This is a genomic window from Pseudomonas sp. Sample_10 (assembly GCF_004321495.1).
Taxonomy (GTDB): domain Bacteria; phylum Pseudomonadota; class Gammaproteobacteria; order Pseudomonadales; family Pseudomonadaceae; genus Aquipseudomonas.
In genome coordinates this window covers 1-57,671 of sequence record NZ_RCOE01000220.1, presented here as the reverse complement: position 1 = coordinate 57,671, position 57,671 = coordinate 1, and the positions used below count along the sequence as shown (strand labels likewise).

The following is a 57,671-nucleotide window of genomic DNA, read 5'->3' as shown; positions in this document are numbered from 1 at the left end:
CATCACGAAGGTGTTCACGACGCCCTGGATCAACGCAAGTGTGACCATGTCGCCGTTAGCCACGTGGCCGATTTCGTGGGCCAGAACGGCTTTCACTTCATCCGGCGAAAAACGTTCGAGCAAGCCCTGGCTGACCGCCACCAGTGCATCGTTCTTGTTCCAGCCGGTAGCGAAGGCGTTCGCCTCGTAGGCCGGGAAAATCCCGACTTCGGGCATCTTGATCCCGGCTTCGCGGGACAGTTGCTCGACTGTTTGCAGCAGCCATTGCTCGTGACGCGTGCGTGGCTGGGTGATGATCTGGGTGCTGGTGCTCATCTTCGCCATCCACTTGGAGATGAACAGCGAGAACAGGGAACCGGCGAAACCAAAGACCGCACAGAAAATCAGCAGCTGATTGAGGTTGAGATCAACCCCGTTGGCCGCCATGAACCCGTTGAAGCCGAAAAGGCTCAGGGTGATGCTGGCAATCAGCACGACCGCCAGGTTAGTGGCCAAAAACAGCAGGATGCGCATCATGGTTGTAGAAATCTCCTTATGCTAAAAATGTAGCGTACTGCGGGGTATATAAGGTGCTGCACCGGGGTATTCAACCGGGTGACTATTTCAAACTGTGTCCTACGGTAAAAGCTTAGCTGCTTGCAGGGCATTTCCGACATTGATGCAGGAAGTGTTTGTAGGCCGGCAGGTCTCATTTGCCCCGTCGGCGTTGGACCGGAGCAGGCAGCGCAGTATTGATCAAGGCTAGAAGTGTCAGTGCTCGACTGGGTGCAAACATATGTTGCTGAATGAATCACCGTGCGACTCTGCAAGCGCCGTCGCACGGTAAACCGGTCATTTACTGCCGATAGGACTTGAGGAAATTGCCGATGCGGCCGATGGCCATGTCCAGGTCATCGACGCGAGGCAGGGTCACGACGCGGAAGTGGTCCGGCCACGGCCAGTTGAACGCAGTGCCCTGAACCACCAACAGCTTCTCGGAGAGCAGCAGGTCGAGGACGAATTTTTCGTCGTTGTGGATCGGGCAGACTTTTGGGTCGATCCGCGGGAAGGCATACAGAGCGCCCATCGGCTTGACGCAACTCACGCCCGGGATGTCGTTGAGCAGTTCCCATGTGCGGTTGCGCTGCTCCAACAGGCGACCCGGCGGCAGCACCAGGTCGTTGATGCTCTGATAGCCACCCAACGCGGTCTGGATCGCGTGCTGGCTCGGCACGTTGGCACACAAGCGCATGTTGGCCAGCATGTCGATGCCTTCGATGTAGCTCTGGGCATGGTGTTTCGGCCCGGAAATGGCGATCCAGCCAGAGCGGAAACCGGCTACGCGGTAGGACTTGGACAGGCCGTTGAAGGTCAGGCACAGCAAGTCCGGCGCCAGGGAAGCAGTGCAGATGTGCACGGCATCGTCGTAGAGGATCTTGTCGTAGATCTCGTCGGAGAACACCACCAGGTTGTGCTGGCGGGCCAGTTCCAGCATGCCCAGCAGGACTTCCCTGGAGTACACCGCACCGGTCGGGTTGTTCGGGTTGATGATCACCAGGGCTTTGGTGTTCGGGGTGATCTTGGCCTTGATGTCGGCCAGGTCCGGCCACCAGTTGGCCTGCTCGTCACACAGATAATGCACCGGGTTGCCGCCCGACAGGCTCACGGCGGCAGTCCACAGCGGATAGTCGGGAGCCGGCACCAGCACTTCATCGCCGTTGTTGAGCAGGGCCTGCATCGACATCACGATGAGCTCGGAAACGCCGTTGCCCAGGTAAATGTCTTCGATGCCGACGCCTTCCACCTGCTTTTGCTGGTAGTACTGCATCACGGCTTTGCGCGCGCTGAACAGGCCTTTGGAGTCGCTGTAGCCCTGGGCGGTCGGCAAGTTGCGGATGACGTCCTGGAGAATTTCATCCGGCGCTTCGAAACCAAAGGGCGCCGGGTTGCCGATGTTCAGCTTGAGGATGCGATGGCCTTCCTCTTCCAGGCGTTTGGCGTGCTTGAGCACTGGGCCGCGAATGTCGTAGCAGACGTTGGCGAGCTTGTTCGATTTGCTGACCTGCATGGCGATGTGTTCCCGAAAATGAACGATCCAGGCGGCGTATGAACAACCGTACTGGGAATCCTGCGTAATCACACAGGCCTGACGCCTTGGAGGCTGCACCCATAAATCTGTTTGAATGCGCGTGGTCTGGCTGCCAGACTGGCGTTTGACGAGGCGCAATCATACGTGCCGCCCGATCCGTGGAAAAGGTACAGATCGGGCTTTTTCAGCCGCCGAGGTGTGATGATGGAAAAGTTGGAAAAAACCCTGGAAGAATGGAAAGCCATGCTCGATCCTGAGCAGTACAACGTATGCCGGCTCAAGGGCACGGAGCGGCCGTTTTCCGGCAAATACAACGACAGCAAGGTCGACGGTATCTACCACTGCATCTGCTGTAACGAGCCGTTGTTCGATTCCACAACCAAATTCGATTCCGGCTGCGGGTGGCCAAGTTTTTATGCGCCGATCGGCGACAGTGCCATGACGGAAATCCGCGATGTCAGCCACGGCATGATCCGCACCGAAGTGGTCTGCGCCAAATGCGATGCGCACCTGGGCCACGTGTTTCCTGACGGACCACCGCCGACCGGGCTGCGGTACTGCATCAACTCGGTGTGCCTGGACCTGGTACCACGGGGATAACGCTTATCCCGTAGGAGCAAGGCTTGCCCGCGATGGCGATCTCAAGGACGCCATCGCGGGCAAGCCTTGCTCCTACAGTAGCGTGGCGTCCGATAATTTAAATTGCACACAATTCAATTGCACTCTATTTTGTATCCCTCATCTCTTCCAGAGCGCAAATCATGAGCGACAATCTGCTGAACATTCCTTGCACCACGATCAAGGGCGAGCAAAAGACTCTGGCGGATTTCGCTGGCAAGGCCGTGCTGGTGGTCAACACGGCCAGCAAGTGCGGTTTCACGCCACAGTACAAAGGCCTCGAGGAACTGTGGCAGACCTACAAGGATCAAGGCCTCGTGGTGCTCGGCTTTCCCTGCAATCAATTCGGCAAGCAAGAGCCCGGAAACGAAGGCGCGATCAGTGAGTTTTGCGAGCTGAACTACGGTGTCAGTTTCCCGCTGTTCAAAAAGATTGAAGTCAACGGCGCGGGTGCCCATCCGCTGTTCGTGCAGTTGAAACAGCGTGCGCCCGGCGTGCTCGGCTCCCAGGGCATCAAATGGAATTTCACCAAGTTCCTGATCGGCAAGGACGGCCAGTTGGTCAAGCGTTTTGCCCCTGCCACCAAGCCGCAGGATCTGAGCCGCGAGATCGAAGCCCTGCTCAAATGAACAGCGTGTCAGTCGACTCCCTGAATCTCGACAGTCAGCTGTGCTTCAAGCTGTACGCCGCTTCCCGCGCGGTGATTCGTGCCTACAAGCCGATGCTCGATCAACTGGGGCTGACGTACCCGCAGTACCTGGCCATGCTGGTGTTGTGGGAATGGCAAGAGACCGCCCCGGAGCAACCGACCGTCAAGGCATTGGGCGAGCGTCTGGCGCTGGATTCCGGCACGCTGACGCCGTTGCTCAAGCGATTGGAGCAACTGCAACTGGTTCAGCGCCAACGCTCGGCGCGCGATGAGCGCGAGGTGCACCTGAGCCTGTCGCCCGCCGGTACGGCATTGCGCGATCAAGTCGGACCGCTCAAGGCTCGGTTGTTATGCGACAGCGGCGTGGACCTCAATCGCCTGAATGACTTGCGCCAGGGGCTGGACCATCTTTTGGGGCAGATCAGGGCTCTGTCGTAACGGGAACCCACAGGTCCAGCAGTGAGGCCAGTTCTTCGCGGCGGAAGGGTTTGGCCAGGTAGTCGCTCATGCCCGCCGCGCGGCATCGTTCGCGTTCCTCCGACATGGCGTTGGCGGTCAGGGCGACGATCGGCAGTTCCGGCCATCGTCCGCTACGACGGATTTGCCGACTGGCTTCATAGCCGTCCATCACTGGCATGTTGCAGTCCATCAGCACCAGATCGAATTCATCATTCTCCAGCCGGTCGAGCGCCTCGGCTCCGTGAGCGGCGACCGTTACGTCACAGCCGAGTTTGCCGAGCATGCCTTTGGCCACCAATTGATTGACCGGGTTGTCCTCGACCAACAGCACCCGTGCCCGGCGCTGCGGGCTGAGGATATCCACCGGCGTATCGCTGACGGTGCTGATTTGCGGTTGCAGGATACGTCGCAAGGTCTGGTGCAGAGCGTTGCGTGCCAGGGGCCGCGCTTGCTGCTGCAAGGGGGCGAGGGCGTTGACTTGCTCTCCGGGCATGAAATTGCCGTAAGCGGTCACCAGCAGAATTGGCGCGGTGAAAGTCGGGCGCAGGTTGAACAGGCATTCGGGGCAATCGGTGATCAGCACATCAGGATTCAAACCTAGAAGGGATTCATCAATGGCGCGTTGCTGGTATTCCAGCCCCCAACCCGGCAGCAGGCTGCCCAGCAGTTCCGCCAAGCCACTGCTTGCGGCGGTAATGGCGACGACCTTGCCCTGCAATGGCAGCGGCGGCAGGGCTCGCGTGTGGCGAGGCAACGGCAATTCTGCGCAGAACTGACTGCCGAAACCTGCTTCTGAGCTGATGGTCAGGCGCCCGTGCATCGCTTCACAGAGGTTGTAGGTCAGGGCCAGCCCTAACCCGGTGCCGCCGAACTGCCGGGTAATACCGGCGCCGGCCTGGGTGAAGGGCTGGAAGATTTTGACCTGGGCATCTTGGGGAATACCGATGCCGGTGTCACAAACCTCGATTCGTACGCCATCGCCGTCGCCGACGCTCGACAGACGGACGTCGACCCTGCCGAAACGGGTAAATTTGAGGGCGTTGGAGAGCAGGTTGCTGACGATTTGCCTGACCCGCGTCGGATCGCCGAGCACCAGCGCCGGGAAGTGCGGGTCGATCAGGCAAGTCAGCTCGACACTTGGTGCGGCGTTTTGCGACAACAGGTTGGCCGTGTCTTCGACCAATGAGCCAAGGTCGAACGGGATGTTTTCGAGTTCAAGCTGACCGGCATCGAACTTCGACAGATCGAGAATATCGTTGAGCAATTCCACCAGAACTTTGCCCGAGTCGTGAGCAATCGACAGCTGTTGCTGTTGTTCGGCAGTCAATGGCCCATCGAGCGATAGCGCAATCATGCCCAACAGACCATTGAGCGGCGTACGGATTTCGTGGCTCATGTTGGCCAGGAATACCGAGCGTGCTTCGGCCATGTCCAGCGCCGTACTGCGAGCCAGTTCCAGTTCCTGATTGGACTGACTGAGCCGGGTGTTGATTGCCTTGAGCTCTGCTGTGCGCGCCGAGACGATGTTTTCCAGTTGGCCGAGGTAATCGGTCAGGCGGTTTTCGGCGTTGCGCCGCTGCTGGATTTCAGTGGTGACGTTCTCGAATTGTTGGTTGGCGACTTTCACCAGCACGCCGATTTCATCGTTGGCGTGCCCTGCCGGACATTCCAGCGGCGTGGGTTCCCCGCTGCGTGAATCCCGGCTACTGAGTTCGTGAATCAGCCGCACCAGAGGTTTGGTCAACATTACATAGAACAGTGTCAACAGAATGCCGGTCAGGATCAGGCTGCGGGCGAAGCCGTTGAGCAGCGTCACCTCGGCCCGACGCAGGAAGCGATAGCCGAACGAATAAGTGTCGACGTCCAGTTTTAGTGTGCCAAGGGATTCGTTGGGCAGGTGGTCCAGATAGAGGCGGTCTTCGAATTGTCGTTCGGCACCGAACAACAGGTCGCTGATCATGCGATAGCCACTTTGCTGGCCGGGGCGCTTGACGTCGGCCAGCACGTTGCCGTTGTTATCGATCAGTCTGGCTCCGATGATTGCCGGAGAACGCAGCAGGCCCAGTGTCAGTTCCTGAGCGAGTTCGGCGTCGATGTTATAGGCGATGCGCGAGGCGGGATTGTGGCTGATTTCCAGCAAAGACAGTATTTCGCGGTTGATGGAGGCGTCTTCACTGGCATAATCGATGCCTATTTGCAGCAGGCTGAGCAGCATGCCCAAAATGAAACCAACCAGCACGGTAAGCCGGGCTTGCTTGTAGGACAGCCGGTTGGTGAACTTGATATCCATGGGGTGCTGAACCACTTCCGTTTCCCTTCGCTGCTCAAGCATAGTCGATCATGCATGTATACCGATGTTCTCGCGACCCCGTGTACCGGGGTGATCGCTCATTGAACGCTAAGTTTCGTCGATGTATCACCATCATTACCGTGAACGTGCCCGAGGAAAAGACGTGGACTCCCGATTGAATGCTTTTCTTGAACGTGCCGACGCCGTTCTGGCTCGAATCGAACCGTTGCTGCCCGCACCTCGGCAAGCCATAGACTGGTCCCATTGCCTGGCAGCGCGCTGGCAGCGCGAGGGACGAAGCGGGTTTCTGCTGCCACTGCAAGTCAGCCTCGACATGCGCCTGTCCGACCTGATCGGCGTTGACCGGCAACTGGAGCAACTGGGACGCAATACCCGGCAGTTCCTCGATGGCATGCCGGCCAACCACGCCTTGCTCTGGGGTTCGCGCGGTACCGGCAAGTCGTCGCTGGTGCGTGCCTTGCTGGCCGAGCATGCCAAGGGTGGATTGCGCCTGATCGAGATTGAACGCGATCACCTGGCCGACTTGCCGCGAGTGGTCGAACAGATCGCCAAATTGCCGCAACGTTTCGTGCTGTTCTGCGATGACTTGTCGTTCGAGTCGGGCGAGGGTGACTACCGCGTGCTCAAGAGCGTGCTCGACGGTTCGCTCGAACAAGCGCCGGACAATGTATTGCTGTACGCCACTTCGAACCGTCGCCACCTGGTGCCGGAGAAAGAAAGCGATAACGAAAACTGGAAACGCGTCGACGGCGAACTGCACCCCAGCGAAGCGGTGGAAGACAAAATCGCGCTGTCGGATCGCTTCGGTCTGTGGCTGTCGTTTTATCCGTTCACCCAAGAGCACTATCTCGACGTCGTCGAACACTGGATCGGCCAACTGGCGGACAAGGCCGGCCTCAAGTGGCAACGGGACGAAGCGCTGGACATCCTCGCCGTGCGTTGGGCCACGGGACGCGGCAATCGCAACGGTCGTTGCGCGTATCAATTTGCCCGCTATTGGGTTGGGCTGAAACTGTTGGAGCACAAGGCATGATCGATTTACAAAAAAGCGGCCAGGGCCTCGAAGGTTACGGCATGCTGCACGCGCAGCTCGAATCGTTGCTGGCGGACGAGCGGGATTTCATCGCCAACGCCGCGCAATTTTCGGCGTTTCTGTTCAATCAGCTCGATGACCTGAACTGGGCGGGCTTCTACCTCAATCGCAACGAAGAACTGGTGCTGGGCCCGTTTCAAGGGCAGATCGCTTGTGTGCGTATCCCGTTTGGCCGTGGAGTATGCGGAACGGCGGCTGCGACCTTGCAGACGCAACTGGTCGAAGACGTGCACGCCTTCCCAGGGCACATCGCTTGTGACAGTGCATCAAACAGTGAACTGGTGGTGCCACTGATCAAGGATGGCCGACTGATCGGCGTGCTTGACCTCGACAGCCCGAAACTTTCGCGTTTCACGGCACAGGATCAGGCCGGAATCGAGCAGTTGGCCGCGATTTTCCTGCGCCTGACCGATTGCTGATCACCCCTTCAGGCCTGCCTTGATCAGCAGGCCTTGCACGTCCACCGCATCGATCTGTTGAGGGTCGAGAAAGCGTTCGGCGTAGAGCAGATAGATGCGCGCGTTGATGAACAGTCCAAACAGTTGCGGGTCGATGTGGGCGTCCCGGCACATGAATGCCATGATGCCCAGCGCTTCGCTCAAGGACTTGGCTTTCTTGTAGGGGCGGTCGGCGGCGGTCAGTGCTTCGAAAATATCGGCAATCGCCATCATTCGCGCCGGCAGGCTCATTTCCTCGCGTTTGAGCCGTTTCGGATAACCGGTGCCGTCCATTTTTTCGTGATGACCACCGGCGATTTCCGGAACGTTGCGCAGGTGTTCCGGGAAAGGCAGGTGGTTGAGCATCAGGATGGTCTGCACCATGTGATGGTTGATGATGTATCGCTCTTCGTTCGTCAGGGTGCCGCGGGTAATGCTCAGGTTGTAGAGTTCGCCGCGGTTGTACTTGAAGGGTGGCACATTGAGCTTGAAACCCGAGGGATTGTCCGGCGCTATCAGTTCAACTGCCGGGCGTTCGAACAGATGCTCGGGTTTGTCGGCCAGCAGTGATTCAATGACCGGCAGAGTTGCCGCCGGGGTGCGGGCCTGACGCCGGTTTTCTTCCCATGAAACTCCCAAGCGGTCATCCAGGGTTCGGGTCCAGGTGCGTTGAGCGATGCTGTGCAGGCGTTGCAGATCGGCTTCGGCCATGGCTTCGCCACCGAGATTGCAACGCGCGATGAACGCAAAATCCTCATCGAGCGCCGTCAGCGCTGTATCACGTAGCGGCGCCAGTTGTTGTTCGTCGCCACCCTGGGCAATGCCTCGCCAATAACCGATCCAGACATCGCGCTTGAGCACTTCGACGCGAGTGCGGATTTCGTGGATACGGTCGTTCAGGGTTTCCAGTTTCGTGGCTTTATCGACGACGTATTCCGGGGTGGTGATCTTGCCGCAATCGTGTAGCCAGGCGGCGATGTGCAGCGCCTCCCATTCATCGTCCGTGGGTTGGTAGCTGGCGAACTCCGGGGCCTGGCTGGCCGCTGCAGCCTCGGCGAGCATCAGGGTCAGTGCTGGCACGCGCTGGCAATGGCCACCGGTGTAGGGACTTTTCGCGTCAATCGCACCGGCCAGCAGTTTGATGAAAGCGTCCAGCAACTGTTTTTGCCTGACTTGCAGTCGCTGACTCTCGATACTCACCGCGGCCGCGCCAGACACGGCCTGAAGAAACGCTATGCGATCCGGACGCAGTTTCTCCAGATCACTGCGCTCGCCGCTATCGGCCAGCAAAAACACCAGCAGCCCCACGGTTTCGTTGTGGCGATTGTGCAGGCGGATGCCAATCAGATGGACTCGCGGGCAGGCCATTGCCAGCAGTACTTTCTGCAGGTCCCCTGCCTGTTCGAAGCCCAGGTTGGTCACGACGTTGTTGGCGCCCGACAGCTGCCGCAGCCACGTCGGGCTTTGCACGTCTTGCAGTTCATGCGCCTGGATGTCGAAGGATGACAGGGGCTGAGCGACGTCGTTAATCACCAGGCCATGGGGTTCCATGCGGTCCCCGTCGCCTTCGCGCAGGTAAATCAGGCCGGCCTGGGCCTGGCCGATTTTTACCGTTTCGAACAACACCCGTTCCAGCAGCGGCGCAAAGCGGGTCTCGGCGCTCAGGCTGTCGGTGATCTGAAAAAAGCTCGCCAGCGTGTCTTTCATGCGCGCCATCGACACGCTCAGTTGGTCAATCTCCAGCACCGGGGATCGCCGGGACAGCGGAAAGTTGAAATCGAAACTGCGTATCGCGTCCGCTTCCTGCACCAGTGCACGCAGGGGTTTGACCAGGATTCTCGACGTCAGCCAGCCAAGCGGCAGGCACAGCAACAAGGTCGCCAGCGTAATCAGCGCGCCTTGCCAGCGCATGCGGTAGGCGTCAACGAGCAATTCATCTTCCGGCACCAGCATTGCCAGTTGCAGCCCTTGGGGGCCACCCTCCTGCATGCTGCTGCGGGCCACGATCCAGTTGCGACCGGCGGCACTCAGGCGGTTGCCCTGCGTCGGGTTGTTAAGCAATGCGCCAAGACTGGGGTTCAGGTCGGCCGCCTTGATCAGGCGGGCGGACTGATCGTCGATGATCAATCGACTGCTGTCGGGGTAGGCAATGGCATTGCCCTGACCATCGAAGAGCACGATTTCGGTAGCCGGCGTCACCACATGCCTGGCCAGGGTAGCGCTGAGTGCGGCCAGGGTCAGGTCGGCGCCCATCACCACATTCTCACCGCCGCGCCGGGCCAGCGTAGTGCCAATTTCGCGGGTGGAGAAAAAGATGTAGGGCTCGGTGGTGATCTGATCGTTGTCGTCGCTGGCGCTGGAGAACCAGGCACGGCTGCGTGGATCGTAATTATCGCCGGGATTGTCCAGGCGACTGATCAACATCAGGTCTTTATCGAAAAAAAGTGATTGGGAATGAACCTGGCCGTTAGCGTCATGTTCGATGCTCCATACCTGGAATGCCGCTGTATCCGGGGCTTTGAGCAGGGCTTTCAGAGGTGCGGAGCGCAGCGGCCGCACCATGAAGAAGTCACCGTTGTCGTAGCCCAGGTACAACGAGGCGAGGTCGGGATTGTCCTGGAGTGACTGGCTGAACGGCGGGAGTAACGCCAGGCGCTGTTGCAGATCGGGAGCCTGGACTGCAGGCGCGTGCACCAGCAGGCTGAGCAAATGTCGAATCGGTTCGTAGGTCGCGTGCAGGTCCACGCGCACGTCCTGCTCAATTCGATTGAAAAGCCTCTCGCTGCTGGACAGGATGATCTGCGTGGTTTGGTGATAGTTGAAAACACCCAGCACCACCCCGGTCAGCAAAAGCAAAAAGGTGAACATCACGCTGATATGCACGTGCAACGGAAACCGACGTTGATTCGGGCGCAGTGGGCTGGGCATGCAAGTTACTCCATGATGGTTAACACACTGCTCAGCGTCCAAGCATAGTTAAGCCTCTGGCATTTCGCCTTGGTCCGTTTTGTCGATTTGCAGCAGCAATGCCTGCTCCAGTTCGAGCATCGCGTGCTCCAGTTCCGTGCAGCGCTCGGTCACTTTTTCGCGCAGCAAGCGTTCACGGCAGGCGGCTTCGAGCGCCTCGCAACAGTCGATCAGTCGGCAGGCCTGCACGATTCGCGCGGCGCCTTTGATTTTGTGGGCAATGTCCAGAAATGGTTGCGATTCGGTTGACCCCGACAGCGTCTTCAATGCCTGGCGATCCAGACGGTTACTGTTGAGCAACTCGGCCAGCAACCGCTGATTGAGCTGCGGATTTCCTCCGGTCAACTGTTGCAACGCGCGCAGGCTGAAGGCCGGTGTTACAAGAGCAGGCGCCAGGCCGTTGACCCATTGACTCAGGGCGGTCAGCGTCAGGGGCTTGAACAGGCAGTCATCCATACCGGCCTGTTTGCAGCGTTGCACTTCTTCGGGCTGCGCGTTGGCGGTAAAACCCAGCACGGTGCAGGGTGGCAATTGCAGGTGTTGTTCGTGTCGGCGAATGGCGCGCGCCAACGCGTAGCCATTCATGACCGGCATGTTGCAATCGGCGATCACCAGATCGAACCTGTCGTTCTTCCACGCCTCGAATGCTGCCTGACCATCCGCCGCAACGCGGAAACGATGGCCCAGAAACTCCAGTTGCTGACACATGAGCAAGCGGTTGGCGGCGTGATCGTCGACCACAAGGACGTGCAACGGAGCAATGGCGGTAGCGAGCGGGGTTTCAATTTTTTCCACCTGCGGCTCGCGCGGCAGCATGGGCAGGCGCAGCAACATTCGCACGTTGGTTCCTGTCCCGGGCTGACTGCTCAATTGCAGTTGGCCACCCATCATTTCGCACAGGCTGCGGCTGATCACCAGGCCCAGCCCGGCACCACCTCTGCCTGACTGGCCGGTGGCATCGGCCTGAGCGAAAGGCGCGAACAGGCGCAGTTGGTCCTCTTCACTGATTCCGATGCCGCTGTCTTCGACCTGCAACATCATGTCCGCCTGATCGGGTTCGGTGGCGTGCTGCAGTCGGACGACAATCCTGACCTGGCCTTGCTCGGTAAACTTGATGGCGTTGCTGACCAGGTTGGACAGCACCTGTTTGAAGCGCAGAGGATCGAGCAGAACATCCATGGGCGGATCGGCCGATTCGAATTCCAGCAGCAGTTCGAGCGCTTTCTGCCGGGCAAGCCCATCGAAGATACGCACCACCGACGCCACGATCTCTTCAGGATTGACGCGTTCAGGGCTCAGGCTCAGGTGCCCGGATTCGATGCGTGCAATGTCGAGTATGTCTCCGATCAACTCCAGCAGGTCTTTGGCCGAGTGATACGCCACATCGATTGCCGAGCGATCGGGATGGTTGTGTTCAATGCGCTTGAGCGTCAGCTCGAGCATGCCGATCACTGCATTCATGGGGGTGCGGATCTCATGGCTCATGGTCGCCAGGAATGTGCTTTTGGCCCGGTTGGCTTCATCGGCGCGTTCTTTCGCCAAGCGCAGATCATCGAACAGTTGTCGCCGTTCGCTGATATCGATCCAGCCACCGATGATGCCTTGAACCTCACCACTTGAATCCCGATACGGAAGAATCCAGTGATAGATCGTCAATCGCCGGCCGCCGATGTGCAGCGCACGGTCGAGAATCAGCGGCGTGCCTTCGGTCACGACACGCTGGTAATCGGCCTGATACTCCAGGGCTTCGAACGCATTGCTCATCGAGCCCTGAATCACGCTTTTACCGATGACGTCTTCGCGTTTTGCGCAGAACGCTTGCAGATAACTGTCATTGCAACTTTGCAGCAAGCCCTGGCGGTCGCGTACGTAAATCGGGTGAGGCGTACCGTTGACCAGTGAACGCATGAATTCGAACTGATCGTTCAGGGCTCGCTCGGCCGCCTTGCGCTGGTTGATCTGGCGCCGCATGTACGCGTTCCAGGCCACGGAAATCATCAGCAATACACCGGCACCTATGACGATTTGGTAGAAGAGCCGGTGCAAGGTTCGCCAGGTGTTTTGCGTGGACTCCGAATACCCTCGCCAGCGGCTGTTGATGATGCCCAGTTCTTCCGGGGCGATGCTCAGCAATGCCTTGTTGAGGATGTCATTGAGCTCCTTGGCCTCGCGGCCGGTTGCCAGGGAAAAGGCTGCCTGCTCGGTGCCGATGGTGGTACTGATCTGCAGCGAGCGCTCGAACAGACGCGATGAAATGAAGTAGTTGGCGATCACCAACGAGTTGACCGCACCTTCGGCCAAACCTTCGGCCAGCATCTCTACGGCGCTGAATGTATCCGGCGTTTCAATGAGTTTTATCCTGGGAAAATCCTTGCGCAGATACTCCACCACCGGGTTGCCTTGGGCGACAGCCAGGCGTTTGCCTTCGAGCTGTTCAAGATTGAGCGGGCTGTCCGGGGCCTTGCGTGTCAGCAAGACGTAGGAGTTTTGCAGGTACGGGCGGCTGAAGTTCAGCAGGGTGTCGCGCTGCGCACTGGGGAGCAGGGCGGCGATCAGGTCGGCCTGGTTGTGCTTGATCCGTTCGATCATGTCGCTGTCACTGCGGCTGCGCTGAATGTCGAAGCGCAACCCGGTACGCAAGCGGATCAGCTCGAGCAAGTCCGCGGCCACGCCGCGAAAGTTGCCGGCGCTATCGAAAAACGTCAGTGGCGCGAAAGCTTCGTTGACCACCACTCGCACGACTGGATGTTGTGCCAGCCAGCGCTCCTCGCTGTAACTGAGTTCCAGTTTGTGATCGGTGAGCAGAATGTCGCTGCCGGCACTCCAGCGTTTGGCGATGTCTTCCCGGATGCTTACAGGAACCGCCATCAGCATCGCATTGATGATGCCGAGCAGTTGTGGATTGTTTTTGTTCACCGCGAAACTGAAACCGTGGGCTTCGTGTTTGCCGAAGTTGGCCATGCGGATGTTGTTCAGGTAGCCCTTGTTGATCATGTAATGGGTTGAAATGGTATCGCCCAGAAACACATCGGCCTGGTCGAAGGCCACGGCGTTGATCGCATTCTGGTAGGACGGATAGGACGTGATGATTGCCTTCGGATAAAGCGCTTTGACTTCTTCCTGCGGCAAGTAGTGATAGACCATGCTCAATCGCATGCCGGCGAGGCCATCGGTCAACGACCTGGTTTCACCTTCGCGTGTCACCAGTACCGGTTGATCCACGGCATAGGGTGCGGAAAGGACAATGTTGTCATTGTGGGCTTCAAACCCGTTGGCAGTTCCCAGAAGGTCAATCTTGCCGCTTTCCAGTGCCTCGATGGCAGCATTTCTGGTCGCAAAGCGTTGAACCCTGACCGGCAAGCCGGTGACAGTACCAAGGATGCCTGCGTAATCGGCAGTGAAACCTTCATAATCCTGGCCGCTGAGTGTCAGGTCGAAGGGTGGATAATCCGGTGCTGACGTTCCAAGGACCAGCGCGCGTTTATGCTCGAGCCATTGCCGTTGCGTGGCATCCAGCCAGATCTCCAGGGTGCCGGCCGTGGAGCGACTCAACAGGGCATAGTTTTCAGCGCCCTGTGCCGCGAACAATGAAGTGCTCAGGCACAAGCCTGCGATCATCAGTATCAGGTAATCCGTCAGGCGGCTGGGCATGGTTTTTCTCACACCAAAGCGTTGCGCTTCGCCATTTCGATGAGTTCGACCAGGGATTTGGCTTTGAGCTTTTGCATAAGACGTTTCTTGTAAGTGCTGACAGTCTTGTTGCTCAGGAACATGCCTTTGGCGATTTCCTTGTTGGTGCGGCCTTGTGCAAAAAGTTGCAATACCATCAGCTCACGGTCGTTGACTGACTTGAATAGTTCCAGTTCGGCCCAGCGAATATCATCACTTCGTACAGGGTTCAGCGCCTCGCTCGGGAAATAGTTGTAACCCGACAATACCGCTTTTATCGCGCTGACCAATTCACTGAGTTCTTCCTGTTTGCATACATAGCCCGAGGCCCCGGATTGCATGCAACGAATACCGAAAAGGGTCGGGCATTGTGCAGTTAAAACCAGTGTTTTCAGCGGAGTGCTCATGGCGTTGAAGCGGGCAAGTACTTCCAGCCCGTCAAGTTTGGGAATGCTGATATCGAGAATGACCAGATCAGGCATGCACTCGCGAACCATTTGCATGGCGTCGACCCCGTTATCGGTTTCGCCAACGACTTTAAAACCTTCGTGTTCCAGCAGCATGCGAACGGCAAGTCGGATGACAGGGTGATCGTCGACGATAAAAACGGAGTTCATAATCAAATCCCATGCGAGCTCAATAAAGCGCGCACCTTAGCTCAGATAGTCGAGGTGACGTACAAACAGCTGCGGCTGTACCTGCAATATAGGAAAGTTCCTACAAGTGATAAAGAATAGCCTTACGTGGTAACTAGGTTTTTGATGAGGGTGAATAAAAGTTACTTTGTATGTTTGTGTTTGGCAGGAAGTTTACTTCGGGGCTTTTACTGCTTTTTTTGACTGTTTTAAATTGGCTTTCAATGGTTATGTCAAGGTCAATAGTTGTATAAATTCAGATTGTTTCAATGGTTTTATCAAGTAACCAAGTAAAGGAAGGTCGTGAATGTTTGCCGAGTTTTCTATGCCATCCAGTTCTGCGGACGTCAGGCTGCTCAGCAGGATTGCTTGCCTGATCATTCCAAGCTCGCTGGCCAGTTTGACCAGCTCGATTCCAGGCATGTCCGGCAGACATTGGTCACACAATAAAATATCGAACGGCTGCTCGGCGCGGTTCATTTCCTGAAACGCACCTTGGGCACAATCGGTTGTAATCAGTCGGGTAAAACCAAAACTTTCTAATAAATATTGTGTTGCCCTGAGCTGAAACGGATGGTCTTCCACCAGCAAGATGCGCAGATTGTCCTTTATCATCTTTACCACGCTTATGATGTTGTACAAAAATAGTCGTGATTGTTTCCTGACAACTCTGAACAATCGATCAGTTCACTCGACATTGGCTGTAGGGATATTCCGCGAACGTTGAATGCTCTTGAGTTATCCGCGGTTAATCGGCCATTACGAATGACGTAATGGCCGATCTGGCTCAGTGACTGGAGCGCCCGGTCATCTCCAGCGCCATATCGCTGGCGTAGCTGTCGGTCATGCCGGCGATGAAGTCGATCATTCGTAGAAACGAGGTGTGTAAAGGGCCATGCGGGTCGGGCGCGTTGTTGCCCAGTAGGTCGAGAATCCGCCGACTCTTGAAGGATGGCGTGCGACCGTCATGCTGCTCCAGTGCCGCACCGCAAAAGGCGTTGAGCAAAATTTCCAACGTGGTGTAGGCACCGATCTCGTGCAAGGTCTTGCGTTTGTCCTGGAAGATTTTTTTGCGCGCCATGTCTTTTGCATTCAGGACGCAACGCTTGGCAGGGCCGTGCATGTGCTCCACCAGATCCCCGGGGAGCGTTCCGGCCAGCAAGGTGTGCTGCTGCTCGACGAAGGCGCGGGCAGCGGCATTGGTCAGGTGCTCGATGGCCTTGCCACGCAAAATCGCCAGTTTGCGCCGACGTGAATCCCTGGGGCCGAGCTGGCGATAGGTTTCCGGCAAATCGTCACCCACCAGGTCCAATAACAGGGACTCGACTTCGGCGTATTCCAGCAACTCCATTTCCAGGCCGTCTTCCAGATCGATCAGCGCGTAGCAGATGTCATCGGCGGCTTCCATCAGGTACACCAGCGGGTGGCGCGCCCAGCGCTGGTCTTCAAGTTGTGGCAGGCCAAGCTTCTGGGCAATCTGCTCCAGCAGCGGCAGCTCGCTTTGATAGCAGCCGAATTTGTGCTTTTTGTAACCCAGCGAATCGGCGTGCTTGGCCGTCCATGGGTATTTCAGGTAAGTGCCGAGCGTGGCGTAGGTCAATCGCGTGCCGCCATCGAACTGGTGGTACTCCAGTTGAGTCAGTACCCGAAAGCCTTGGGCGTTGCCTTCGAAATTGAGGAAGTCATTGCGCTCGGCTTCGCTCATCGCGTCCAGCCAGCCCCGGCCAGCGGCTTGTTGGAACCAGTGGCGAATCGCATCTTCGCCAGAGTGACCAAACGGTGGGTTGCCGATGTCATGGGCCAGGCAGGCCGATTGAACGACCATTCCCAGGTCGCTGGGGTCGCACCAGTCTGGCAGGGCGTTGCGAATGGTTTCGCCGACGCGCATCCCCAGCGATCGGCCGACGCAACTGACTTCCAGCGAGTGCGTCAGGCGAGTGTGAATGTGGTCGTTGCTGGACACCGGATGAACCTGGGTCTTGCGTCCGAGGCGGCGGAACGCACCTGAGAAAATGATCCGGTCATGGTCTTTGTGAAAAGGGCTGCGGCCGAGCTCTTGCGGGCTATGCAGCGGCTTCCCAAGGCGTTCGCGGGTAAGCAGGGTATGCCAATCCAAGGCTGGTTCTCTCCGTCAGGTGACTGATGAGCCTAGCTTCCCGGTTCACACTGCGACCTGCAAGTGGCACGCGGGATGACCCCCTCGATGAAGAGGTTCATCCCGCATGTTTTTGCTGCGTACAAACAGCAGCGTGGCCGCTACTGTTTGCGCGAGGAGCCTTGCATGACCAGCTTGACCAGAGGTCCCAGGGTGGTGCCCAGTCGAACCAGCCGGGTCAGGCTGCTGATGCCACCGCCATGTTTTGCGCCCTTGCCGGTCAGAAAACCAAGCAAGGTGACGGCGGCCACACCCCACAGTGGAGCGTGCTTGATACCGAAACCGTCCTGCAAATTTTGCGTCATGCCGCGAACACGCTGCAGGGGCTGCAGCAGTTGGCCCGATTCATGGCGGATTTCCTGGCGATGCATTTCCATGCGCAGGCGGATCAGCGCCTTGCGCATTTCCGTACGCGAACTGTTTCTTGGAAGTTCAGGCAGGTTCATGGCAGCAGACGCTCCCGATCATTGGCCAGTTCTTCCAGGGTGCCATGGAAGGGCGAGGATTCATCGAAGATGGCCGCTCTCAAGCGCATGCCGCAGAAGATCGCTGCCAGGGTATAGAACACGCAGAGCCCGATAATCGCCGCCAGACGATAGGTGTCCCAGAACAGAATCAGCACCAGCGTTGATAGCCCCACGAGCAACAGCAAGGCAAATACCAACGCCAGGCCTGCAAACAGCAGCAAGCTTACGGTGCGGGCCTTCTGCTCTTGCAACTCAATGCCAAACAGTTCGACGTGACTGTGCAGCAAGCCAAGGAATGCAGCACCCAGGCGCCGCGATGAGGAACTTGGGCTGGTCTCGGGCGAGACGGGGTCACCGATCGCCATAATCAGCGCCGTGTCGCCAGAAGGCCAATCAGGAAACCCACGCCGGCGGCAATCCCGACCGATTGCCAAGGGTTGGCCTGGACATAATCTTCAGTGGCGGTGACGGCAGCTTTGCCGCGTTCGCGCAGGGAGTCTTCAGTCAGTTTCAAGGTTTCCCGTGCCCGCAGAAGACTGTCGTGGATCTGGTCTCGCAGCTCATCCGCCTGATCACCGGCCAGAGACGCGGTGTGCTCGAGCAACCGTTCGGTGTCGCTGACCAGTGTCTGAAAATCGCTCATCAGGATTTCTTGAGCAGTCTTTGCCTTGATGCTGGCCATTGGTGATCTCCATAAGTGGCTTTCTGAAACGTTCGAGTATGAGCCTTGCGCGAAGGTTCAGTACAAATGACTGGTACAACTTTTGCTGTGTCGTGGTGCGCCGGCCTGTCCGCATGCGCTGTTGCTGGGCAAGGTTTGCCTGAAACCATAACTCAAACAATCGAACCCCGCGCGATTTGTCCGGCCCCGATCGGACTTGACGAACCCTGTGCCTCAAAGCGGTTCATCGGGAGTGAGCTAGTCGTTTTGATAGGTCACAACTTGGTGCATGGATTGCCCGCGCGAACTGCTTTGGTGCTTTTTTCAGCCTTAAGGTCTGCCAAATCCATGGAAAATATGCAAAGCGCTGTGGACAGCCTGGTCCATAGTTCCAACACGTTGTTCATTCTGATCGGCGCCGTCATGGTTCTGGCCATGCACGCCGGGTTCGCCTTCCTCGAAGTCGGAACGGTCCGACAAAAAAACCAGGTCAACGCATTGTCGAAAATCCTCAGCGACTTTGCGATTTCAACGTTGGCTTACTTCTTTATAGGCTATTGGATCTCCTACGGTGTCACCTTTATGCAACCGGCGGCGGTGATCAATGCCGATCATGGATACGCTCTGGTGAAGTTTTTCTTTTTGCTGACTTTCGCCGCGGCGATCCCGGCAATCATTTCCGGAGGTATCGCCGAACGGGCGAGATTCGTGCCGCAACTGTGTGCGACGGCACTCATCGTGGCGTTCATTTATCCCTTCTTTGAAGGCATCGTCTGGAATGGCAATTTTGGTTTGCAAGCCTGGCTGCTGGCGCATTTCGGCGCCGGTTTCCACGACTTTGCCGGTTCTGTTGTCGTCCATGCCATGGGCGGCTGGCTGGCACTGGCCGCGGTGTTGTTGCTGGGACCACGCAATGGGCGCTATCGCGAAGGGCGGTTGGTGGCGTTCGCACCGTCGAGTATTCCGTTCCTGGCATTGGGCTCGTGGATTCTCATTGTCGGCTGGTTCGGTTTCAACGTGATGAGTGCGCAAACCTTGCAGGGGGTCAGCGGGCTGGTGGCGATCAACTCCCTGATGGCCATGGTCGGGGGCACAATGGCGGCCCTGATTGTCGGCCGCAACGATCCCGGCTTTCTGCACAACGGCCCATTGGCCGGACTGGTGGCGATCTGCGCCGGTTCCGACCTCATGCATCCGGTGGGAGCACTCGTGACCGGCGCCGTCGCCGGGGCACTGTTTGTCTGGTGTTTTACCGCCGCGCAAAGCAAATGGCATATCGACGATGTATTGGGGGTCTGGCCGTTGCATGGCTTGTGCGGTGTGTGGGGCGGGATCGCCTGCGGCATCTTCGGCCAGAGCGAATTGGGTGGGCTGGGGGGCGTGAGCCTGATCAGCCAGTTGATCGGTACCGCGTCAGGTGTGATGGTGGCGTTGGCCGGCGGCTTTGCCGTGTACGGCACGATCAAGGCGTTCCACGGTTTGCGACTGAGTCAGGAAGAGGAGTACTACGGCGCGGATTTGTCGGTGCACAAGATCGGTGCTGTCAGTCAGGATTGACCCTTCCACCGCCTTCGGCCCGGGCTGGAAATCGAGCCGGAGGCGGTAGCGGTCCCTGGCTACAGGCCAGATATTACAATGGCTCGACGGTTTTTCAGGGCAGGCCTAGAATGGTCACTTAATTTCTTCGGTTGAGCCCTCATGCTTCCTGAATGTCAGTTGTTCGGCACCCTGGGGTGCCATCTCTGTGAAGTGGCCGAAGCCATGCTGATGGAATTCGTCGAGCGTGGTCTGCTGGTGGAACTGGTGGATATTGCCGACGACGAAACCTGGTTTGCGGCTTACAGCCTGCGCATTCCGGTGTTGCGCCGGGTCGATACAGGGGCTGAACTGGGTTGGCCCTTCAGTGCCGATGATGTGGTGGCATTTTTGCGGTAGAAATTTTCCCGGCACGACGTTCCCGCCTGTCGAACTTTGCGATTGATCCTCTTGGCTTGAAGGATGGTATTCGGATACTGTATGCGCATACAGTTATTCGCAATGCAGCCTTGCCGCCGCCGGTTATCGGCTGAAGCGTGCGGGTGCGGGCGTGAGAGGGAAGAATCGTGGTCAATGTCGAGCAATTGAAAAGCAGCGTCAACCTGATGTCGGTGGACGTGGTACGTGAGGCGGTCCTCGAGTTGCGTCTGGACGGTCTGGTAACGGAGGGAAAAACTCCGTTCAACAAGGTCCACTTCAATACCTGTTTTGCAGAAATCGAAGCCTTGTTCCAGCGTGCTGGCTATCACCGGCAACTGGATGTGGTGGGCTATCAGGGCTTGTTGTATGCGCTCTACGATCCGGGGCGTTGGGAGGCGGTCGATGTACTGCGCTGGCTGAAGGAGTACACCGAGGCAGCGGCGCGCAGGCAGATTCCAGCCTGAAGAATCTCTGCTAGGTTCGCCCCCGTTGCTGTTGGATAATGCCGTTCTGCATTGAGGGTTAGAACGTTCGTATGTCCACTTCATCTTTTTCTGCCGCACACAGCCAGGCCAGCACGCTCTATTTGCCACCTGGCCCGTGGCGGACCGTAATTGAATGCCTGTGCGAGCATTTCAGCGCCATCAGTCGTGATCAGTGGCTGGACAGGGTTGCGCGAGGCCGCGTTCTCGATGGGCACGGAGTGCCGATCGCCGTTGATCTGCCGTACAAGGAAGGTTTACGGATTCACTATTTTCGCGAAGTGCCAGACGAAAAAACCATCCCCGTGACGGAGTCGATCCTGTACGCGGATGAGCATCTGGTCGTGGCGGACAAACCGCATTTTCTTCCCGTGACCCCGGCCGGGGAATACGTGGAGCAGACATTGCTGAGACGGCTGATCCGCCGTCTCGATAATCCCCATCTGGTGCCCCTGCATCGCATCGACCGCCATACCGCTGGCCTGGTGCTGTTTTCCGCCAACCCGCAAAGTCGTTCGGCGTATCAGTCCCTGTTTCCAACACGGCAGATCGAAAAACGCTACGAAGCCATTGCCCGGGCATTACCTGATCTGTCTTTTCCGCTGATCCATAAAAGCCGACTGATTGATGGCGAACCGTTTTTCCGCATGCAGGAAGGTCCGGGCATCAGCAACACCGAGACGGCGGTGGAGGTCAGGGAAAAAAATGGCGATCTGTGGCGTTATGGGCTCTATCCGGTGACGGGCAAGAAGCACCAGTTACGGGTCCACATGACAGCTTTGGGCGCCAGCATTTGTAACGATCCGTTTTATCCCCAGGTACTCAAGGACGTGGAAGATGACTACGCCAATCCTTTGAAGCTACTGGCGCAAGGGCTGAAGTTTGTCGATCCGGTCAGTGGAGAGGACCGGGAATTCGAGAGCTCGATCACCCTGCAATGGTGATCCCGGAACTGAAATAGAATTTTCACCCGGGTTTGCAGTCATTTGATCATGCACCACAAATGTGGCGATCAATGATCCCGGAGCTGCGACACGCAATCCCGGGACTGTCCAAGCCTGGAGATACTCATGAAACGTACCGTTTTTGCTGGAATGTTCATTTGCGCTGCAATGCTGGCCTCTCCCGTTTTCGCCGCTGACAATGACCTTTGCGCCATCAAGCTTCAGGAGCTCAAGGACAAAGTAACGAGCCTGCCAGCCACATCCGAAAACACCACCATGGAAATCAAGCGGATGCAGGCAAGCGCTGAAGCAGCCCGGGCGGCCAACGATGACAAGAAATGCATCACCGAAGCCACACAAGCGTTGGCCCGGGTCGATAAACTGAACAACGAGCCGAATCCATAGCCCTTCGGTACTCATGAAACAGACAAAAAAATGCCCCGATTGGTCGGGGCATTTTTTTATCCGGTATTCACCGCGAAGATTACAGCTCTTTAACGGTACGAACCTGATCCTTGTTGATGCGGGTCTGTTTGCCATCCAGCTGTTCAAATTCGTAGAAGCCCGAATCATCGTCATATTGTGGCGTGTCGACGGCCTGGATTTCGCGACCGTCATTCAAGGTGATCACTGTAGGCGATGCGCAACCGGCGAGGGTGGCGAGGCCCAGTGCGAGCATGAAAGTGGCCAGGGTCCGTTGAGTCATGGTGTGTCTCCGAAATGAATTCTTTAGGTTACCTGAGCTTGAGACGTGAACGGCGCCTGCAAGTTCCTTGGGTAGTGTCAGTCTGACACAGTGTCGTGCGTGCTTAACAGGTCCGGCGTGTTGAGGTTGGCCAGGCGAGGGTCGTTATCGGGGCACTGCAGGGCAGTAGCGCCCAACTTGCGCATCAATCGCCCCGGGCTTCGTTCGCCCTCTTGCCAGGCACTTTCAAAGTCTGCGCGAAGGGCTACGGGGATGACGCACAGCAACGGTTCCCAGTGTTCGTCATGGCGCAACATCAACGGTTTGTCGGGATGCAGGCTGGCGGTTTCACGCATGCTGGCAAGCAGGGCAGCATCGATGCGGGGAACGTCACATGGCAAGACCAATAAATGCGAATGGCGGGCTGCTTTCAAGCCAGCACGAATGCCGGCCAGCGGCCCAGGAAAGTCGCCTTCGTCGTCATGAACCAACTGGTCGGCGTAGGCAGCGTACTTATCCATGTTGCGATTGCAGGAAATGATCAGGTCATCGCTCAGGGGGCGCGTCTTGCGATGCAAATGCGCGATCAGCGGCTCGCCGTGCCATTCCAGTAACCCTTTGTCCTGTCCGCCCATGCGTTGGCCGCGCCCGCCTGCCAGGAGCAGAATGGAGCAGGACGGCAATTGTGCAATCGAAGTCATGGCAGTTCTCCAGGGGGGCGGCGAAAAAAGGGGGCGCTGTGATATAACACCGGGCTGTTTCTCCTACAACTGGACGAGCCTATGAAAGCCAAGGCTGATGTACCTTTCGCGCCGCTGAACATTGCGGTGTTGACGGTCAGCGACACCCGTACCCTGGAAACCGATACATCAGGTCAGGTATTTGTCGACCGTTTGACGGCGGCCGGCCATAACCTGGCGTGCCGTGTACTGCTCAAAGATGATCTCTACAAAATTCGTGCGCAAGTCGCCAACTGGATTGCCGACGAGGTCGTGCAGGTCGTGCTGATCACTGGCGGCACCGGTTTCACCGGTCGCGACAGTACTCCGGAAGCGGTGAGCTGCCTGCTCGATAAACAAGTTGATGGGTTCGGTGAACTGTTCCGCCAGATCTCCGTGGCGGACATCGGCACGTCTACGGTCCAGTCCCGCGCCTTGGCTGGCCTGGCGAATGGCACGCTGGTCTGCTGCTTGCCTGGTTCGACCAATGCGGTGCGTACCGGTTGGGACGGCATTCTTGGCGAGCAGTTGGATTCACGCCATCGCCCATGCAACTTCGTCACTCATTTGAAACAGGCAGCCCCTTGTGAATCCCGTGGGTAAGCCGGGCAAGACCGGTAGCCTGATGCCCGTTGAGGCAGCACTGGCGCGGTTACTGGAAATGGCGGACGCCACGAGAATTCTTCAACGTGAACGCTTGCCGTTGGCTCAGGTTCAGGGTCGTGTGTTGGCGGATGATCTGCTGTCGACGCTGGATCTCCCGCCGTGGCCGAACAGTGCCATGGATGGCTATGCGCTACGTATTGCTGACTGGACCGGAGAACCACTGGTTGTCAGCCAGAAAATTTTTGCAGGCAAGGTTCCCGAGCCCTTGCAGCCAGGCACCTGTGCCCGGATATTCACCGGGGCGCCTGTTCCCGCCGGCGCCGATTGTGTCGAGATGCAGGAAAACGCTGAAGTCCAGTCGGACGAGCGAGTAGCGTTTACCGAAGTCATGAACCCCGGGCAAAACATTCGACCACAGGGCCAGGAAACGACTGTCGGAGAACTGGTTTTGCCAGCGGGTACGCGCCTGGGGCCGATCGAGCAAGGTTTGGCTGCGTCGTTGGGTTGTGCTGAGCTGGATGTGGTTCGCAAGATCCGCGTCGCGGTTCTGTCCACTGGCGACGAGTTGATTGAGCCAGGTCAAGCATTAGGCCCAGGGCAGATCTATAACAGTAACCGCGTGCTGCTCTGCAGTTGGCTGCAGCGTTTGGGTTGTGAAGTGGTCGATGCCGGTATTCTTCCAGACGATCTTGTCACCACGCGCGCGCGACTCGGCGAACTGAAAGATGTCGATTTGATTCTCTCGACCGGCGGTGTATCGGTGGGTGAGGCCGATTTTCTGGGCATTGCCTTGCGGGAAGAGGGTGAGTTGAGTTTGTGGAAGCTCGCTATCAAGCCGGGCAAGCCGCTGACATTTGGACATTTTCGTGGCGTTCCAGTCATCGGTCTGCCCGGTAACCCGGCGTCGACGCTTGTGACCTTTGCCTTGTTGACCAGGCCTTATCTTTTGCGTCGTCTGGGCGTCAAGGATGTCGCGCCGTTGAACATGCAAGTGCAATGCGGCTTTGACTGGCCCATTGCAGGCAATCGACGCGAATACTTGCGCGGTCGCCTTGAGAACGGTCGGGCGATCATCTACAAAAATCAGAGCTCTGGCGTGCTGCGCAGTGCCGCCTGGGCTGATGGACTGGTTGAAGTCATGGAAGGGCGCACGTTGGTCGCAGGTGATAGCGTTAGTTTCATTCCGTTGAGTGAAGTATTGATTTGATTCTCGCGGCAATGAAAGCTCGCAAGCCCGGTTGACGAAACCGGGTTTTGCGTTTGGGTGGCTTAATGAGCCAGCAGCAGTGTGACAAGCTGATCGAAGCGACTGTTGGCGATCCAGCCAAGCAGTCCCAGGACCACCGCCGTTCCGCCCGCGGAATAGGCGAGTCTGTGTTTTATTGACCTGACGTCATTGCGCACTTCTTCCATGTCCTTGCGAATGTATTTCAGGTGTGTCTCCAGCTCGATGACGCGAGGTTCCATATCGACTTCTCCCTTGGGTTTTTTGCTGCTTGCGAAATCCGTCATCTGATCAGTGCGTTGTGTAGCGGTGGGCACGACCGGCATCACTGGAAGCCTGATGTCATGGTTTTGCATGGCACGTCCTTGTGTTTGTCCTGCTGCTGAGTGAAATCCGTAGACACCAAGGTGTACCAATCACAGGTATTGGTCAATTGAGCGGATTCCTAAGGTTTTGTGGGAAAAATCCCGTCTTGAAGGGCTTCTAGGGCGCCCGTCTGGAAAAAGATCGTCAGCGTGCAACTTTTAGTGGGGGCAAGGAGGTCAACATCTTTCATACGCCATTCAATTCCGGGAGTGAACACCATGAGTGAACGCAAGGCGCTGTTGATTCTGCATGGCAAGCAGGCGCTCAACGAGGATGTGCGCGCTGCCGTTGAAGCCAGGCGTGAACAGGGTTGGGAGCTCGCCGTTCGATTGACCTGGGAAGCTGGCGATGCGCAGCGCCTGGTGGAAGAGGCACTGGCCGCGGGTTACCCGAAAATCGTTGCGGGCGGGGGCGACGGCACCTTGCGTGATATTGCCGAGGCCATGGCCGCGCAGTCGACGCAGGCAAGCCTGGTGCTGATGCCTCTTGGAACGGCCAATGACTTTGCGCGCGCCGCTGGCGTTCCTCTGGAACCTGCTCTGGCTCTGGATCTACTGGACGTCGCTGCGAGTTCCATCGATCTGGGGGAGGTCGGTGGGCAAGTCTTTCTCAACATGGCTACGGGGGGATTCGGCAGTCAGGTCACAGCCAATACTTCCGAGGACCTGAAAAAGGTGCTCGGTGGTGCGGCCTATCTGTTCACCGGTTTGTCACGGTTCAGTGAGCTGCACGCCGCTTACGGTGAACTGCAGGGGCCGGACTTTCATTGGAGCGGAGAGCTGCTGGCCCTGGGCATCGGCAATGGCCGGCAGGCTGGCGGCGGACATGAATTATGTCCGCAAGCCCTGGCGGACGATGGACTGCTCGATATCAGCATTTTGCCAGCGCCACAGGAAGTGGTCGGGACCTTGAAAAGCTTGCTGACGGATGGATTCGGCATCGATAGCATGTTTGTCCGCGCCCGACTGCCGTGGGTCGAGATCAAGGTGGCTGAGGGGTTGTACATCAACCTCGATGGCGAACCGCTGGAGGGTGACAATCTGCGCTTCTGCGCGCAGCCGGGAGCATTGCGAGTGCATCTGCCGGTCGACTCTCCATTGTTGAGCGTAAATGAGGTCGTCAATCGTCCAGACTGATGATTTGCTCGCGCACGGCAAACAACACCAGGCCAGCCACATCGTAGATCTGCAGGCGCTTCATGATTTGCGAGCGGTGGGTCTCGACCGTCTTGACGCTCAAGCCCAAGCCGTTGGCAATTTCCCGAGTGGATTTCCCGCGAACGATCAGGCGCAGGATTTCCAGTTGGCGGGCGGTCAGGTTGTGCGAGTCTGCCGGGGCCGGGTGTTTCTGGTTGCGGGTCAGTGCCTGGTTGATCACGGTATGGGCGATCGCCGGGCTGAGGTAGCGTTCATTGTTACGCAAGGCTTGCAGCGCATGCTCCAGTTCAGTAGCCGTCGTGTCTTTGAGTAAATAGCCGTGGGCCCCGGATTCGAGCGCTTGCATGATCAGCGCGGGGTCAGTGTGCATCGACAGGATCAGCACCTTGCTTTGCGGGCGAATCCTTTTGAGTTGCTGCAAGGCTTCAAGGCCGCCGGTCTGCTTCATGGAAATATCCAGCAGGACGATATCCGGGGACAGGTGTTCGACCATCGCGAGCAATTGTGAGCCGTCATTGGCCTCGCCAATGACGTCGTAGCCAGGAAGGTCCAGCACCAGGGCGCGCACGCCAGCCCTGATCAGCGAGTGGTCATCCACCAGAAGTAAGTGACAAGTCAATGCATAACCTTATTCGTACTGGCCCGCTCAAGCGCACGGGGCGCCCAGGGGAAGAGTGCTTGGATTTGCGTGCCTTTGCCAGGCTCGCTGGTAACGGTCAATGTACCGCCCAGCTGGCTGATCCGCTCCGACATTCCAGCCATTCCGCGCTGCCCCTCGCGGCCCGGATCAATGGCAGGCGCAAAACCTTGGCCGTCATCACTGATCAACAAGCTCAATCCCTGGGGCAAGCGTTTAAGACACACCAGCAGATTCTTTGCCTCAGCATGTCGCAGCATATTGGTGACGGCTTCCTGGGTAATGCGAAATGCCGCGACGGCCATTTCTTCCGGTATGCCGGTCAGGCGTTGATGGCATTCCAGGCTCCAATGCACCGGGGAGTTGGCCAGCGTCTTGAGTAAATGCGCGCGCAGACTGGCTTCGAGGCCCAGGCTGGTCAGTTGCCGAGGATTGAGGATGGCCGATACGTCGCGCACTTTGGCGAGCGTCTCCTCCAGCGTGTCGCAAAGTACCGCACATTGCCCCTGAAGCTCTTCCGGCATTCGGCGTTTGAGCCAGTCACTTTGCAGTTTTGCAGCAGTCAGCAATTGGCCGATGTCGTCATGCAGCTCCCGACTCAGGCGATGGCGCTCGTTCTCCTGAACTTGCAGGAGTCGGTCGGCGAGTTCTTGCGGTTGAAACTTGATCGACTTGCGCGACAGGCGATATTGCACCCAGACACAGCCAAGTGCCGCGATATCCAGTATCAGCAGGCCGAGGGGCAGGCGAGTGGACAGGCCGTAGATGAGCAGACTGCCGAGCGTCGAGCTGGCACATAGCAATAGCGTGAACCGGCGAGCGTTTTCTCGTGAGGGTGGCCACATGGTGATTGACTTGAAACTGGCGTACATAGCGGATGGAGCCAATGGAGGTTCGCTGCGGGCAGACCGGTCATGGCTGACGGATCTCTGTTTTGTAGTGTCATGCATGGACTTCAACGGGACGTACTATCTGAATGAGAAATCCAGGATGGAACTTGGTCGTTGCAGTCACCCACAATCACATCGCCATTAATTGACGTCAACTAATGGGCGCCATAATAACACCGAACATACCGTTGGTCGCGCTTGGGTTATATGTCCAGGAAGTCAGGAAACAGTCCGTTTTGTACGGTAGTTCCATGTTGGGAAATGTGTGGTCGCTGCTGTCACCGGTTCCCCTTGAACATAGGGGTTTGGATCCATTTGCGCCAAGCGACGCTCTGAACGAGCTGGCAGGAAAAACGCAGGAATAATGGTTTGTTCGAAGATGTCGTTAATGGGTACGTAATGTTCAATTACGACCTGTACTTGGCCAGGTTATATAGCGCCGTTGGCCACAAACACATGGAGTTGCGCTCTATTGATGGCATTCAAGCCTGGCGTTCCATATAGGAAACGAGTGTAAACGGTCTGGAATTAACCGCAGGCTGGAAATGCTGCTGACCGACCTGGAAGGCGAACGCTTCGATCAGGGTCGTCTGTTCGCTTTCGTCGAGACTGAGTTGGCCGGTCTTCTGATCGATCAACTCAAGTTGCCAGGCGATCAACGTCAGGCAGTCCTTGAGTGCGGCCAGGGCTTCGTCGTGCAGATCCATGTGATGCTGCGCATGATTGAGCAAGCCGTGGATGTGCAACGAAAACTCTGAAACGGCCGCCAGTGCGAGGGCATCGGCCTTGCTGGCGAGCTTGAGAAGGGTGCTGAGCAAGCAGTCGATGGCGTCCTTGTCATTGCTGATCAGTTGCAGGTGACTGAGGCATTCTTCGGTTTTGGCCAGGAGGGTTTCGGCTTCGACAAGAAACTCCGGGACCCGCTTTGCCCATTCTGTGCGATTGTTCGGCATGCTTATCTCCACAACGTCATGTCAAATGAGGGGATGTCGTGTGTGTCGACGAGGACGATTGTCGCCCCGGCGTAACCGGGTCGTCGTGAGATCGCGCTCTGGCCGGCAGGAGAGCAGGCTGGAGAAGTCAAAAGGGTAGCTGGCCACTTACTTGCGATCGCACACAAAAGCCTGACTCCGTTCATGCAATGAGAATGGCGTCACATTAATGGCTATTGGATATCGCGAATATCAGGTTGCACCTGATTGTTGCTAGGGGAATCCCTTACGCAACGGAACCTGACGCGTAAACTATTGTCGCGCCTGGGAAATGTAGCAGATGAAAATACAACGCCAGTAAAGCATGATGTTAATGTGACATCAATGTTTGGACGCGGCATTTTGAACAGGGTCAAGGTCCGGCAAATACAGCCGATAACCCTCTATTAGTGATTTCATCAGTACAAGCCCAGGAGTGATTGATGGCCGGCATTCTCGATACGGTAGACCAACGTACGCAACTGGTGGGTGAGAATCGCCTGGAAATTCTGATGTTCCGGCTTGCCGGGCGGCAATTGTTCGCAATTAACGTGTTCAAAGTGCAAGAAGTCCTGCAATTGCCAAAGTTGACGTTGATGCCCCAGCGGCATCCGTTTGTGTGCGGTGTGGTCAACCTGCGTGGCCAGACTCTGCCAGTGATCGACCTGTCCCAGGCGATCGGCATGCGTCCACTGGTGCCCGGCCCTGGCAGCACGATCATCGTCACTGAGTACAACCGCTCGGTGCAGGCATTCCTGGTTGGAGGTGTGGATCGCATCGTCAACATGAACTGGGAAGCGATTTTGCCGCCGCCGACCAGCGCCGGTCGCCAGCATTACCTGACTGCCATCAGTAAGGTCGATGACCAATTGGTGGAAATCATTGATGTCGAAAAGGTCCTGGCCGAAATCGTCCCTTATAACGCCAAGGTGTCCCGCGACAAGCTTGATGATCCGGTGCTGGAGCGCGCCCGTGGTCGTGAAGTACTGCTGGTGGATGACTCCAATGTGGCGCTGGCGCAACTGCGCGACACGTTGGGTCAGCTAGGGGTGAAAATGCACATCGCCAGCGACGGTTTGAAGGCGCTGAACATGCTCAAGGCCTGGGCCGATACGGGTGTGAACATGACCGACAAACTGCTGATGGTCTTTACCGATGCGGAGATGCCGGAAATGGACGGTTATCGCCTGACCACGGAAATTCGCAATGACCCGCGCTTGCGCGGTCTGTATGTTGTGCTGCACACGTCGTTGTCCGGCAGTTTCAATGATTCGATGGTCAAGAAGGTCGGCTGTGACAACTTCCTCTCCAAGTTCCAGCCGGACAAACTCGTCGACGTGGTGCGCCAGCGCCTGATGCTCGACGCCGTTCCAGCCTGACCTTCGCACATGAGGCTGGCGTTGAGTCAGCCTTTGATTCGGCGATCAAGCTCGTATAGGGTGGCGTTTTTGGTCCATCAGGGAGCTGGTCATGCTGCGTCTGAGTGCGCTTTATCGTTATCCGTTGAAATCCGGCAAGGGCGAAATCCTGCAACAGATCGGTCTCGACAAGCTTGGCCTCGACGGGGATCGACGCTGGATGCTGGTGGACGAGGCCAGCGGGCGTTTCCTGACCCAGCGAGCGGTGGCGAAAATGAGTCAGCTGTCGGCGTTGTGGAATGCTGCTGGCGGCTTGACCCTCAGTGCCCCGGGCCATGCGCCGATTGATATCGCCTTGCCCGCCAGCGAAGCCGAACTGCGCGGTGTGACCATCTGGCGCGATACGCTGCGTGTGCCCGATGCCGGTGACGCCGCAGGTGCCTGGGTCAGTGAATTTATCGGTAAACCGACACGCCTGGTGCAAGTGCCACTCGACCGTGCAAGAACCACCCAGGCCGGATATGGCAAGGATGACGATCAGGTTGCGTTCGCGGATGGCTTTCCGTTGTTGTTGATCGGGCAGGCGTCGCTGGACGATCTGTCGGAAAAAGTCGGGCGGCCTATGGAAATGCTGAGATTTCGCCCGAATCTGGTGATCGAAGGCGCTGATGCGTTTGCCGAAGATGGCTGGAAGCGTATTCGCATTGGTGAAGTCGAATTCCGAGTGGTCAAGCCGTGTTCACGTTGCATCCTGACCACCATCGACCCTCAGACCGGCGAACGCAACGCCGATCGCGAACCGTTCGCCACTTTGCAAAAATATCGGTCCGAAGCGGATGGCGCGATGTTCGGGCAAAATCTGGTCAACGACGGTAATGGCCGGCTGGAAGTCGGCATGCCGGTGACCATCCTTGAATAGAATCGGTGAATAAAAAAATGCCCACGTCCTTGGATGCGGGCATTTTTTTGCGCTGTGAAACCCAGGGGATCAGCCGTGGTATTCGCACAGGTAAGCGGTGTCGACGGCCACTTTCAGCTGGAACTTGCTATTGGCAGGCACGTTGAACTGGCTGCCGGCGGCGAAGGTTTCCCAGTCGTTGCTGTCTGGCAGCTTGACGGTCAGGGCGCCGGACACCACGTGCATGACTTCACGCTGGGCAGTGCCGAATTCGTATTCGCCCGGAGCCATGACGCCGATGGTCGCCGGACCGTCAGCGGTGCCAAAGGCGATCGACTTGACAGTGCCGTCGAAGTACTCGTTGACTTTAAACATGGGCGATTCCTCGAAAAGGGCTAAAAATGGCCGGCCAGTATGCACAAGGCCTTTGTTGGCGTCACCTGTCTAAAGCGGCAGAACCAGTGGTAGCAGTCGTGCGGTATTGCGAGCGTCTTCCAGCGCCCGATGCTGCTGACCGGTAAATTGCAGACCGGCCAGTTGCAAGGCGCCATTGAGGCCCAGCGGACGTTCCAGCCGTCGGGCTTTGGCAAAGCGTTGTTTGAGATTCATGTGCTGGATGCGACTCAAGACGCTGTCGAGTTGCAGGCGCTGCCATTCCTGCAGCAATTGCTTGCGATCGTAATCGCCCCAACTGGCCCAGCCTTCGAGGCGGCTGTGATGTTGGCCGAGCCAACGCTCGAACAAGGGCCAGACATCGCCCAAGGGTTGCGCGGTATCGATGTTGGCTTGGGTGATGTGCGTCAGGTCCCGGCAAAATGGCGTGAGCAACGGTCGGCGCGTTGGGCGGACAAATCGCTGGAAATGATCCAGTTCACGTCCCTTGCGATCCACCAGGGTGGCACCGATTTCGATGATTTCCATTTCTGTAACGGGCCAACCACCCTCGTCGGTGGTGGCTTCCAAATCAATGACCAGCCAATGAGGCATCGCAGGGTTCCTGGTATCCGCGTCCTGATAGCCTTTGAGCGTAGCCAAACCCGGCGGTTCCGCCTAGCGGCTTATTCGACCTCCAACAGAATCTGGCGGTTTTTCACCTGGTCGCCGACCCGAACCTGCAAGCGCTTGAGCACGCCGTCGATGCCGGATTTGAGCGGATGCTCCATTTTCATCGCCTCGAGCACGACCAAAAGCTGGCCTTTGCTGACGGCGCTGCCCTCGCTGACCAGCACGTCGACGATCGCGCCGTCCATCGGCGCCTTGAGGGTGCCTGAACTGACGTTGGCCTGGCTGCTGACCCGGGCCTGGGTTCGGTCCTCCAGCGCCAAGCTGCCGGGGCGGGTGAACAGGCACAGTTGTTTGCCCTCAAGGCGATAGGCATGGCGTTGACGGATCCCGTCGATTTCCAGCGTGGCCCAGTGTCCGTCGCTGTGAATGAGCTTCACCTCAAGACTGTGGCCGACGGCTTCAATCCGGTAGATCTCTCCCGGTACGGCGTTCAACACCACCGACCATTGCTGATCCTCCAGGCCGAGGCGATAGTGCAGCGGCACGCTGGCGTTATTGCGCCACCCGGCCAATGAGGCACGGTGCGTCCCGGCCGAGGCCTGATAGAGCAGGGCGGCGGCGATTGCCAATTGCTCAGGGTTGGGCGCAAAGGGTTGCAGGCACGGATGATCGGCAAACGCTTGGGCGATCAATCCAGTGCTGAATTCTCCAGCGATGAATGCCGGATGTTGCAACAGGCTGGCGAGCAGGCGCTGATTGCTTTGCATGCCCAGCAGGACGCTGTCCTGCACCGCCCGCAGCAGCTTGCGCCGGGCCTCTTCGCGGGTGGCGCCGTAAGCAATGATTTTGCCCAGCATCGGGTCATAGAAGGGGCTGATGTTCTGACCCTCGATCAGACCGTGGTCGACCCGCACGCCGTCGCGCAAAGCGGGTTCCCACCCCGCAATGCGTCCGGTTTGCGGGAGGAAGCCTTGGGCGGGGTCTTCAGCATACAAACGCACTTCCATGGCGTGGCCGGTGAGTTGTACTTGCTCCTGACGCAATGGCAGCGGTTGGCCATCGGCAATGTTCAGTTGCCAGGCCACCAGATCAAGCCCGGTGATCAACTCCGTCACTGGATGTTCCACTTGCAGGCGGGTGTTCATTTCCAGAAAGTAAAACTGCCCCCGTGCATCGAGCAGGAACTCCACCGTGCCGGCGCCGACGTAATTCACGGCCCGCCCGGCCTTGAGCGCCGCTTCTCCCATGGCCTGGCGCAATACGTCAGTCATTACCGGGCAAGGGGCTTCCTCGATGACCTTCTGATGGCGACGCTGGATCGAGCAGTCCCGTTCACCGAGATAGATCAGGTTGCCATGCTGGTCGCCGAACAACTGCACCTCGACATGGCGTGGCTCGATCAACGCCTGTTCCAGAATCAGTTCACCGTTGCCAAAACCGTTCAGCGCTTCAGAGCGTGCCGTGCGGATCTGCTCCAGCAAAACCCTGCTGTCATGCACAAGGCGCATGCCCCGCCCGCCACCGCCGGCGCTGGCTTTGATCATCAACGGATAACCAATGCGTTCGGCTTCGCGGCTCAGGGTCGCGTCATCCTGAGCGGCGCCTTGATAGCCTTTGATGCAGGGCACACCCGCTTCGCTCATGGCGATTTTCGACAGGCGTTTGCTGCCCATCAGTTCAATCGCTTCAGGGCTGGGGCCGATGAAGGTGATGCCGGCCTCCCGGCAGGCGAGGGCGAATCCAGCGTTCTCCGAGAGGAAACCGTAGCCGGGATGGATGGCATCGCTGCCGGTGCGCCGGGCGGCGTCGATGATTGCCGGAATGTTCAAATAAGAGTGTTGCACCGGGGCCGGACCGATGTTGACGGCTTCGTCAGCCATTTCTACGTGCAGTGCATCGGCATCGGCATCGCTGAACACGGCGACGGTGCGATAACCCAGCGCCTGGGCGGTGCGTTGGATGCGGCAGGCGATTTCACCGCGGTTGGCGATGAGGATTTTGCTGAATCCGGGCATGGGATAGCTCTCTTGAGTTTGCAGTGCTTGTTCGGGCCTCATCGCTGGCAAGCCAGCTCCCACAGGTTGTGTGTGCGACACAGATTCCTGTGGCAGCTTTCACAGGTTGTGTGTGCGACACAGGTCCCTGTGGGAGCTGGCTTGCCAGCGATGCTTTTCAGGAGGCCCACCCCGGTTTGCGTTTTTGCACAAAGGCCATGGTTCCCTCGACGCCCTCGGCCCCGGTCACCGCTTCGCTGAACCACTCGGCGGCTTGGTCGAGCAGCGCGTCCGAAGGTTGTCCGGCACTGGCCAGCAACAGTTTTTTGGTTGCAGCATTGGCTTGCGGTGCGCAGCAAAGTACATGCGCCAGCACCTCATCGAGACGCTCGGCCAGGGCTTGCGGATCGTGCTCGACAAAGTGCACCAGGCCCATCCGCCGCGCTTGGGTGCCATCGAAGCGCGCCGCCGTCAGTGCCAGGCGCCGGGCCTGGGTCAGGCCGATGCGCTGGACCACGAACGGTGCGATTTGCGCCGGCAGCAGGCCAAGGCTGGTTTCCGGCAGGCCAAATTGCGCCGAATGCTCGGTTATGGCGATGTCGCTGACACAGGCCAGACCAAAACCACCGCCAAGCACAGCGCCTTGCAATACGCAAATGACCACTTGCGGTGCGTGTTGCACTTCTTGCAGCAGCGCACCGAACACCCGGTTCAAATCGCGGTGCGCGCTGCTACCCTGGGTACGGGCGTTGGCCATGTCCTTGATGTCGCCACCGGCACAGAAGTGGCCGCCGGCACCGCCGATGACCAATGCACGAACGGTGCGGTCGTCATGAATCGCCGCCAGCACCGCGCGCAGTTCGGCAACCATCTGCAAGCTCATGGCATTGCGGCTTTGCGGGCGGTTGAGGGTGACGTGCAGCACGCCGTTGTGCAGTTCCAGCAGCAGCGTCTGGCAATCGGGCAGGGTGCTCATTTCTTTTTCCCCGGCAGGATGCCCATGAGTTTGCAGATGATGCCCAGCATGATTTCGTCGGCACCGCCGCCAATCGACACCAGGCGCACATCGCGATAAGCGCGGGCCACCGGGTTGTCCCACATGAAACCCATGCCACCCCAGTATTGCAGGCAACTGTCGCTGACCTCGCGGCCCAGCCGACCGGCCTTGAGTTTGGCCATCGACGCCAGACGCGTGACGTCCTGGCCTTTGATGTACTGTTCGGTGGCCTGATAGACCAACGCACGCAGGCATTCGATTTCGGTTTGCAGTTCAGCCAGGCGGAAGTGAATGACCTGGTTGTCGATCAACGCATTGCCGAAAGTCTTGCGCTCCTTGCAGTACTCGATGGTGCTGTCGACGCAGTACTCCAGGCCTTTGATCATGTTGGCCGCGCCGAACAGGCGTTCCTCCTGGAACTGCAGCATCTGCATCATGAACCCCGCGCCTTCATGGCCGATGCGGTTGCGCTGCGGCACGCGCACGTTGTCGAAAAACACTTGGGCGGTTTCCGAACTGCGCATGCCGAGTTTGTCCAGGTGCGAGCTCAGGCTGATACCTGGCGTGTTCATCGGCACCATGATCAGCGACTTGTTGATGTGCGGTTTGTCGTCCGAAGTGTTGGCCAACAAACAGATGAAATCGGCGCTTGGCGAGTTGGTGATCCACATCTTGCTGCCGTTGATCACGTAGTCGTCGCCATCCTTGCGCGCGGTGGTTTTCAACCCGGCCACATCGGAACCGGCACCGACTTCGGAGACGCCAATGCAACCGACCTGCTCGCCGCTGATGGCCGGGCGCAGGAACTGGTCTCGCAGTTCATCGGAGCCGAAGCGGGCGAGGGCCGGGGTGCACATGTCGGTCTGCACGCCGATGGACATCGGAATGCCGCCGCAATGAATGGTGCCGAACTCTTCGGCAGCGACAATCGAATAGCTGTAGTCCAGGCCCATGCCGCCGAATTTTTCCGGTTTGGAAATGCCCAGCAAACCGAGGTCGCCCGCCTTGCGAAATATCTCATGGATCGGAAAACGCCCGGCTTTTTCCCATTCCTCGACATGGGGGTTGATCTCGTGTTCGACGAATTGGCGAACGGTGCGGCGCAGTGCTTCGTGTTCCTGGGTGAAGATCATTTTTATTGTTCTCCTCTGATCCATGATCGTTTCCACGTCGAGGCGTCGAACCGTCTGCGTGGTAACGCCTCTATGGACGCTCTGCGTCCGATCAATCACAAACGGGCTACACCAAAACTGTTGGCTTGCAGCGGCCGCACCCGGGCCTCCTGACAGATATCCAGCAAGTAACCGAGCAGGGTCCGGGTATCGCGCGGGTCGATCAAACCGTCGTCCCACAGGTTGGCACTGCCATAGAGCGCCGTGGCCTGGCTGTCGAGTTTCTGCGCCGTGACCTGCTCGAGCATGTCGAGCATTTTCGGATCAGGTACCAGCCCGTCCTTGGCCTGTTTGGCCTCGGTGACGATGCGCAGCACTTTGCCCGCCTGCGCGCCGCCCATCACCGCGGTACGGCTGTTGGGCCAGGCGAAGATGAAGCGCGGGTCCAGGCCGCGCCCGCACATCGCATAGTTGCCGGCGCCGTAGGAACCGCCGACCACGATGGTCAGCTTGGGCACACGGGCATTGGCCACTGCCTGAATCATCTTGGCGCCATGCTTGATCACACCTTGCTGCTCCGATTCGGTGCCGACCATGAACCCGGTGGTGTTATGAAAGAACAGCAAGGGGGTCTGGCTCTGGTCGCAGAGCTGGATGAACTGCGCCGCCTTGCTTGCACCCTTGGGTGTGATCGGGCCGTTGTTACCAATGAAACCGCAGGCGCGGCCCTGGATTTTCAGCTGTCCGCAGACGGTCTGCTGATCGTATTCGGCCTTGAACTCGAGGAAGTTCGAGCCGTCGGCGATGCGGGCGATGATCTCGCGCACGTCGTAAGGTTTCTTCGGGTCATCCGGGATCAGTCCCAGCAGTTCGTCGATCGGGTAGAGCGGCTCTTCCCAGCGGAGTTCGGGTGACCATTGCAGTTGTTCGTTCCACGGCAGCATGGCGACAATTTCGCGCACCTGACGCACGCCATCGGCATCGTTTTCTGCCAGGTATTCTGCGGTGCCGGCCGTTTGTGCGTGCATCTCGGCGCCACCCAGCTCTTCGTCTGTGGCGATTTCCCCGGTCGCCGCTTTCAGCAGTGGGGGCCCGGCGAGGAACAGTTTGGCCTTGCCGCGCACCACCACCACGTAGTCCGACAATCCGGGCTGGTAAGCGCCGCCCGCCGTGGCAGAGCCATGCACCACGGTGATCTGCGGCAGACCCATGGCCGACATCCGCGCCTGGTTGGCGAAGCTGCGCGCACCTTCGACGAAAATCTCTGCCGCGTAGTTGAGATTGGCGCCGCCGCTTTCGGCCAGAGTGATCACCGGCAGTTTGTTTTCCATGGCGATCTGTTGCAGGCGCAGGGATTTTTTCAAGCCGCTGGGGGAAATGGTCCCGCCCTTGATGGCGCTGTTGTTCGCCACCACCAGCACCCTCACACCGGACACATAACCAATGCCGGCGATCAAGCCGCCGCCGGCCGAACTGCCGTCCTTGTCATCGTGCAGTTTATAGCCGGCCAGGCTTGCCAGTTCGAGGAACGGCGCACCGGGGTCGAGGAGCAGATTGAGGCGTTCTCGGGGTAACAGTTGACCGCGCTTGTCGAATTTGGCTTTGGCTTCGGCCGCCTTGTCCAGCAGGTTCTGTTCGAGGGTTTGGACCTGTTCGACCGCGCTGAGCATCGCCGCACGGTTTTGCGCGAACTGTTCGCTGTCGGGATCGAGTTGCGACTGGATCACCGGCATGGGTTATTCCTTGTCCTTGAGGACGTCGGGAAGGTAGGCGCGATGGAAGCCGTTATACGATTCGCTGTTCGTCGCCTTGTGAATCGGCCATGCCCGTCCGCCAAGGCTGGCGGCGCCGTCGATGCGCAAGGTGCTGCCGCTGATGAAGGCTGCGGCCGGGCTGAGCAGGAAAACAATCGCCGCGCTGACTTCCGATTCAGTACCGATGCGCTTGAGCGGCACGTGTTCGCGCAAGGTCGGGATCACCGCCTTGAACGCACCTTCGTAGGTGTCCATGCCACTGGAAGCAATCCAGCCTGGCGCCACGGCATTGACCCGCACCCCGGCGTATCCCCACTCGAATGCGGCTGTCTTGGTCAGGTTGTCCATACCCGACCGCGCCGCCCCCGAATGCCCCATGCCCGGCATGCCGCCCCACATGTCAGCCAGCATGTTGACGATCGCCCCGCCGTGTTTGCTCATGGATTGGTTGAACACTTCACGGGCCATCAGGAAACCGCCCACCAGATTGGTGCGCATCACCGTTTCGAAACCTTTCTGATTGATCGAGGCCAGTGGCGACGGGTACTGCCCTCCGGCATTGTTGACCAGACCGTGAATCGGCCCGTGTTTACGGATCAGTTCGCTGACCAGATGCGTCACGGCTTCTTCTTCGCGAATGTCGCAGGTGCTCCAGTCGGCCTTGCCGCCGTCGTCGATAATCTCGCTGGCGACCGCTTTGAGTTTGTCCGCATTGCGCCCCACCAGCAGCACATGCGCGCCGAGGGCCGCCAGTTCGTGGGCGGTGCAGCGACCAATACCGCTGCCGCCACCGGTGACGATGATGTTTTGGCCGGCAAACAGATCGGCTTTGAAAATCGAATCGTAGGCCATGGCGGTTGTCCTCTAGTTGACCTGGTCGGCGATGCGCTGCGGCACCGGAATCTGGATCTCCAGCAGTTGCTGGGCGAAGGCCTTGCCTTGCGGATCGATGCGCAGGCTGGCGACGCCACCGCCACCGAGGGCGTTTTCCAGCAGGAAGTTCAGGCTGTGAGTGGCCGGCAAATACCAGCGCTCGACGCGACCCAGTACCGGGTCGAGAACATGGCTCATCCAGTCGACAATGACCTCCGGCGTCAGCGCCTCGGCGATCCACGGCAGGTACTCGGGATCGCGGGCCATGACGCCGATGTTGCTGTGATTACCCTTGTCGCCGGAGCGCGCCACCGCGAGTTTGACCAGCGCCACGCTGGCGTCGGCCAGACCAGTGGGTTTCGGTGGGTCGAGCACTGTGGGCAGTTCGGCGCTGTCGAGCGCATCGAGGGCGGGCAGGACACACGGGTGGCGCTGGCCCATGAAATCAATTTCCAGTGTGCAGACGCTTTTGTCGATCAGGAACGAGAACAGTCGGATCAGCGGATAGACCGTGGGCCGGCCGCCGACGATGCCGGTCAGCCCGGGCGCCATGCCGGTGGCGGCCTGGGCGATTTCCCTGGAGAACACGATCAACGCCTGTTTGTCCGGATGGCGCACCGCGAGTTTGATCACCACTTCGCGGCTGTCTGAGCGCTGGCCATGGGGACCGTAGGTCGCCTCGCTGCCGAGCAGTTCGACGTTCACCTCACTGAAGGGACGCCAGCCGCGTTGAGTGAATATTTCCGAGGTCTTGTTGATGATGGCTTCACTGACGCGCCGGGCCTTGTCCACCGCATCGATACCTGCGATCAGGCAACTGGCGGTGCATCGGAAACCATCCGGATACGTGGCGCTGACCTTGTACTGATCGGTAGGCGGCAAGCCTTTCGCACCGTGCACCTGCACGGCGTTCTTGCCCTGCTGGTGCAATTTGACCTGAGTGAAGTCGCAGACCACATCCGGCAGCAGATACGCGCGCGGATCGCCGATTTCATAGAGCATCTGCTCGCCCACTGTCAGCGGCGTGACCAGACCACCGGAACCTTCGGGTTTGCTGACGACAAACTGGCCGTCGGCGCTGACTTCGACGATGGGGAAACCGATGTGCTCGTAATCGGGCACATCGCGCCAGTCGGTGAAGTTGCCGCCCGTGCACTGGGCGCCGCATTCGATGATGTGCCCGGCCAGTGCGGCCTGGGCCAGCTTGTCGTAATCGTGCCACGACCAGCCGAACTCATGCACCAGCGCGGCACTGACCACCGCGCTGTCGACCACGCGCCCGGTGATCACGATGTCCGCTCCCAGGCGCAGGGCTTCGACGATGCCCGGTGCGCCGAGGTAGGCGTTGGTCGACACGCACATCGGTGGCAATGGCGCTCCGCTGAACATTTCATGGATGCCCAGGGTGTTCAATCGTTTGAGTTGCGGTTGCAGGTCATCGCCCAGCAGCACGGCGATCTTCAATGAAACGCCGGCCTTGTCGCAGGCTGCTTGCAGGGCGGCGGCACAGGCTTGCGGGTTGATCCCGCCGGCATTGCTGATGACCCGGATATTTTGCTCGGCAAGTTGTGGGAGCAGGGGGCTGAGAACCTCGATGAAATCGCCCGCGTAACCGCTCAAGGGGTCTTTCATGCGTGCGCCGGCCATGATCGACAGGGTGATCTCGGCCAAGTAGTCGAAAACCAGATAGTCCAGACGTCCGCCATTCACCAGTTGCGCGGCCGCGGTCGAGGTATCGCCCCAGAATGCGCTGGCGCAGCCAATGCGAATCGTTTTTGGCGCAGTCAATTCCATAACCACCTCCAACAGAGTGCATCGAGACTACCAAGCAAGCGCTTGGTTTGTAAATCACGAAAAATATCTTCTGCCCGAGCGCTTGCTTGGTTCGGGCCGTCAGCTTAAATTGCCCGCGCAACCCCGCTGTTTTAGCGGTGATCACGACTGTAGGAGAGATCGGGTGGATGAGCAAAGAGCCCTTGGAGTCATGCGCGAATTGGTCGACAACGGCCAGTTGACCGATCCGGACAGTGCCCGTGGCAAGTTGCTGCAAGTGGCGGCTCACCTGTTTCGCAATAAAGGTTACGAGCGCACCACCGTGCGCGATCTGGCCGGTGCGGTAGGCATTCAGTCGGGCAGCATTTTTCATCACTTCAAAAGCAAGGATGACATCCTGCGCGCGGTGATGGAGGAGACCATTCGTTACAACACCGCGTTGATGCGTGCCGCCATTGCCGAGGCCGGCAATGTGCGCGAGCGCGTTCTGGCGCTGATCCGTTGTGAATTGCAGTCGATCATGGGCGGCAGTGGCGAGGCCATGGCGGTATTGGTCTATGAATGGCGGTCGCTGTCTGAGGAGGGGCAGGCCAAGGTGTTGGCATTGCGCGACATCTATGAAGACATCTGGTTGCAGGTATTGGGTGAAGCCAAAAGCGCCGGTTTTATCCGGGGTGATGTGTTCATCACACGACGTTTTCTGACCGGGGCGCTGTCCTGGACAACCACCTGGTTTCGCGCCGGTGGCAGCATGAGCCTGGATCAACTGGCCGACGAAGCACTGATTCTGGTACTTGAGGAAAAATGATTTGCTTTGTAGGTTGGCGGGAAACTGGCTAACTGGGCGAAACCGCCTAGCTTGAATGCATTGATGCAGTACTTTTGGGGAGTGGCTTGTCTTGATGTCTTCGCCAATTCGGACAGCTTCGCGGCTTTTGCTGACGGTGCTTGTGGCGTTATGGATGCTGCCGTCCCAGGCCGCGCAATTGGTGCGAATCGGTGCCGCGCATTTTCCTCCGTACACCGTGCGCCCCGAGTCCGGCGCCGATACCGGCTTGCTGCCGCAACTGGTCGAGGCCTTGAACGCCCTGCAGAGTGACTATCAGTTCGTCCTGGTTCCCACTTCCATTCCTCGGCGCTTTGGTGACTTCAAGCAAGGGCGGATCGACATGGCGATCTTCGAAAACCCCGCCTGGGGCTGGAAAGACATTCCCCATACCGATGTCGACATGGGCCTGGAAGACGCGGAGATTTTCGTCGCACAACGTCAGCCCGAGGGGCGTGCGATTCGCCAGCAAGACTATTTTGCAGACCTGACCGGCAAGCGCCTGGCACTGTTCAGTGGTTACCACTACGAATTCGCCAACTTTATTGCCGAGCCCCAGTATCTCGCCAAGAACCATAACGCCACGTTGACCTACTCCCATGACAGCAACCTGTTGATGGTCTTGCGCGGGCGGGCCGACATCGCGCTGGTCACACGTTCCTATCTCAACGACTATTTTTTGCGCAATCTGAATGTGGCCAATGAGTTGCTGGTGTCCGATCGCATCGATCAGATCTATCACCATTACGCCATCCTGCGCCCGGCAGCGCCCATCAGTGGCGAAGCGTTCGGCAGGTTGCTGCAAGGGCTGCGGGACAATGGCCAGATGCTGAAGATTTTCGATCCGTACAAGATTGCGGTGGTGCCCGTTTCCGGTAACTGAGCGCGTTGCTTGAGATCAACCCTTGAGCGACTTCTCTTAAATTTCCCGCCGCGGCTGACGTCACATGGTTGAACTGTCGACCATTAGCGTGAGCCCGACCCATGTCCATTCAGAATGACCTGACCGCCCTGGTTTTACCTTCGGGCAGTCGACTTGTAGCCGATGAAACCGAAAACCGCTTGAGCCTCAGCCTTGACGGCCAACCGCTGGTCCAGCTGCGCCTGACTCGCGATCCTGAGCTGCAGCTGCAGTTGCAGCGGGAGGAAGGCTGCGGCCAACCGAATGTAGCGGCTCTGTGGGCGGCCTGTTATTGGCTGTTCGCCCGGGATCCGGCCTGCCAGCGCCTTACCTGGCATCTCGATGAAGCCCCGGACGAGGCACTGCTCAGTGGTTTGCTGGTCACCACGGACACGGCCAATCAATACCGTTGTGAGCGCACGCTGTTCTGGCAGTTGCCACAGCCGTGGCGGGTGCAATTGACCAACAGCTATCCCCAGCAAATGGTCATCAGTGGGGGCAAGCGTCACCCTTTGCGGCCGGGCAAACCACGAGGCGAGGTTTACCGACGATTCGATGCGCGCCTGGGCCTGTGGATTTCCCTGCGCACCGTGGACATCGATGTCGATCTGGCGCGTTTCAATCGGTGGCAGAACAGCGCGCGAGTGGCGAGTTTCTGGCAGGAGGAGGGCAGCCTCGAACAGCATCGCCAGTACCTGAGCAAACTCCAGGCCGACCCCCACACCCTGACGCTGATCGGTTGTTTCGACGATCAACCGTTTGCCTATTACGAAGCCTATTGGGCCAAGGAAGATCGCATCGCACCGTTCTACGATGCCAACGATTATGACCGTGGCATCCACATGCTGGTGGGCGAGGAGAATCACCGTGGCCCGCACAAGGTGGCGAGCTGGTTATCGGCGTTGGTGCATTACCTGTTTCTTGATGATCCGCGTACGCAGCGAGTGGTCGCCGAGCCCCGGGCCGACAACGCCAGGATGATCGGCTACATGCAGGATCAGCGGTTTTACCGCGAGAAAGAGTTCGACTTCCCGCACAAGCGTGCCGCATTGATGGTGTTGGGGCGTGAGCGGTTTTTCGAGCGGTGTGGGTTGGTGTGAAGGGGAGGGCTCAAGGCTTGTTCTGATCTTGAGTCCGTCATCGCTAGCAGGCTAGCTCCCACAATGGAACTTTGGTGTACATGGTTTTCGTGAACACCAGAGATCAATGTAGGAGCTAGCTTGCTAGCGATTGGGGTGACGCAAATTTCAGATCTTAACGACGAGCAAAGGTATCCGCCCGACTGCCCGAGACCTTGCGGCAGTGCACCAGTGCATCGCGAATCATGAAGTTCACCAGGGTTGGCGAGACGCCGAGTTCCTTGGCGATGTCTTTCTGTGGCACGCCGTGCAAGCGATACATCTCGAAAGCGTAGCGGGTGCGGCTCGGCAGCTCTGTCAGTGCGTCGGCGATGTTTTCCAGGGTCGAGAAATTGATGTGCGAAGTTTCCGGCGAAGCTCCCTGGATCACCACGTTCAGACCTTCCTCTTCAGGCCCGGAATACTTTTGCTCCAGCGCCTGTTTACGGTAGTGATCAATCGCCAGGTTGCGCACGATCTGGAACAGATAGCTGAGCTGGGCCTTGAACGACGACGTGATCTGCGGTGCGGATTGCAGCCGGAAAAACGCGTCCTGCACCACGTCTTCAGCGCGTGATCGGCAGCCGGTGATGCGGGCTGCAATCTTGACCAGAATCAGTCGATTGTCGACGAATGCCTGAAGTAGCGGCGAGTCGCACCTGCTTGTGGAGACTTGTTCCGTCATGGAAATCACCCTGCTGCCAAAAGGTTAGTGGGGCAGCAAGAAGTCCGTGGCCGCCCTACACATCGAGCGACAAATTATGTTGAATGATAATGATTGTCAATTGAGAAAGAGAACTAATGCTCCTCAAAGGTGCAGAGTGCGAACTGCGACACGCTGACGCACGCTTGCCGCCTCCCGGCCTGGTTGGCGCTAACGCCTGCCGACTAATTATTTCCAGATGTCATCCGTCCTCATTGGTGAATGGCTCCGGGCAGTTGCCCTGGCACAACCGTATGCCCAATGCCTTGCGCGGTCGGCAAAGACCGCGCCCTGCGCGCCCTTGAATGGGGCGTGACGACAGAAAAACCGATTCCATTTGCAAGCCGAATTCAGGCAGGAAAGCTCATGACCGACGCGTTCGAACTCCCCAGCACACTGGCCCACGCCCTTCAGCGCCGCGCGGCCCTGACGCCGGACCGTGTGGCCTTGCGTTTTCTCGCCGAAACCCGGGATCAGGCTGTGGTGCTCAGTTATCGCGAGCTGGATCAACGGGCGCGAATCATTGCCGGTGCTTTACAGGCCGAGGCGGATTTTGGCGACCGTGCGGTGTTGCTGTTTCCCAGTGGCCCGGATTACGTCGCGGCGTTTTTCGGTTGCCTGTATGCCGGCGTGATTGCAGTGCCGGCTTATCCGCCAGAGTCTGCCAAGCGTCATCATCAGGAGCGTTTGCTGTCGATCATCAGCGACGCCGAGCCGCGCCTGTTGCTGACCAGCGCCGACCTGTGTGATGCGTTGCTGCAAATCGAAGGCGCGCCGCCGTTGCTGTGTGTCGATACCCTTGACAGCGCCATGGCCGAGCGTTGGCAGGCACCGGGTCTGCAAGACGCTCACATCGCATTCCTGCAATACACCTCCGGCTCCACCGCGCTGCCCAAAGGCGTGCAAGTCAGCCACGGCAATCTGGTGGCCAATGAGTTGCTGATCCGCCACGGTTTCGGGATCGACCTCAACCCCGATGACGTGATCGTCAGCTGGCTGCCGCTGTACCACGACATGGGGCTGATCGGCGGCCTGCTGCAACCGATTTTCAGCGGCGTAGAATGCGTGCTGATGTCGCCGGCGTACTTCCTCGGCCGGCCGCTACGCTGGCTCGAAGCGATCAGTGAATATGGTGGCACCATCAGCGGCGGGCCGGACTTTGCCTATCGCCTGTGCAGCGAGCGAGTCAGTGATTCGGCGCTGGAGCGCCTCGACCTGAGCCGTTGGCGCGTGGCGTATTCCGGTTCCGAACCGATCCGCCTCGACACTCTGGAGCACTTTGCCGAAAAGTTTGCCGGCTGCGGTTTCACGGCGGACAACTTCATGGCTTCTTATGGTCTGGCTGAAGCCACGCTGTTCGTCGCCGGTACGCCGCGCGGCCATGGCATCGGCAACCTGCGCGTGGACGATCAGGCCCTGACGCAGAACCGCGCCGAGCCGGGCGAGGGCAGTGCGATCATGAGCTGCGGCATCGCTCAGCCGGATCACGCGGTGTTGATTGTCGATCCAGCGTCGCACACTGAACTGGCCGACAATGCTGTCGGCGAAGTCTGGGCCGCCGGCCCGAGTATCGCCCACGGATACTGGCGCAACCCCGAAGCCTCGGCCAAGACGTTCGTCCAGCACGCCGGTCGTACCTGGCTGCGCAGCGGTGACCTGGGTTTCATGCGCGGCGGTGAGTTGTTCATCACCGGCCGCCTGAAAGACATGCTGATCGTGCGCGGTCACAATCTTTATCCGCAGGACATCGAACAGACCGTCGAGCGTGAAGTGGAGGTCGTACGCAAAGGGCGCGTTGCTGCGTTCGCCGTCAGTGTGGACGGACAGGAAGGCATCGGCATCGCTGCGGAAATCAGCCGCAGCGTGCAAAAAATCCTCCCGCCCGAAGCGCTGATCAAAGCGATTCGCCAGGCTGTTGCCGAGGCCTGTCAGCAAGCACCCAGCGTGGTAGTGCTGCTCAATCCGGGCGCACTGCCCAAGACTTCCAGCGGCAAATTGCAGCGCTCGGCGTGCCGCAATCGCCTGGCGGATGGCAGCCTCGACAGCTATGCCGTGTTCCCGTCAGCCACGACCGAAAGCGCAGGCAATCCTCAATCGGGCTCTGAGCTGCAAAGCCTGATAGGCCGGATCTGGTGCGAACAATTACAGGTTGAGCAAGTGAGCGCCGACGATCACTTCTTCCTGCTCGGTGGCAACTCCATTGCGGCCACTCAGGTGGTGGCGCGTCTGCGCGAGGAACTGGGGCTGGAGTTGAACCTGCGCCTGCTGTTCGAAGCACCGACCCTCGGCGCATTCGCCGCTGCGCTGGCTCGCCAGCAACAGGACGGTGGCCTTGCCCAAAGCACAATCACTGTGCTGTCGCGCCATCAACCGATGCCGCAATCCCTGGCGCAAAACCGTCTGTGGATCACCTGGCAACTCGACCCCGTGAGCTGCGCCTACAACATTCCCGGCGCCCTGCGCCTGCGTGGCGAGTTGAATCAAGACGCCTTGTGCGCCAGTTTCCAGCAGTTGATCGAACGCCATGAATCCCTGCGTACACGCTTCTTCGAGCGCGACGGCGTGGCACTGCAACAAGTCGTTGCGGCCGGTGAGTTCAATCTGCAATTGATCGACATCAGTGATCTACCGCTGGCCGAGCGTGAAGCCCGTGCGCAGCAAATCCGCGAAGACGAAGCGCGGACTCAGTTCGATCTGGAGAAAGGCCCATTGTTCTGGGTGACGCTGGTGCGCCTTGACGACGAAGATCATCAGCTGTTGCTGACGATGCATCACATCATCGCCGACGGTTGGTCGCTGAACGTGTTGATCGACGAGTTCGCACGGTTGTACGCGGCGGCCTGTCAGGGGCAGCAAGCAACGCTCGCGCCGTTGCCAGCCCAATACGCCGACTATGGCAACTGGCAGCGGCAATGGCTGGCGCAAGGCGAGGGCGAGCGTCAATTGGCCTACTGGAAAGAGCAGTTGGGCGATGAACATCCTACCCTGAACCTGGCCACCGACCATCCGCGCTCGGCCCAACAACTGCACAGCGCCGCCCGCCACACCGTGCGTTTGGACGTCGACCTGAGCGAGGCGATTCGCCAGACCGCGCAGGCCCATGAATCGACCACCTTCATGCTGTTGCTGGCCGCGCTGCAAAGCCTGTTGCATCGCTACAGCGGCCAGCGTGATATCCGCATCGGCGTACCGAACGCCAACCGCCCGCGCCTGGAAACCCAGGGCCTGATCGGTTTCTTCATCAACACCCAGGTACTGCGCGCCGAACTGGATTCGCGGATGCCCTTCACCGAACTGCTGGCGCAAACCCGGCACGCGGCAATGGGTGCGCAAGCGCATCAGGACTTGCCGTTCGAACAACTGCTCGAAGCCTTCCCGCAGGCCCGTGAACAAGGCTTGTTCCAGGTCATGTTCAACCACCAGCAGCGCGACCTCAGCGCCTTGAAGCGCCTCCCGGGGTTGCTCGCTGAAGAGTTGCCGTGGCATAGCCGCCAAGCCAAGTTCGATCTGCAATTGCACAGTGAGGAAGATCGTAACGGCCGCTTGAGCCTCTCGTTCGATTACGCCAGCGAGCTGTTCGATGCGACGACCATCGAACGGCTGTCCGAGCATTTCAATCACCTGTTGCGCGCCATCTGTACTCAACCGCAAACCGCCATCGGCGACCTGCAACTGCTGACCGTTACTGAACACGAGCAGCAGGCCGACTGGTCCGTTGCACCGTGCACGCCCGCCAGCCAATGGCTGCCGGAACTGCTCAACGAACAGGCACGCCAGACGCCGGAACGCACCGCGCTGCTGTGGGACGGCGGCCAAATGGACTTCGCTGAACTGCACACCCAGGCCAATCGCCTGGCCCATTACCTGCGTGACAAAGGCGTGGGGCCGGATGTCTGCGTGGCCATCGCCTGCGAGCGTTCGCCGCAACTGCTGATCGGCCTGCTGGCGATCATCAAGGCTGGCGGCGCCTATGTGCCGCTGGACCCGGACTACCCCGCCGAACGCCTGGCCTACATGCTCGGCGACAGCGGCGTGCAATTGCTGCTGACGCAAACTCAATTGTTGGAGCACTTGCCGGCGCCTGACGGCGTCAGCGTGATCGCCATGGATGCCCTGCATCTGGAGCGCTGGCCGAGCCACGCGCCGGGTTTGCACCTGCACGGCGACAACCTCGCGTACGTGATTTACACATCCGGCTCCACTGGCCAGCCCAAAGGTGTCGGCAACACCCACGCGGCGCTCGCCGAACGCCTGCAATGGATGCAGAACACCTATCGCCTGAACGACAGCGACGTGCTGATGCAAAAGGCGCCGATCAGTTTCGACGTGTCGGTGTGGGAGTGCTTCTGGCCGCTGATCAGCGGCGCACGGCTGCTGATCGCCAGCCCTGGCGAACACCGCGACCCGCACCGTATCGCGCAGCTTGTGCAGACGTACGGCGTGACCACGCTGCACTTCGTGCCGCCGCTGCTTTCACTGTTCATCGATGAACCGCTCAGCGCGCAATGTACCCGCCTGCGCCGCGTATTCTCCGGCGGCGAAGCCTTGCCAGCGGAGCTGCGCAACCGCGTGCTGGCGCAACTGCCAGCCGTACAGTTGCACAACCGCTACGGTCCGACCGAAACCGCGATCAACGTCACCCATTGGCAGTGCTCCAGCGCCGATGGCGAACGCTCGCCGATTGGCCGGCCATTGGCCAACGTGATTTGCCGCGTACTCGACAGCCAACTCAACCCTGTTCCGGCCGGCGTGCCGGGTGAGTTGTGCATCAGTGGCATTGGTTTGGCGCGAGGCTATCTGGGCCGTCCTGGGTTGACTGCTGAGCGCTTTGTCGTCGATCCATTGGGCGAGGAGGGCGCCCGTCTGTATCGCACCGGTGATCGTGCACGCTGGACTGGCGACGGCGTGATCGAATACCTCGGTCGCCTCGATCAGCAGCTCAAGTTGCGCGGCTTCCGCGTCGAACCGCAAGAAATCGAAGCGCGACTGCTTGCCCAGGATGGCGTGGCTCAAACTGTCGTGTTGGTGCGCGAAACTTCGGCCGGCGGACAACTGATCGCTTACTACACCACGACGGATCCCACCGAAGCCATCGATGCGCTAACCGCCCGCCTGAAAAATGCCTTGGCGGCTGAGCTGCCCGAATACATGGTTCCAGCGCAACTGATGCGCCTGACTGAAATGCCCCTCGGCCCGAGTGGCAAACTCGACCGACGCGCTCTGCCGGAACCGCAGTGGCAGGTTCGCGAACACGTCGAACCCGTGACTGAACTGGAGCAACAGCTCGCCGGCATCTGGCGCGAAGTGCTGGGTCTGGCGCAAGTCGGCCTGCGCGACGACTTCTTCGCCCTCGGCGGCCACTCGCTGCTGGCCACGCAAATCATTGCCCGCACCCGTCAGGCCTGCGACATCGAGTTGCCGTTGCGTGCGCTGTTCGAGAACAGCGAACTGGGCGCATTTGCCGAGCAGGTGCGCCTGATCCAGGCCAGTGGCAGCACCAACAAACAGCCACCCATCGAGACAGTCGACCGCAGCCAACCGGTGCCGCTGTCCTATTCCCAGCAGCGCATGTGGTTCCTCTGGCAGATGGAGCCGGACAGTCCGGCCTACAACGTCGGCGGCATGGCAAGGCTGCGCGGGGTGCTGGATGTCGGGCGCTTCGAAGCGGCCTTGCAAGCGCTGATCCTGCGCCACGAAACCTTGCGCACGACATTCCCGAGCGTCGATGGCGTGCCGCATCAGCAGGTGCATGTCGAGACGGGCGTGCGCATGGACTGCAAGGATTTCACTGCGCTGGAGGCCGAGGCGCGCGAGTGGCAAGTCCAGCAACTGGCCGATGCGCAAGCGCACACGCCGTTCGATCTGGAAAGCGGACCGTTGCTGCGCGCCTGCCTGGTCAAGACTGCCGAGCAGGAGCACTACTTCGTACTGACCTTGCACCACATCGTCACCGAAGGTTGGGCGATGGACATTTTTGCCCGCGAATTGAGCGCGCTTTACGAAGCGTTCGTCGATGACCGCGAATCCCCGCTGGCGCCGCTGCCGGTGCAGTACCTCGATTACAGCGTGTGGCAGCGGCAGTGGCTGGAGTCCGGTGAACGTCAGCGCCAGCTCGATTACTGGACCGCGCAACTGGGTCGTGAACATCCGCTGCTGGAATTGCCCGCCGACCGTCCGCGTCCACCAGTGCAAAGCCATCAAGGTGAGTTGTACCGTTTCGACCTGAGCGACGACCTCGCGGCCCGGGTCCGCGCTTTCAATGCGCAAAACGGTCTGACCCTGTTCATGACCATGACTGCCGCCCTGGCTACGCTGTTGTACCGCTACAGCGGCCAGACCGATTTGCGCATCGGCGCTCCGGTGGCTAACCGGATTCGTCCGGAAAGCGAAGGACTGATTGGCGCGTTCCTCAACACCCAGGTGCTGCGTTGCCAGCTCGACGGGCAGATGTCCGTGGGCGAGTTGTTCGAGCAGGTTCGCCACACGGTCATCGAAGGCCAGTCCCATCAGGACTTGCCGTTCGATCATCTGGTGGAAGCCTTGCAACCGCCGCGAAGCGCCGCCTATAACCCCCTGTTCCAAGTGATGTGCAACGTGCAGCGCTGGGAATTCCAGCAGAGTCGTCGCCTGGCCGGCATGACCGTCGAGTACCTGGCCAACGACGCCCGCGCGACCAAGTTCGACCTCAACCTGGAAGTCACTGACCTCGACCATCGCCTGGGTTGCTGCCTGACCTACAGCACTGATTTGTTCGACGAGCCGCGGATTGCGCGCATGGCCGGGCATTGGCGCAACCTGCTCGAAGCGTTGATTGCCGATCCGCAACAGCGCCTCAGTGAACTGCCGCTGCTGGAGGCGGCGGAACAAACCAGGCTGCTCGATAGCCTTGGCGTCGAACCGGGCGAACATCGTCTGGACCAGTGCATCCATCAGCTGTTCAGCGCGCAGGCGTGTGCCCGCCCCAATGCCCCGGCACTGACGTTCGCCGGGCAAACCTTGAGCTATGCCGAACTCGACAGCCGATCCAATCGCCTGGCGTGGATGCTGCGCGAGCGCGGCGTCGGGCCGCAGGTGCGCGTGGGCCTGGCATTGGCGCGTTCGCTGGAGATGGTCGTCGGCCTGCTGGCGATCCTCAAGGCCGGTGGCGCCTATGTGCCGCTGGACCCGGAATACCCGCTCGATCGATTGCATTACATGATCGAAGACAGCGGCGTCGGCCTGCTCTTGAGCGATGCGGCAATGTTCAAAGCCTTGGGCGAATTGCCGTCGACGGTCGGCCGCTGGTGCGTGGAAGAAGATGCGGCAAGCCTGGCTGATTATCCCGTTACCGAGTTGCCGTTTATCAGCCTGGCGCAACATCAGGCGTACCTGATCTACACCTCGGGCTCCACCGGCAAGCCGAAAGGCGTGGTGGTGTCCCACGGTGAAATCGCCATGCACTGCCGTGCAGTGATCGAGCGCTTTGCCATGCGCCCGGACGACTGCGAACTGCATTTCTATTCGATCAACTTCGACGCTGCGACCGAGCGTTTGCTGGTGCCGTTGTTGAGTGGCGCGCAAGTGGTTCTGCGGGCGCAGGGCCAATGGGATGCCGAAGAAATCTGCGCGCTGATCCGCACCCATCGCATCAATGTCCTCGGTTTCACCCCGAGCTACGGCAGCCAGCTGGCGCAGTGGCTGGCGACCCGCAACGAGACGCTGCCGGTGCGCATGATCATCACTGGCGGTGAAGCCCTGACCGGTGAGCACCTGGCGCGCATTCGCGCAGCGTTCAAACCGAGCGCGTTCTTCAATGCCTACGGCCCGACGGAAACCGTGGTCATGCCGCTGGCCAGTCTGGCCCCGCAGGTGTTGGAAGAAGGTCTGGGCAGCGTGCCGATCGGCAGCGTCATCGGTGATCGCGTGGCGTACATCCTCGACGCCGATCTGGCATTGGTGCCGCACGGCGCGACTGGTGAGTTGTACGTTGGTGGCGCGGGCCTGGCCCAGGGTTATCACTTGCGCCCGGGCATGACCGCTGAACGCTTTGTGGCTGACCCGTTCGCCGACAACGGCGGGCGTATTTATCGCACCGGCGATCTGGTGCGCCAGCGCGCGGATGGTTTGGTGGAGTACCTGGGACGGATTGACCATCAGGTAAAAATCCGTGGTTTCCGCATCGAACTGGGTGAAATCGAAACCCGCCTGCTGGAACATCCGTCGGTCCGTGAAGCCGTGGTGTTGGCGCTGGATGCACCGAGTGGCAAGCAACTGGTCGGCTATCTGGTGAGCGAAGTCGCAGAGCTTGGCGAAGCGCAACAGGCCGAACTGCGCGAAGCGCTCAAGGCGCATCTCAAGTCGCAACTACCGGATTACATGGTACCCACGCACCTGATTCTGCTGGCCAGCATGCCGCTGACCGCCAACGGCAAACTTGACCGGCGTGCGCTGCCGGTGCCGGACCCGGAGCTGAACCGTCAGCAGTACGTGGCGCCGAGCAACGAACTGGAAGGCACGCTGGCGCAGATCTGGTGCGAAGTGCTGAACGTCGAACAGGTCGGCCTCAACGACAACTTCTTCGAACTGGGCGGCGACTCGATCCTGTCGATTCAGGTGGTCAGCCGCGCGCGGCAGCAGGGCATTCATTTCAGCCCGCGTGATCTGTTCCAGCATCAGACTGTGCAGACCCTCGCCGCCGTGGCGACCCGCACCGAGCAGGTCACCGCCGAACAAGGCTTGCTCAGCGGCGAGTCGCGCCTGACGCCGATCCAGCACTGGTTCTTCGACACCGATATTCCACAGCGCCAACACTGGAACCAGGCGTTGCTACTGCAACCGACCGCACCGCTGGAACCCCATCGCCTGGAGCAGGCGTTGCTGGCAGTGATCGAGCAACACGATGCCCTGCGCCTTTGCTTCAGCAAGGTTGCTGGCCAGTGGCATGCTGAACATCAGGCGATGGCCGATACGCCGGTGCTGTGGCAGGTGCGCGTCGCCTCCATGGACAAATGCGCCGCGCTGTTCGCCGACGCCCAGCGCAGCCTCGACCTCGAAGAAGGACCGCTGATGCGCGTGCTGCTGGTCGATGGTCCCGAGGGCCAGCAACGGCTGTTCATCGCGATTCACCACTTGGTGGTCGATGGTGTTTCCTGGCGTGTGCTGCTCGACGATCTGCAAACCGTTTACCGCCAACTCGACGCGCAGCAGTCGCTGAAACTGCCGGCCAAAACCAGTGCGTTCAAGGACTGGGCCGCACGCTTGCAGGCCTATGCCGGCAGCGAATCCCTGCGCGAAGAGCTGGGCTGGTGGCAGGCGCAACTGGCGGGGCCGAGCGCCGATTTGCCGTGTGATCGTCCCGAGGGTGGTCGGCAAAATCGTCACGCGCAAACCGTCAGCGTGCGCCTCGACAGCGAACGCACCCGGCAACTGCTGCAACAGGCGCCGAGCGCTTATCGCACCCAGGTCAACGACCTGCTGCTGACCGCATTGGCCCGTGTGCTGTGCCGTTGGAGCGGTCACGCCTCGGCGTTGATTCAACTGGAAGGCCATGGCCGCGAAACGCTGTTCGACGAGATTGACCTGACTCGCACTGTCGGCTGGTTCACCAGTGCTTATCCGCTGCGCCTGACCCCGTCGAACATTGAAGAGGCTGCAGGACAGGGCGCTTCGATCAAGGCGATCAAGGAGCAACTGCGCGCCGTGCCGCACAAAGGCCTGGGTTATGGCGTGCTGCGATATCTCGCCGACGACCAGAGTCGCCGCAGCATGGCCGCGTTGCCAGTGGCGCCGGTCACCTTCAACTACCTGGGGCAGTTCGACCAGAGCTTTGGTGTCGATGCGCTGTTCCATCCACTGGATGAAACCATCGGCGCGGCCCACGATGCCAATGCACCGTTGCCAAACGAGTTGAGCGTCGACGGTCAGGTCTACGGTGGGGAACTGGTATTGCGCTGGACCTTCAGCGCCGATCGCCACGATCCACAGACCATCGGCGATCTGGCGGACGCCTACCTTGGCGAATTGCGAAGCCTGATCGAGCATTGCCTGCGTGATGACGTCGGCGGCCTGACGCCGTCGGACTTCCCGCTGGCCCGGCTCAACCAGACGCAACTGGATGCGCTACCGGTTCCGGCGGCGGTGATCGAGGATGTCTACCCACTGACCCCGATGCAGGAAGGCATGCTGCTGCACACCTTGCTGGAACCGGGTACCGGCCTGTACTACATGCAGGATCGCTATCGCATCAACAGCGAACTTGATCCGCAGCGTTTCACCCAGGCCTGGCAAGCGGTCATCGCTCGTCACGAAGCCTTGCGCGCGTCGTTCTGCTGGAACGTCGGCGAAGACATGTTGCAGGTTATCCACAAACCGGGCACTACGCCGATCGAATACCTCGACTGGAGCGCTATCTCTGAGGCCGAGCAGGAACCGAAGCTGCAGACATTGCTCAAGACCGAGCGTGAGGCCGGCTTCGATCTGCTCAACCAGGCACCGTTCCACTTGCGCCTGATTCGTGTAGGGGCGGCGCGCTACTGGTTCATGATGAGCAACCATCACATCCTCATCGATGCCTGGTGCCGCTCGCTGTTGATGAACGATTTCTTCGAAATCTACAGTGCCTTCGGCGAGGGCCGGGATGCGCAACTGGCGGTGCCGCCGCGTTACCGCGATTACATCGGCTGGCTGCAACGCCAGAGCCTGGCCGAAGCGCGGCAGTGGTGGAAAACCAACCTGCAAGGCTTTGAACGCACGACGCCGATCCCGAGCGACCGGCCGTTTTTGCGCGAGCATGCCGGCGACAGCGGCGGCATGCTCGTCGGCGACCGCTACACAAAACTCGACGCCCGTGACGGTGCACGATTGCGTGAACTGGCGCAGGCCCATCAACTGACCATCAACACGTTTGCCCAGGCAGCGTGGGCTTTGGTGCTGCGGCGCTTGAGCGGTGATCGTGACGTGTTGTTCGGTGTCACGGTGGCCGGGCGACCGGTGCAGATGCCAGAGATGCAACGCACTGTCGGCCTGTTCATCAACAGCATCGCGCTGCGGGTAAAAATGCCTCAGGACGATCGGCGTTGCAGCGTGCGCCAATGGCTCAGCGACTTGCTCGACAGCAACATGCAACTGCGCGAGTACGAATACCTGCCGTTGGTGAATATCCAGGAACAAAGCGAATTGCCCAAGGGCCAGCCGCTGTTCGACAGCCTGTTCGTGTTCGAAAACGCTCCGGTGGAAACCTCGGTGCTGGACCGTGCGCAGAGCCTCAACGCCACTTCCGATTCGGGTCGCACCCACACCAACTTCCCGCTCACGGCGGTGTGCTATCCGGGTGACGACCTGGGCTTGCACCTGTCCTATGACCAGCGCTACTTCGATGAAAACACCGTCGAGCGCATGCTCGGTGAGTTCAAGCGATTGTTGCTGGCGTTGGTCGAAGGCTTCCACGGTGACATGGCCGATCTGCCGTTGCTGGGAGCCGAGGAGCAGGCGTTTCTGATCCACGCCTGCAACCAGAGCGAGCACCATTACCCGCTGGAGCAAAGCTATGTCGCTTTGTTCGAAGCGCAAGTGGCCGCGCATCCGCAGCGGATCGCCGCCAGTTGCCTGAATGAGCAGCACAGTTACGCCGAGTTGAATCAGCGCGCCAACCGGCTCGGTCATGCGCTGATAGCGTCCGGTGTCGGGCTGGATCAACCGGTGGCCTTGCTGGCCGAGCGCAACCTCGATCTGCTGGGCATGATCATCGGTAGCTTCAAGGCCGGGGCGGGTTATCTGCCGCTGGACCCGGGGCTGCCGAGCCAGCGCCTGAGCCGCATCATCGATCTGAGCCGTACGCCATTGCTGGTGTGCACGCAGGCCTGTCGCGAGCAAGCGCTTGGGCTGCTGGAAGAATTCAGCTGTGCCAATCGGCCTCGATTGCTGGTCTGGGAACAGGTGCAGGCGAGCGATGTCGCGTTGGGCAATCCGGGTATCTACAGCGCCCCGGACAACCTGGCCTACGTGATCTACACCTCCGGTTCCACCGGTTTGCCCAAGGGGGTGATGGTCGAACAGCGCGGCATGCTCAACAACCAGTTGAGCAAGGTGCCGTATCTGGACCTGAGCGAGTCCGACGTGATCGCGCAGACGGCTTCGCAAAGCTTCGACATTTCAGTCTGGCAGTTTCTCGCTGCGCCGTTGTTCGGTGCTCGGGTGGACATCGTGCCGAACAGCATCGCCCACGATCCGCAAGGCTTGCTGGCCCACGTGCAGGCCCAGGGCATCACTGTTCTGGAAAGCGTGCCATCGCTGATCCAGGGCATGCTCGCCCAGGAGCGGATGAGCCTCGATGGCTTGCGCTGGATGCTGCCGACCGGTGAGGCGATGCCGCCTGAACTGGCGCATCAATGGTTGCAGCGTTACCCGGCCATCGGCCTGGTGAATGCCTACGGCCCGGCGGAGTGCTCGGATGACGTGGCGTTTTTCCGCGTCGACACGGCCTCCACCCGCGGCAGCTATTTGCCGATCGGTACGCCGACCGACAACAACCGCTTGTACCTGCTCGACGGCGCACTGGAACTGGTACCGCTGGGCGCGGTGGGCGAGTTGTGCGTCGCTGGCATCGGCGTCGGACGCGGTTACGTCAGCGATTCGTTGCGCACCGCGCAGGTGTTCGTGCCCAACCCGTTTGGCGCACCGGGTGAGCGTTTGTATCGCACCGGCGACCTGGCGCGCCGTCGCAGCGACGGCGTGCTGGAATACGTCGGGCGCATCGATCACCAGGTGAAAATTCGCGGTTACCGCATCGAGTTGGGTGAAATCGAAGCACGCCTGCATGAACAGTCGCAAGTGCGCGACGCGGCGGTCGGTGTGCAGGAAGGTGTGAACGGCAAGCATCTGGTCGGCTATCTGGTGCCTGCCGATTCAACGCTCAATCGAGCTGAATGCCTGGAGCGCATCAAGCAGCGCCTGCGCGCCGAACTGCCGGAATACATGGTGCCGCTGCACTGGCTGTGGCTGGACAAAATGCCGCTCAACGCCAACGGAAAACTGGACCGCAAGGCGCTGCCGGTGCTGGAAATCGGTCAGTTGCAAAGCCAGGATTACCAGGCGCCGCGCAATGAGCTTGAGCAGACCCTGGCCGCTATCTGGGCCGAGGTATTGAAGGTGGAGAAGGTCGGTGTTCGCGACAATTTCTTCGAGTTGGGCGGGCATTCGCTGCTGGCCACGCAGATCGCCTCGCGGGTACAGAAAACCCTGCAAAGGGATGTACCGTTGCGGGCGATGTTCGAATGCAGCACGGTGGAAGAACTGGCCGGTTACATCGACGGGCTGGCGGCCAGTGAGATCACCGAGGACAAGGTGGATCGGCTGAATGATCTGATGGCGCAGCTGGAGGGGCTTTGATTCTTTAGTGCCTGGGCTGACGCCATCGCTGGCAAGCCAGCTCCCACAGTGATTGATGTCGTGCACAAAATCCATGTTCGACTCAGAACCCTGTGGGAACTGGCTTGCCAGCGATGGCGTCAGCAGGAATACATACATTGGTGCGATTGACTGCAACCTGCCAGCCG

Annotated in this window: 45 protein-coding genes (1 of these 45 running past the window's edge); 19 read left to right on the top strand and 26 right to left on the bottom strand. The window is 59.3% G+C overall.

What is annotated here, in order from left to right; translation table 11 throughout:
- Both htpX and D8U18_RS21685 read right to left on the bottom strand, forming a co-directional pair.
- A protein-coding gene (gene htpX, locus D8U18_RS21690) for a protease HtpX (RefSeq protein ID WP_007973520.1) crosses the window boundary here: on the bottom strand, positions 1-516 show its 5' portion. The gene continues 375 nt to the left of window position 1, outside the view; the window shows 516 of its 891 coding nt (coding positions 1-516); the start codon lies at positions 514-516; the stop codon falls past the left edge of the window.
- A gap of 319 nt (positions 517-835) precedes the next feature.
- Positions 836-2,047: a pyridoxal phosphate-dependent aminotransferase gene (locus D8U18_RS21685; RefSeq protein WP_056856383.1), complete on the bottom strand. Its 1,212-nt coding sequence runs from the start codon at positions 2,045-2,047 to the stop codon at positions 836-838.
- A 225-nt stretch (positions 2,048-2,272) separates the two neighbouring features.
- On the opposite strand from D8U18_RS21685, the gene msrB reads away from it, so the two are divergent.
- The 3 genes from msrB (at position 2,273) to D8U18_RS21670 (ending at position 3,773) form a co-directional block, all read left to right on the top strand.
- Positions 2,273-2,668 (top strand): peptide-methionine (R)-S-oxide reductase MsrB, encoded by a 396-nt coding sequence (gene msrB, locus D8U18_RS21680; RefSeq protein ID WP_056856382.1) that lies wholly within the window; start codon positions 2,273-2,275, stop codon positions 2,666-2,668.
- Between the two features lie 161 nt (positions 2,669-2,829).
- Positions 2,830-3,315 carry a glutathione peroxidase gene (locus D8U18_RS21675; protein WP_056856381.1) on the top strand — a complete coding sequence of 162 codons (486 nt, stop codon included), beginning with the start codon at positions 2,830-2,832 and terminating at the stop codon, positions 3,313-3,315.
- Positions 3,312-3,773: a MarR family transcriptional regulator gene (locus tag D8U18_RS21670; RefSeq protein WP_056856380.1), complete on the top strand. Its 462-nt coding sequence runs from the start codon at positions 3,312-3,314 to the stop codon at positions 3,771-3,773. The genes D8U18_RS21675 and D8U18_RS21670 overlap by 4 nt, the downstream gene beginning before the upstream one ends.
- Here the strand turns inward: D8U18_RS21670 and D8U18_RS21665 are convergent.
- Positions 3,757-6,084: a response regulator gene (locus D8U18_RS21665; RefSeq protein WP_177435049.1), complete on the bottom strand. Its 2,328-nt coding sequence runs from the start codon at positions 6,082-6,084 to the stop codon at positions 3,757-3,759. The two genes, D8U18_RS21670 and D8U18_RS21665, sit on opposite strands and share 17 nt — an antisense overlap.
- Positions 6,085-6,247: 163 nt before the next feature.
- On the opposite strand from D8U18_RS21665, the gene D8U18_RS21660 reads away from it, so the two are divergent.
- Together D8U18_RS21660 and D8U18_RS21655 are read left to right on the top strand one after the other, a co-directional pair.
- Positions 6,248-7,138, top strand: a complete 891-nt coding sequence (locus D8U18_RS21660; protein WP_130930854.1) for an ATP-binding protein — start codon at positions 6,248-6,250, stop codon at positions 7,136-7,138.
- Positions 7,135-7,617, top strand: a complete 483-nt coding sequence (locus D8U18_RS21655) for a GAF domain-containing protein (protein ID WP_056856377.1) — start codon at positions 7,135-7,137, stop codon at positions 7,615-7,617. The genes D8U18_RS21660 and D8U18_RS21655 overlap by 4 nt, the downstream gene beginning before the upstream one ends.
- On the opposite strand, the gene D8U18_RS21650 is transcribed toward D8U18_RS21655, so the two are convergent.
- From D8U18_RS21650 to D8U18_RS21615, 8 genes are all read right to left on the bottom strand, one after another.
- Positions 7,618-10,563, bottom strand: coding sequence for an HD domain-containing phosphohydrolase (locus D8U18_RS21650; RefSeq protein ID WP_130904086.1), 2,946 nt, complete (start codon positions 10,561-10,563; stop codon positions 7,618-7,620).
- A 48-nt stretch (positions 10,564-10,611) separates the two neighbouring features.
- Complete coding sequence (locus tag D8U18_RS21645) at positions 10,612-14,253, bottom strand: transporter substrate-binding domain-containing protein (protein WP_131108380.1); 3,642 nt, start codon at positions 14,251-14,253, stop codon at positions 10,612-10,614.
- Between the two features lie 8 nt (positions 14,254-14,261).
- Entirely contained in the window at positions 14,262-14,888 is a 627-nt protein-coding gene (locus tag D8U18_RS21640; protein WP_056856374.1) for a response regulator transcription factor, read from the bottom strand.
- 246 nt (positions 14,889-15,134) lie between these two features.
- Positions 15,135-15,521 (bottom strand): response regulator, encoded by a 387-nt coding sequence (locus D8U18_RS21635; RefSeq protein ID WP_056856887.1) that lies wholly within the window; start codon positions 15,519-15,521, stop codon positions 15,135-15,137.
- A 172-nt stretch (positions 15,522-15,693) separates the two neighbouring features.
- A complete protein-coding gene (locus D8U18_RS21630; protein ID WP_056856373.1) occupies positions 15,694-17,022 on the bottom strand; it encodes a deoxyguanosinetriphosphate triphosphohydrolase in 1,329 nt (442 codons plus the stop codon).
- Between the two features lie 140 nt (positions 17,023-17,162).
- A complete protein-coding gene (locus D8U18_RS21625) occupies positions 17,163-17,507 on the bottom strand; it encodes a hypothetical protein (protein WP_056856372.1) in 345 nt (114 codons plus the stop codon).
- A complete protein-coding gene (locus tag D8U18_RS21620; protein ID WP_056856371.1) occupies positions 17,504-17,893 on the bottom strand; it encodes a phage holin family protein in 390 nt (129 codons plus the stop codon). The genes D8U18_RS21625 and D8U18_RS21620 overlap by 4 nt, the downstream gene beginning before the upstream one ends.
- A gap of 2 nt (positions 17,894-17,895) precedes the next feature.
- Positions 17,896-18,210, bottom strand: coding sequence for a YqjD family protein (locus D8U18_RS21615; protein ID WP_008055105.1), 315 nt, complete (start codon positions 18,208-18,210; stop codon positions 17,896-17,898).
- A 327-nt stretch (positions 18,211-18,537) separates the two neighbouring features.
- Here D8U18_RS21615 and D8U18_RS21610 point away from each other — a divergent pair, with 327 nt between their 5' ends.
- From D8U18_RS21610 to D8U18_RS21590, 5 genes are all read left to right on the top strand, one after another.
- Positions 18,538-19,746 (top strand): ammonium transporter, encoded by a 1,209-nt coding sequence (locus D8U18_RS21610; RefSeq protein WP_056856370.1) that lies wholly within the window; start codon positions 18,538-18,540, stop codon positions 19,744-19,746.
- 141 nt (positions 19,747-19,887) lie between these two features.
- The gene (locus D8U18_RS21605; protein WP_056856369.1) at positions 19,888-20,124 is read left to right on the top strand and encodes a glutaredoxin family protein; all 237 of its coding nucleotides are present in this window, start codon (positions 19,888-19,890) and stop codon (positions 20,122-20,124) included.
- A gap of 167 nt (positions 20,125-20,291) precedes the next feature.
- Positions 20,292-20,609, top strand: coding sequence for a hypothetical protein (locus D8U18_RS21600; RefSeq protein ID WP_056856368.1), 318 nt, complete (start codon positions 20,292-20,294; stop codon positions 20,607-20,609).
- A 71-nt stretch (positions 20,610-20,680) separates the two neighbouring features.
- On the top strand, positions 20,681-21,571 hold the full coding sequence (locus D8U18_RS21595; RefSeq protein ID WP_056856367.1) for a pseudouridine synthase: 891 nt from the start codon (positions 20,681-20,683) through the stop codon (positions 21,569-21,571).
- Between the two features lie 126 nt (positions 21,572-21,697).
- Positions 21,698-21,976, top strand: a complete 279-nt coding sequence (locus D8U18_RS21590) for a hypothetical protein (protein WP_056856366.1) — start codon at positions 21,698-21,700, stop codon at positions 21,974-21,976.
- Positions 21,977-22,055: 79 nt separating this feature from the next.
- On the opposite strand, the gene D8U18_RS21585 is transcribed toward D8U18_RS21590, so the two are convergent.
- Together D8U18_RS21585 and mobA are read right to left on the bottom strand one after the other, a co-directional pair.
- Positions 22,056-22,277, bottom strand: coding sequence for a YgdI/YgdR family lipoprotein (locus tag D8U18_RS21585; RefSeq protein WP_056856365.1), 222 nt, complete (start codon positions 22,275-22,277; stop codon positions 22,056-22,058).
- 77 nt (positions 22,278-22,354) lie between these two features.
- Positions 22,355-22,957, bottom strand: a complete 603-nt coding sequence (gene mobA / locus D8U18_RS21580) for a molybdenum cofactor guanylyltransferase MobA (RefSeq protein ID WP_130904083.1) — start codon at positions 22,955-22,957, stop codon at positions 22,355-22,357.
- Positions 22,958-23,038: 81 nt separating this feature from the next.
- On the opposite strand from mobA, the gene moaB reads away from it, so the two are divergent.
- Together moaB and glp are read left to right on the top strand one after the other, a co-directional pair.
- Entirely contained in the window at positions 23,039-23,578 is a 540-nt protein-coding gene (gene moaB, locus D8U18_RS21575) for a molybdenum cofactor biosynthesis protein B (RefSeq protein ID WP_046816112.1), read from the top strand.
- Positions 23,562-24,788, top strand: a complete 1,227-nt coding sequence (glp, locus tag D8U18_RS21570; protein ID WP_130904082.1) for a gephyrin-like molybdotransferase Glp — start codon at positions 23,562-23,564, stop codon at positions 24,786-24,788. Before moaB ends, glp begins: the two co-directional genes overlap by 17 nt.
- Before the next feature lie 62 nt (positions 24,789-24,850).
- On the opposite strand, the gene D8U18_RS21565 is transcribed toward glp, so the two are convergent.
- The gene (locus D8U18_RS21565; RefSeq protein WP_131108379.1) at positions 24,851-25,162 is read right to left on the bottom strand and encodes a hypothetical protein; all 312 of its coding nucleotides are present in this window, start codon (positions 25,160-25,162) and stop codon (positions 24,851-24,853) included.
- A gap of 228 nt (positions 25,163-25,390) precedes the next feature.
- Between D8U18_RS21565 and yegS the strand changes: the two genes are divergently transcribed.
- Positions 25,391-26,308, top strand: coding sequence for a lipid kinase YegS (yegS, locus tag D8U18_RS21560; RefSeq protein WP_056856361.1), 918 nt, complete (start codon positions 25,391-25,393; stop codon positions 26,306-26,308).
- On the opposite strand, the gene D8U18_RS21555 is transcribed toward yegS, so the two are convergent.
- The 3 genes from D8U18_RS21555 to D8U18_RS21545 form a co-directional block, all read right to left on the bottom strand.
- Positions 26,292-26,948 carry a response regulator transcription factor gene (locus D8U18_RS21555; protein ID WP_130904081.1) on the bottom strand — a complete coding sequence of 219 codons (657 nt, stop codon included), beginning with the start codon at positions 26,946-26,948 and terminating at the stop codon, positions 26,292-26,294. The two genes, yegS and D8U18_RS21555, sit on opposite strands and share 17 nt — an antisense overlap.
- Entirely contained in the window at positions 26,945-27,838 is an 894-nt protein-coding gene (locus D8U18_RS21550) for a sensor histidine kinase (protein ID WP_056856359.1), read from the bottom strand. Before D8U18_RS21550 ends, D8U18_RS21555 begins: the two co-directional genes overlap by 4 nt.
- 500 nt (positions 27,839-28,338) lie before the next feature.
- Positions 28,339-28,809 carry a hypothetical protein gene (locus D8U18_RS21545; protein ID WP_130904080.1) on the bottom strand — a complete coding sequence of 157 codons (471 nt, stop codon included), beginning with the start codon at positions 28,807-28,809 and terminating at the stop codon, positions 28,339-28,341.
- Between the two features lie 461 nt (positions 28,810-29,270).
- Here D8U18_RS21545 and D8U18_RS21540 point away from each other — a divergent pair, with 461 nt between their 5' ends.
- Positions 29,271-30,206: a chemotaxis protein CheV gene (locus tag D8U18_RS21540; protein WP_056856356.1), complete on the top strand. Its 936-nt coding sequence runs from the start codon at positions 29,271-29,273 to the stop codon at positions 30,204-30,206.
- A gap of 91 nt (positions 30,207-30,297) precedes the next feature.
- Complete coding sequence (locus D8U18_RS21535) at positions 30,298-31,104, top strand: MOSC domain-containing protein (RefSeq protein ID WP_056856355.1); 807 nt, start codon at positions 30,298-30,300, stop codon at positions 31,102-31,104.
- A 69-nt stretch (positions 31,105-31,173) separates the two neighbouring features.
- Here D8U18_RS21535 and D8U18_RS21530 read toward each other — a convergent pair whose 3' ends face one another.
- The 8 genes from D8U18_RS21530 to D8U18_RS21495 form a co-directional block, all read right to left on the bottom strand.
- Positions 31,174-31,458 carry a pyrimidine/purine nucleoside phosphorylase gene (locus D8U18_RS21530; RefSeq protein WP_056856354.1) on the bottom strand — a complete coding sequence of 95 codons (285 nt, stop codon included), beginning with the start codon at positions 31,456-31,458 and terminating at the stop codon, positions 31,174-31,176.
- A gap of 69 nt (positions 31,459-31,527) precedes the next feature.
- A complete protein-coding gene (locus D8U18_RS21525) occupies positions 31,528-32,070 on the bottom strand; it encodes an exonuclease domain-containing protein (protein WP_056856353.1) in 543 nt (180 codons plus the stop codon).
- Positions 32,071-32,141: 71 nt separating this feature from the next.
- A complete protein-coding gene (locus D8U18_RS21520) occupies positions 32,142-34,103 on the bottom strand; it encodes an acetyl/propionyl/methylcrotonyl-CoA carboxylase subunit alpha (RefSeq protein WP_131108378.1) in 1,962 nt (653 codons plus the stop codon).
- A gap of 157 nt (positions 34,104-34,260) precedes the next feature.
- Positions 34,261-35,058 carry an enoyl-CoA hydratase-related protein gene (locus tag D8U18_RS21515; protein WP_056856351.1) on the bottom strand — a complete coding sequence of 266 codons (798 nt, stop codon included), beginning with the start codon at positions 35,056-35,058 and terminating at the stop codon, positions 34,261-34,263.
- Positions 35,055-36,212, bottom strand: a complete 1,158-nt coding sequence (gene atuD, locus D8U18_RS21510; protein WP_130904077.1) for a citronellyl-CoA dehydrogenase — start codon at positions 36,210-36,212, stop codon at positions 35,055-35,057. Before atuD ends, D8U18_RS21515 begins: the two co-directional genes overlap by 4 nt.
- Before the next feature lie 95 nt (positions 36,213-36,307).
- Positions 36,308-37,924, bottom strand: coding sequence for a geranyl-CoA carboxylase subunit beta (gene atuC / locus D8U18_RS21505; protein WP_130932192.1), 1,617 nt, complete (start codon positions 37,922-37,924; stop codon positions 36,308-36,310).
- A 3-nt stretch (positions 37,925-37,927) separates the two neighbouring features.
- Entirely contained in the window at positions 37,928-38,797 is an 870-nt protein-coding gene (locus D8U18_RS21500; RefSeq protein WP_131108377.1) for an SDR family oxidoreductase, read from the bottom strand.
- A 12-nt stretch (positions 38,798-38,809) separates the two neighbouring features.
- Positions 38,810-40,612 (bottom strand): acyclic terpene utilization AtuA family protein, encoded by a 1,803-nt coding sequence (locus D8U18_RS21495; protein ID WP_130904074.1) that lies wholly within the window; start codon positions 40,610-40,612, stop codon positions 38,810-38,812.
- A gap of 163 nt (positions 40,613-40,775) precedes the next feature.
- Between D8U18_RS21495 and D8U18_RS21490 the strand changes: the two genes are divergently transcribed.
- From D8U18_RS21490 to D8U18_RS21480, 3 genes are all read left to right on the top strand, one after another.
- Positions 40,776-41,399, top strand: a complete 624-nt coding sequence (locus D8U18_RS21490; RefSeq protein ID WP_130904073.1) for a TetR/AcrR family transcriptional regulator — start codon at positions 40,776-40,778, stop codon at positions 41,397-41,399.
- A gap of 94 nt (positions 41,400-41,493) precedes the next feature.
- Entirely contained in the window at positions 41,494-42,300 is an 807-nt protein-coding gene (locus D8U18_RS21485) for a transporter substrate-binding domain-containing protein (protein WP_177434499.1), read from the top strand.
- 101 nt (positions 42,301-42,401) lie between these two features.
- Positions 42,402-43,418 carry a GNAT family N-acetyltransferase gene (locus D8U18_RS21480; protein WP_131108376.1) on the top strand — a complete coding sequence of 339 codons (1,017 nt, stop codon included), beginning with the start codon at positions 42,402-42,404 and terminating at the stop codon, positions 43,416-43,418.
- 154 nt (positions 43,419-43,572) lie between these two features.
- Here D8U18_RS21480 and D8U18_RS21475 read toward each other — a convergent pair whose 3' ends face one another.
- The gene (locus D8U18_RS21475; protein ID WP_056856344.1) at positions 43,573-44,121 is read right to left on the bottom strand and encodes an RNA polymerase factor sigma-70; all 549 of its coding nucleotides are present in this window, start codon (positions 44,119-44,121) and stop codon (positions 43,573-43,575) included.
- Between the two features lie 384 nt (positions 44,122-44,505).
- Here D8U18_RS21475 and D8U18_RS21470 point away from each other — a divergent pair, with 384 nt between their 5' ends.
- Positions 44,506-57,504 (top strand): non-ribosomal peptide synthetase, encoded by a 12,999-nt coding sequence (locus D8U18_RS21470; protein WP_131108375.1) that lies wholly within the window; start codon positions 44,506-44,508, stop codon positions 57,502-57,504.
- Positions 57,505-57,671 lie beyond the last annotated feature (167 nt).

What these genes read in the sequence shown, in the direction of transcription:
- D8U18_RS21655 (WP_056856377.1), top strand. Translation starts at nt 7,135, where the DNA reads ATGATCGATTTACAAAAAAGCGGCCAGGGCCTCGAAGGTTACGGCATG.
- D8U18_RS21485 (WP_177434499.1), top strand. Translation starts at nt 41,494, where the DNA reads ATGTCTTCGCCAATTCGGACAGCTTCGCGGCTTTTGCTGACGGTGCTT.
- D8U18_RS21665 (WP_177435049.1), bottom strand. Translation starts at nt 6,084, where the DNA reads ATGGATATCAAGTTCACCAACCGGCTGTCCTACAAGCAAGCCCGGCTT.
- D8U18_RS21675 (WP_056856381.1), top strand. Translation starts at nt 2,830, where the DNA reads ATGAGCGACAATCTGCTGAACATTCCTTGCACCACGATCAAGGGCGAG.
- D8U18_RS21480 (WP_131108376.1), top strand. Translation starts at nt 42,402, where the DNA reads ATGTCCATTCAGAATGACCTGACCGCCCTGGTTTTACCTTCGGGCAGT.
- D8U18_RS21515 (WP_056856351.1), bottom strand. Translation starts at nt 35,058, where the DNA reads ATGAGCACCCTGCCCGATTGCCAGACGCTGCTGCTGGAACTGCACAAC.
- D8U18_RS21625 (WP_056856372.1), bottom strand. Translation starts at nt 17,507, where the DNA reads ATGAACCTGCCTGAACTTCCAAGAAACAGTTCGCGTACGGAAATGCGC.
- D8U18_RS21645 (WP_131108380.1), bottom strand. Translation starts at nt 14,253, where the DNA reads ATGCCCAGCCGCCTGACGGATTACCTGATACTGATGATCGCAGGCTTG.
- D8U18_RS21535 (WP_056856355.1), top strand. Translation starts at nt 30,298, where the DNA reads ATGCTGCGTCTGAGTGCGCTTTATCGTTATCCGTTGAAATCCGGCAAG.
- msrB (WP_056856382.1), top strand. Translation starts at nt 2,273, where the DNA reads ATGGAAAAGTTGGAAAAAACCCTGGAAGAATGGAAAGCCATGCTCGAT.
- D8U18_RS21590 (WP_056856366.1), top strand. Translation starts at nt 21,698, where the DNA reads ATGAAACGTACCGTTTTTGCTGGAATGTTCATTTGCGCTGCAATGCTG.
- D8U18_RS21620 (WP_056856371.1), bottom strand. Translation starts at nt 17,893, where the DNA reads ATGGCGATCGGTGACCCCGTCTCGCCCGAGACCAGCCCAAGTTCCTCA.
- D8U18_RS21650 (WP_130904086.1), bottom strand. Translation starts at nt 10,563, where the DNA reads ATGCCCAGCCCACTGCGCCCGAATCAACGTCGGTTTCCGTTGCACGTG.
- D8U18_RS21475 (WP_056856344.1), bottom strand. Translation starts at nt 44,121, where the DNA reads ATGACGGAACAAGTCTCCACAAGCAGGTGCGACTCGCCGCTACTTCAG.
- D8U18_RS21640 (WP_056856374.1), bottom strand. Translation starts at nt 14,888, where the DNA reads ATGAACTCCGTTTTTATCGTCGACGATCACCCTGTCATCCGACTTGCC.
- mobA (WP_130904083.1), bottom strand. Translation starts at nt 22,957, where the DNA reads ATGACTTCGATTGCACAATTGCCGTCCTGCTCCATTCTGCTCCTGGCA.
- D8U18_RS21525 (WP_056856353.1), bottom strand. Translation starts at nt 32,070, where the DNA reads ATGCCTCATTGGCTGGTCATTGATTTGGAAGCCACCACCGACGAGGGT.
- D8U18_RS21595 (WP_056856367.1), top strand. Translation starts at nt 20,681, where the DNA reads ATGTCCACTTCATCTTTTTCTGCCGCACACAGCCAGGCCAGCACGCTC.
- moaB (WP_046816112.1), top strand. Translation starts at nt 23,039, where the DNA reads ATGAAAGCCAAGGCTGATGTACCTTTCGCGCCGCTGAACATTGCGGTG.
- yegS (WP_056856361.1), top strand. Translation starts at nt 25,391, where the DNA reads ATGAGTGAACGCAAGGCGCTGTTGATTCTGCATGGCAAGCAGGCGCTC.
- atuC (WP_130932192.1), bottom strand. Translation starts at nt 37,924, where the DNA reads ATGCCGGTGATCCAGTCGCAACTCGATCCCGACAGCGAACAGTTCGCG.
- D8U18_RS21670 (WP_056856380.1), top strand. Translation starts at nt 3,312, where the DNA reads ATGAACAGCGTGTCAGTCGACTCCCTGAATCTCGACAGTCAGCTGTGC.
- atuD (WP_130904077.1), bottom strand. Translation starts at nt 36,212, where the DNA reads ATGATCTTCACCCAGGAACACGAAGCACTGCGCCGCACCGTTCGCCAA.
- D8U18_RS21615 (WP_008055105.1), bottom strand. Translation starts at nt 18,210, where the DNA reads ATGGCCAGCATCAAGGCAAAGACTGCTCAAGAAATCCTGATGAGCGAT.
- D8U18_RS21520 (WP_131108378.1), bottom strand. Translation starts at nt 34,103, where the DNA reads ATGCCCGGATTCAGCAAAATCCTCATCGCCAACCGCGGTGAAATCGCC.
- D8U18_RS21540 (WP_056856356.1), top strand. Translation starts at nt 29,271, where the DNA reads ATGGCCGGCATTCTCGATACGGTAGACCAACGTACGCAACTGGTGGGT.
- D8U18_RS21470 (WP_131108375.1), top strand. Translation starts at nt 44,506, where the DNA reads ATGACCGACGCGTTCGAACTCCCCAGCACACTGGCCCACGCCCTTCAG.
- D8U18_RS21545 (WP_130904080.1), bottom strand. Translation starts at nt 28,809, where the DNA reads ATGCCGAACAATCGCACAGAATGGGCAAAGCGGGTCCCGGAGTTTCTT.
- D8U18_RS21530 (WP_056856354.1), bottom strand. Translation starts at nt 31,458, where the DNA reads ATGTTTAAAGTCAACGAGTACTTCGACGGCACTGTCAAGTCGATCGCC.
- D8U18_RS21685 (WP_056856383.1), bottom strand. Translation starts at nt 2,047, where the DNA reads ATGCAGGTCAGCAAATCGAACAAGCTCGCCAACGTCTGCTACGACATT.
- D8U18_RS21495 (WP_130904074.1), bottom strand. Translation starts at nt 40,612, where the DNA reads ATGGAATTGACTGCGCCAAAAACGATTCGCATTGGCTGCGCCAGCGCA.
- D8U18_RS21635 (WP_056856887.1), bottom strand. Translation starts at nt 15,521, where the DNA reads ATGATAAAGGACAATCTGCGCATCTTGCTGGTGGAAGACCATCCGTTT.
- D8U18_RS21585 (WP_056856365.1), bottom strand. Translation starts at nt 22,277, where the DNA reads ATGACTCAACGGACCCTGGCCACTTTCATGCTCGCACTGGGCCTCGCC.
- D8U18_RS21550 (WP_056856359.1), bottom strand. Translation starts at nt 27,838, where the DNA reads ATGTACGCCAGTTTCAAGTCAATCACCATGTGGCCACCCTCACGAGAA.
- D8U18_RS21565 (WP_131108379.1), bottom strand. Translation starts at nt 25,162, where the DNA reads ATGCAAAACCATGACATCAGGCTTCCAGTGATGCCGGTCGTGCCCACC.
- D8U18_RS21610 (WP_056856370.1), top strand. Translation starts at nt 18,538, where the DNA reads ATGGAAAATATGCAAAGCGCTGTGGACAGCCTGGTCCATAGTTCCAAC.
- D8U18_RS21605 (WP_056856369.1), top strand. Translation starts at nt 19,888, where the DNA reads ATGCTTCCTGAATGTCAGTTGTTCGGCACCCTGGGGTGCCATCTCTGT.
- D8U18_RS21500 (WP_131108377.1), bottom strand. Translation starts at nt 38,797, where the DNA reads ATGGCCTACGATTCGATTTTCAAAGCCGATCTGTTTGCCGGCCAAAAC.